Raw genomic sequence first — 57,671 nt, 5'->3', positions numbered from 1 at the left:
GCGCAGCCGCTTTCTCGAACCAGTCCTGCGCCTTGGCGTAATCCTGGGCGACACCGTGACCATCGTGATACATCACGCCAAGGTTGTGTTGTGCCTCTGCATGGCCCTGCGCAGCGGCTTTTTCCCACCATTCACGTGCCTGGGCATAATCCTGCGCAACGCCGTAACCATCGTGATACATCACGCCAAGGTTGTATTGTGCTTGGGCATCCCCCTGCGCGGCCGCCTTTTCCCACCATTCGCGCGCCTGGGCGTAACCCTGCGCGACGCCCTGACCATTTTTATGCATCACGCCAAGGTTGAATTGGGCCTCTGCCAACCCCTGTGCAGCGGCTTTTTCCAGCCATTCGCGCGCCTGGGCATAATTCTGCGCGACGCCTCGGCCATTTTTATACATCAGGCCAAGGCTAAATTGGGCATTCGCATTTCCCTGCGCGGCGGCTTTTTCCAGCCATTCGCGTGCCTGGGCATCATTCTGCGCGACACCGCGGCCACGGTAATACATCACACCAAGGCTGTACTGCGCCCAGGCATCGCCACGTTCCGCCCAAGGGCGCAGCAATTGCACGGCCTGGGTGTCATTGCCTTGCAGAATCGCCTGCGCCGCCTCTCGCCGTGTTTCCTCGGGCATCTGCGCTAGCGCCAAACTGGCGGACAGGAGCAGGCAGACGCCCAGCAAAAGCTTTTTCATCGTTTGATCTCCCTTGATTGATTCGTTGCGCGAATGAACCACAGCGCACCTCAATCCGCACTCACTCAACGCTCCCAGTGTATTTTCTCCAGCATCCGCCGGGCTTTGCGCACCGCTGAAGCATTTTCCACATCTTCCACATTTTCTGTCTGTGCAGCCGCCTTCTCCAACCATTCGCATGCCTTGGCGTAATCCTGTACGCCGCCTCGACCACTTTTATACATCCAGCCCAGGTTGTACTGCGCCTCTGCATCCCCCTGGGTGGCAGCCTTCTCCCAACGTTCGCGCATCTGGGCGTAATTCTGCGCGATACCTTGTCCATAGGAATACACCCAGTTAAGGAAGGCTTGTGCTTCGGCATCGCCACGTTCCGCCCAAGGGCGCAGCAATCGCACGGCCTGTTCGTAATTCCCTTGTTGAATCGCCAGCAGCGCCTCTTGCCATGTTTTCTCGGGCATCTGCGCCAGCACCAAACTGGTAGACAAAAACAGCCAGACGCCCAGTAAAAACTTTTTCATCGTTTGATCTCCCTTGATTCATGGTGTCGCGCGAATGAAAGTGCAGCGCACTATATCCAGCGGCTGTTTGCCGCACGGAGTTAACGTCCTTGACGCATTCTCTCCAGCGCCTGCCGCGCTCGGCGTACCGCTTCAGTATTTTCTGCATTTTCTCTCTGCACAGCCGCCTGCTCGAACCATTCCCGCGCCTTGAACAGATCCTTGGCGACGCCCCGGCCATCGTAATACATGACGCCAAGGCCATACTGTGCATCTGCATCCCCCTGTGCAGCGGCCTTCTCCCACCATTTACGCGCTTGGGCGTAATTCCGCGCAACGCCTTGACCATCGCGATACATCACGCCAAGGTTGTATTGCGCATACGCATCTCCCTGTGCTGCCGCTTTCTCGAACCATTCGTGCGCCCTGGCGTAACTCTGTGCAACGCCTTGACCAGTGTGATACATCACGCCAAGGTTGTATTGTGCTTCGGCATTCCCTTGAGCGGCCGCCTGCTCGTACCATTTACGCGCTCTGGCATCATCTTGCGCGACGCCCCGACCAGTGTCATATATCAGGCCAAGGTTGGTTTGCGCCCCTGCATGCCCTTGAGCGGCGGCTTTTTCATACCATTCGCGCGCTTTGGCATCATCCTGCGCGACGCCTCGGCCAGCGCCATAGATCAGGCCGAGGTTGTATTGCGCCTCTGCCAGCCCTTGAGCAGCCGCTTTCTCGAACCATTCGCGCGCTTTGGCGTAATCCCGCGCGCCGCCGCGTCCATCACGATACATCACGCCAAGGCGGTACTGTGCATGCGCATATCCCTGCGCAGCCGCTTTCTCGAACCATTTACGCGCCTTAAGCAAATCCTTGGCAACGCCTCGACCATTGTCATACATAAAGCCAAGGTTGGTTTGCGCCCCTGCATGCCCTTGAGCGGCGGCTTTTTCATACCATTCGCGCGCTTTGGCATCATCCTGCGCAACGCCTTGACCACGGTAATACATCACGCCGAGGTTGTATTGCGCCCAGGCATCGCCGCGTTCCGCCCAAGGGCACAGCAATTGAGCGGCGTGTGCATAATTACCTTGTTGAATCGCCCGCCCCGCCGCCTGCCATGTTTCCTCAGGCATCTGCGCCAGCGCCAAACTGGCGGACAGGAGCAGGTAGGCGCACAGTAAAAGCTTTTTCATCGTGGTCACCCTTGATTGATTCGCGTCTGTCGTGCGAATGAACGGCGCATTGTATATATAGCGAATTAGCTTAACTTTCGCCACGACGTTGCTGCGCCTTGCCGTACTCCTTGTACTGTCTGCGGCTTGCCGCCTCGTATCGAAAATTAATTCAATCCGCTATAGCGGCGGTCTGCCGCACTCAACGCCTTCAGTACATTTTCTCTAGCGCCTGCAAAGCTCGGCGCGCTATTTCAGGATTTTCTGTCTGTGCAGCCGCCTGCTCGTACCATTTACGCGCCTTGAGCAAATCCTTGGCAACGCCTCGACCACCGGCATACATGAAGCCAAGGTTGTATTGCGCCTCCGCATACCCCTGGGCGGCCGCCTTTTCCCACCATTCGCGCGCCTTGGCGTAACTCTGTGCAACGCCTTGACCATCGTAATAAATCACGCCGAGGTTGTATTGTGCTTTTGCATCTCCTTGGGCGGCCGCCTTTTCCCACCATTTGCGCGCCTTGGCGTTATTCTGGGCGAAGCCGTCGCCATTGCTATACATCACGCCAAGATAGTATTGCGCCTGTGCATCGCCACGCTCCGCCCAGGTGCGCAGCAATTGCGCAGCGTGCGTGTAATTGCCTTGTTGAATCGCCAGCATCGCCTCTTGCCGTGTTTCCCCAGGCATTTGCGCCAGCGCCAGCGTGGCGGAAAGTAGCAGGCAGACGCCCGGTAAAAGCTTTTTCATCGTGTGGTCTCCTTTTGACTGATTCATGGCGCCGTGCGAATGAATGCACGCTGCATTATCCGGCGTTTGCTCGCCGCACTCAACGCCTTCCGCGTATTCTCTCCGGCGCCCGCCGCGCTCGGCGCACCCGCCCCATCGTCACCCTTCTGACCCGTGTAACACAGGCGTCTCCGTGCAGGCTGGAAAGCCGTTGGAACATAAGTCGTGATGCTCTTGACCGGCTTCTCTCCGAGCAGGCCGGGAACCCGCGCAGAATAAGGGCGTCCGGAGCGCCTGCCCGCAAACGCCCAATTGACGCGGGTTGCTGCGCTGCTTTGCCTGAAATTCCCTAGAGGATGCGGGCTTTGGCACCGCCCAGTCTGAAACGCCCAAAAGACGCGGGCGTGCGGCCTGTCGTTGCGGGCGTTCAGCGCACACCCCCACCGCACTCAACGCTCGCGGCGTATTTGCTCCAGCGCCTGCCGGGCTTTGCGCACCACTTCAATATTTTTTGGATTTTCTGTCTGCGCAGCCGCTTTCTCCCACCATTCGCGCGCCCTGGCGTAATCCTGCGCGACGCCGTGACCCTCGTAATATATCCAGCCAAGGCTGTACTGCGCCGCTGCATTCCCTTGGGCGGCCGATTTTTTCCACCATTCGCGCGCCTTGGCGTAATCCCGCACGGTGCCTTCGTCATCGTAATACACCACGCCAAGGAGGCTCTGCGCCCGAGCATCACCACGTTCCGCCCAGGGTTGCAGCAGCTCTATGGTTCGTGCCTCATTCCCTTGTATAACCGCCAGCTCGACTTCTTGCCATGTTTTCTTGGGAATTTGCGCCAGCGCCAGACTCACGGACAAAAACAGGCAGGCGCCCAGTAAAAACTTTTTCATCGTTTAATCTCCCTTTGATTGATTCATGGTGTTGAGCGAAGGAACACACGGCACATTATATCCAGCGGCTGTTTGCTGCGCGCACTCAACGCTTCCCGCGCATCCTCTCCAGCGCCTGCCGGGCTTTGCGCACTACCTCAGCATTTTCTGTCTGTGCAGCCGCTTTCTCGAACCATTCGCGCGCCTTGCCGTCATCCTGCGCGACACCCTGCCCGTCGCGATATATCACGCCAATGTTGAATTGCGCTCTGGCATTCCCCTGGTCGGCCGCCTTCTCCCACCATTCAAGCGCTTTGACGTAATTCCGGGCAATACCGCCATGACCGTCGTAATACATCGCGCCAAGGCAGTATTGTGCTTTGGCATTCCCTTGTGCGGCGGCTTTTTCCAGCCATTCGCGCGCCTGGGCATAGTCCTGCGCAACGCCAAGACCATCGCGATACATCAGGCCAAGATTGAATCGTGCATCCACGTCCCCCAGCGCCGCCGCCTGTTCATACCATTCGCGCGCCTTGAGCAAATCCCTGGCGACGCCTCGGCCAGCGTCATACATCGCGCCAAGGTTAAATTGCGCATCCGCATTCCCCTGAACGGCCGCTTTTTCCCACCATTCGCGCGCCTTGGCATAATCCTGCGCAACGCCTCGGCCATCACCATACATCAGGCCAAGGTTGGTTTGTGCTTTGGCATTCCCTTGTGCGGCAGCTTTTTCCAGCCATTCGCGCGCCTGGGCATAGTCCTGCGCAACGCCAAGACCATCGCGATACATTACGCCAAGGCTGTGCTGCGCGCGAGCATCGCCACGCCACGCCCAAGGGCGTAGTAATCGCACTGCCTGTTCGTAATTCCCTTGTTGAATCGCCTGCGCCACCTCTTGCCGTGTTTTTTCGGGCATCTGCGCCAGCGCCAAACTGGCGGACAGAAATAGACAGACGCCCAGAAAAAACTTTTTCATCGTTTGATGTCCCTTGATTGATTCATGGTTGAACGAGCAAAGGTATGGCGAATGCACGGTGCATTATCCAGCGTTCGCCCGCTGCACTCAACGCTTCCCACGCATTTTCTCCAGCGCCTGCCGCGCTTGGCGTTCCGCCTTTCGCCTGATCGTCACCGCTCCAGCCCGCGTAAAACGGGCTTCTCCAGCCAGGCAGGACGGGAACCCGCGTGAAACAAGGGTTTTCGGGGCGCCTGCCCGAAAACGCCCAATTGACGCGGGTTACAGCGCCGCCCGGTCTGAAATGCCCTAGGGACGTGGGCTGGCGAGAAGGCTCCCGGGAAACGCCCAAAATACGCGGGCTTGCGGCCGATCATTCGACCAGTCACTACGGACGTTCAGCCCGCGGCTGTCAGCCGCCGCCGCGCTTCGTAGAGGCAGACGCCGGCGGCGACGGAGACATTGAGGCTTTGCACCGAGCCGAGCATGGGAATGGTGACGAGCTGGTCGCAGGTCTCGCGCGTCAGGCGGCGCAGGCCGACGCCCTCGGCGCCCAGCGCCCAGGCCGTGCCCGCCGGCCATTGCGCGCGGTAGAGATCTTCCTGCCCTTCGGCATCGGCGCCGATCACCCAGATGCCGCGTTCCTGAAGTTCGCGCAGCGTGCGGGCGAGATTGGTCACGGTGATATAGGGCACGCTTTCCGCCGCGCCGCTGGCGACTTTGATGGCCGCCTGCGTCAGCCCGGCGGCGCGGTCCTTGGGGGCAATGACGGCGTGCGCGCCGACGGCATCGGCCACGCGCAGGCAGGCGCCCAGGTTGTGCGGGTCCTGAATGCCGTCGAGGATGAGCAGAAAGGCAGGTTCTTCGAGCGTATCGAGAACATCGTCGAGCGCCACCGGCCGCCGCTGGCCAAGGACGCGGGCGACGACGCCCTGATGGCGCATCCGCCCGCCGGCCATGCCGTCGAGCCGCTTGCCGTCGACCGCCATGACGCGCACGCCGTGCAATTCGGCATGGCGCAGGAGGTCGCGCATGCGGGCGTCACGCCGCTCGCCGTCGATGAAGATTTCAAGAATGGCCTCCGGCTGGTGCCGCAGTTTGGCGATGACGGCATGGAAGCCGTGAATGAAGCCGGCAGCGGTCGATGCGGGTGCGCCGGAATGCGAAGACTGGCTCATGAAAATTCAACCCTCCGTTCAGTGCTTTGCGGATTTCCCGGAGCGGCGCGTTGTGCCGGCAGGCGTGCGTCCGGATCGGCCGGGTGAAGCTTTTTTCGGTGCTTTTTTCGGTGCCTTTCCTGATGCTTTTCCTGATGCCTTGTGCGCTGTCTTTTGTGCTGTTTTTTGCGCTGCCTTTTTCACCTTTTTTCCAGCAGCCTTTTCCGGACGCGGCGACGCGCCCGATTCGGCCGCCTGCCATTCGGATGGGGCGGGTGGAGCAACCCGGGCGGCTTCGTCGGCGTCGGCCAGGACAAAATCAATACGCCCGCTTTCCAGATCGGCGCGCACCAGCTTGACGCAGAGGCGGTCGCCAAGCCGGAAACGCCGGCCGGTGCGTTCGCCCAGCATTTCATGGCGCACCGGGTCGAACTGGAAGTAGTCCTCGCCCAGCTCGGATACATGCACCAGCCCTTCGACATACACCGCATCAAGCGTCACGAACACGCCAAAGGGCACGACCGAGGCGATCGTTCCGACAAAAACTTCGCCGATGCGCTCGCGCATGTAGTAGCACTTAAGCCAGTTCGTCACATCGCGCGTCGCCTCGTCGGCGCGCCGCTCGGTCATCGAACAGTGCAGGCCGATGTCGTCCCACTTGCCGGGCCGGTACGTCGCGCCCGCGAGCAGCGCCTTGATCGCCCGATGCACAAGCAGGTCGGGATAGCGCCGGATCGGTGAAGTGAAGTGCGTGTAGTGCTCGTAGGACAGGCCGAAGTGGCCGACGTTGTCCGGGCTATACACCGCCTGCCGCAGCGAGCGCAGCATCGCCGTTTGCAGGAGCGCGGCATCCGGGCGGGATTTGACCGTTTCCATCAGCGCCGCGTAATCCTTGGCGGCCGGATGCGCGCCGCCCGACAGGCTGAGGCCAAATTCCTTGAGAAAAGCGCGCAGTTGTTCGAGTTTTTCCGGCGTCGGCCCTTCATGCACGCGGTACAGGCAGGGATGACGGTGCTTTTCGAGGAAATCCGCGGCGCACACGTTGGCCGCCAGCATGCATTCTTCGATGAGCCGGTGCGCGTCGTTGCGCTCAACCGGCACGATATTCTCGATTTTCCCCTGGTCGTTGAACAGCATCATCGTTTCCACCGTCTCAAAATCGATCGCGCCGCGCTTGCGCCGCGCTTTGAGCAGAATGCCGAACAGCGTATATAAAGCCCGCAGCGAGGATTGCACTGGCGGGGGAATGGCGTGACTGGACGCCGCCAGCTCTGCCGCTGAATCTGCCGCCGGGCCTGCTGCGGCGCCGGACAGCCACGCCCAGACCTGCGTGTAGGTCAGCCGCGCCGCCGAACGGAACACGGCCGGATAAAAGGCATACGCCTTGACGAGGCCGCCGGCGCTGATCTCCATGTCGCAGACCATCGCCAGCCGCTCGGCCTCCGGATTGAGCGAGCACAGGCCGTTGGACAGCTTTTCCGGCAGCATGGGGATGACGCGGCGCGGGAAATATACCGAATTGCCGCGCGCGCAGGCCTCACGGTCGAGCGCCGCGCCCGGCCGCACGTAATGGCTGACGTCGGCAATCGCCACCACCAGCCGCCAGCCGCGCCCTTTTTTCTCGGCAAAAACGGCGTCGTCGAAATCCTTGGCCGTTTCGCCGTCAATCGTCACCAGCGGCAGATCGCGCAGGTCGCATCGTCCGTCCAGATCGGCTTTTCTGACTTTGGCCGGCAAGGCGAGGGCTTCCTTGACGGCTTCGGGCGAAAACTCAAAAGGCAGCTCATGCTTGCGCAGGGCAATTTCGATTTCCATGCCGGGATCGGCGTAATTACCGAGAACTTCGACAACACGGCCGATCGGCTGCGAATGCCGCGTCGGCTGCTCGATGATTTCGACCATCACCACCTGGCCTGCTTTGGGCTGGAGCCATTTGCCGGCCTGTTTGCCAACCTTTTGATCGGCAACGATGAGGATGTCCTGGTGAATCCGCCGGTTTTCGGGCGCCACCAGCATGATGCCGTGCTCGACCAGCACGCGCCCGACGATCCGGCTGTTGGCGCGCTCGGTCACTTCGACAATCGCCGCCTCGCGCCGGCCCTTGCGATCGATGCCGGTCACGCGCACCAGCGCCCGGTCCCGATGCAGCACCTTGGTCATCTGCTTGGCATCGAGAAAAAGATCGTCGCTGCCATCGTCCGGGATGAAGAAGCCATAGCCGTCCGGATGCCCCTCGACCCGCCCGGCAATGAGGCTGGCGCGTTCCGGCAGGATGTACGCCCCTTTGCGGTTGCGCATCAATTGCGCCTCGCGCTCCATCGCCGCCAGACGGCGCACGAATGGCTCGCGCTCGGCCTTGCGCACATCGAGCAGGTCGCAAAGAAAATCCAGACTGACCGGCCGGCCTTGCTCGGTCAGCGTCTGCACGATGTATTCGCGGGAGGGCAGCGGCAGGTCATATTTCGCCATTTCACGCTGGAAAAACGGGTCGTTTTTTCTGATTTTTGAAAGCTTTCTTATTGACATTTGAGTTCATTCCCTTAGAATGCGGCCTTCGCTTCGTCGTTATGCAGGCCCAGGTGGCGAAATTGGTAGACGCGCTAGGTTCAGGTCCTAGTGGTGGCAACACTGTGGGGGTTCGAGTCCCTTCCTGGGCACCAGGCAACATTAAACGCTGATTGCCCCGCGCCGTCAATTAAAACAAAGACTTATACACCAGGCGCAACACAGCTGCATCAGCAGCGCAAAAACTCCGGCTCTCCTCGCACAACCCGCGGCACTCCATCCGCCCTCCTCCCATTCGGGAGTTCTCATGTAACCTGCGGCAACCCGTCCTTTCCGCCCATTTCATCCCCCTTTCAAATAGTTCAATAGTTCTTCGCTTGCTTTCTTTCCGGGCGGCAAAGCCGCGCCGCTGCCCGGCAACATTGCAGCACGTTTTGCAGCATGTTTCCAAGCATGCGCGTTGTTCATGCGCGTCCTTTCATCGCGCTCAGGAGCGCTGTCACCATGCGCATTCAGGCTGGCGCCCTCAAACATCCGCGCACACCAGGCAGCGCCGTTTCCTTGGCCGCAGCAAATTCTTTGTTTTTCAACTCTGCGCGCACAGCAGCGCCACGGCACCGCTTCTGCGCACGCCCAGGCAGCGCCCGAACCGAGGCAGCTCTCTAGCGCTTTTCTGACGTCCACCTCATCGAACCGCGCGCCCAGACAAGGTCCAAGCCGGGGGGACTAAACGCTACCGCCATCAACTTGCCGTCCGTCCGGCACGACACGCGCGGACTCTCGGTATTTTAGATTTCCGGCACTGCGGATTTTCGCCGTTTCGGATTTCCGGCACTTGCCGGCGCATCAAAAACCAGAGCATCGAAAACCAACAAATCGCAAGACCTGATCATCCTTGATCACACTGAAGCTGGATGCAGGAGAAACAATAAAAAAGCGCGCGGGATCAGCATCATGCTGCCAATCCCCGCGCGCCGGCTGCGGATGCGAAATTGCAGCCCTCACATCCGGGCGTTCAGCCCTGCGCGGCAAACGCATCCAGGACGCGCGCCGAATACGCCACGGCGGCGCCGGCATTCATCGCCACCGCAACGCCCAGCGCTTCGGCAATCTCCTCGCGGCTGACGCCCAATTTGGCGGCCTCCGCCACATGCATGGTGATACAGCCGTCACAGCGCGTGGTCACGGCCACGGCCAGCGCAATCAATTCGCGCGTTTTTGCGTCGAGATGCTGGGTCTTCTTGCCCGCGCCGGCAAGCGCCTGGTAGCCGGCAACGGTATCCGGCGAAAGTTTGCCCAGTTCGCCCACGCGCGCCATCAGTTCCTTGCGGTACTCATTCCAGTTTTCCATCAATGTCTCCTTTCATCATTATTCAAAAGTTTTCCGGAAAGCGCCGAAAAACCCATGCAACCACCTCCGGACGCAAACAGCCCGCCACAGAACCTGAGATAAAAAACATACGCAATCCCAAAATCCGGGCAATTGCATCCGCCCTTCAACCGGAGGGCGCGGCAAAACCGCCGCCTAAATGCGCGCCATCGGCAAGTTGCAACGGCATTGAGATTCCGGGCAGCAAAAAGTTCCCGAAAGCATCTCGGGCAAGATATTCATCCGAAAAAAATGAAACCTTTGCAAAACCTGGCAGAAACCTGTTTTAAGGAATCTGCGCATCGTATTTCTAAAAATATTAAAAACACCAAAAGAAAACTAGAAAGCTTTGCAAAAGCTTCAATGAGTTGATGACTGCCTATTGCCTTTAAAATAATCTAAAAAATTAGTAAAGACTGCTTTATTAAAAATCTATTCTTATTTGAGAATAAAGCTTAATTGGCTTCCGCTAATTGCGCTTGTTCAAATAGAGATAGTGAATTAATCATTTCTTGGCTCCTTCAAACATATTCAAAATATCAAAAAATTGATTTTGCAACACTAACCCGTTCGAGCAATTTAGCCCGCTCATCCAGATTTTATAGCCAGTTCCGATTGCGGGCGAGCCTCCATTGTAACTAAAATCAATATATCTCACCAAAACCTCATTATTTTTTGAATCAATAATTTCAAATATTTTTTTCTTTACAATTAAGAAAGAAAAAACACGCTTTCTCTCAGAAGAATAATTTATTCTTTCATTGAAAAAATAGACAGATTTACTACCTGTCTCATCATCATAATAGACTTTAAACGGTCGATCCTTGTTATACACCAGCGTCTCATATACGCCGGGGTTTTCCGCTTTCCATTGATCCAGCGTTTTATAAATCCATAAACCGGCTTCTTTCTTGCAGTAATAGCGGTGCGCCAATTCAGTCGGTATCCAGTCCCACATAAGCGGTAAATAGACAATCAGGAAGCCGCCCAAGGCGCAGAACGCGCGTTTGACTGTCGAATAGCCTCGCCGTTTAGCCCAGCGCCAGCCGTAGGCCGTGCCGACGATCAGCAGCAGCAGGTAAATCCCCATCAGGGGCAGGATGACCGCGCCCATATCAGCCTCCCAAAAATTAAAAGAGATCGAGAAGATACCGATAGACTACATCTGCTGCGATGGAATCTAGGATGCAGCCCTGTGTATGTCAAGCGATCATCGGCAGACTTTTACCGCTTTGCCGGTGAGTTGCCGGATGCGCTGCCCCCGCTTTAGCCGGCTCTCCGCAGGCGGCTGGCAACCTGGGAATACGCGGTAAAAATCGGGGTGCGTATCCAGGTTCTGTTTTAAAATGTCGCCGCAAAAAATTCCGGGCGTCGAATTTATTTCGGGCTTATTTATATATTTATATTCTGACACTTCGCATATTCCGGATAATTCAGAAAAATTTCGCAGGAAGGCATTTCATGAGTAAAAAGCGCGTTCTCACCGGCATCACCACGACCGGCATCCCGCATCTGGGCAATTATGTGGGTGCGGTGCGCCCGGCCATCCAGGCTGCCCGCGATGAGGATACCGAGTCCTTTTTCTTTCTCGCCGATTACCACGGCATCATCAAGTGCCACGATCCGGCCATGATCCACGCATCGACCCAGGCGGTCGCCGCGACGTGGCTTTCCTGCGGCCTTGACCCTGAACGCACGACGTTTTACCGGCAGAGCGACATTCCCGAAATCATGGAGCTGAACTGGATTTTGACCTGCATCACGTCCAAGGGGCTGATGAACCGCGCGCACGCTTACAAGGCGGCGGTGCAGGATCAGAATGCGGAAGGCGGCGGCGACCACGACCAGGCCATCGAGATGGGGCTGTACAGCTATCCGATTCTGATGAGCGCCGATATTTTGATGTTCAACGCCAATGAAGTGCCCGTCGGACGCGACCAGATCCAGCACCTTGAAATGGCGCGGGATATTGCCACCCGCTTTAATTCGCGCTTCAAGCCCCTGTTTACCCTGCCGGAAGCGAAGGTCGATGAAAACGTCGAGCTGCTCGTTGGCCTCGATGGGCGCAAGATGAGCAAGTCCTACGGCAACACCATCCCGCTGTGGGAAAACGACAAGAAAACCCAGAAGGCGGTCAACAAGATCATCACCAACCTGAAGGAGCCAGGCGAGCCCAAGTATCCCGGCGAAAGCCCGCTGTTCGAGATTTACAAAGCGTTCACCACGCCGGCCGAAAATGCGGAATTCACCCGGCTGCTGGCCGACGGCCTGGCCTGGGGCGAGGCCAAGAAACTCTTAGCCGCCCGCATCAACGCCGAGCTGGCCGAACCGCGCGAGCGCTACGCCGCGCTCACCGCCCGCCCGGCGCAAATCGAGGACATCCTTCAGGCCGGCGCGCAGAAGGCGCGGCAAAAAGCGCGCGGATTCCTCGACCAGGTGCGCGAAGCCGTCGGCATCCGGCCGCTGAAATAGCCGGGGGTCCGGAGAGCGGTTGATGGCGGCTGTGGCTGCTGATGGCGATTCACGGCAGCCAGCTGCAACCGCCGCGCCACGACACACTTGCCGCAACCGCCGCGCGAGGCACCGCCGCAGCCCGCGTATTTAGGGCCTCTCCGGGCACACACCCCGGAAGCCCGCGTCTCTCTGAAATAGCGGCTTCCTTCGCCAAAATACGGCGTTGGCTCGCCTTGCCGTACTACTCTCGTACTGTCAGCGGCTCGCCGCCTTGTCTTTTGGCAAAGTTAAGCCGCTATAGATTGTCTGGCTTTTAAAAAGGGCTGCCCGCAACCCCGTGTGGATAGGGTGTTTCCGGACAGGTGCCTCTGAAACGCCCTATTTATAAGGGGTTCAGGGCAGCGTCAGTTGCGTCGCCACCCGCTTATTTTTTGGGCATCGCCTGGGCGTGTTTGACGTGATTTCCATCTTTGCTTTCCAGCGCTATCCAATAACGCTCGCTTCCTTCACGCACGTCTTCCAGCACCCCGCCATTTGCCAGAATCACCGCCCGGCTAGCAGGATTGCCAACGTGGCAGATCACCAGCACGCGTTTGATATTTCTGGAGATAGCAAAACTGAAAGCCTGCTTTAACATGGCTTTGGCGTAGCCCTTATTTCTTTCGGTCGGGCGAACCGAGTAGCCGATATGACCGCCAAACTGCAAGAGATGATCATTGAGCGCCAAACGAAGGTTGAGAAAGCCGACCGCCTTTTTCCCTTCAAAACCAATAAGTTGAATAGCCGGCACCCAACCGTCGGGGAGATTTAAACCCAGCTCGCCATCCTGCACGCCCTTCAGCCAGGTTTCATAACAAAAATTGCCAGGATCCCAGAAGCCGCCATCATGGGCAGACTGGCTTTGTTCAAACTCAGCCACCAACGCCAGAACAGCTGCTTTATCCGCCAAGGTCGGTCGTCGTAATTTCATCATTCCATCCTTTGTTATATGCCCCCTCGCAAACCCGCGTCAACAGGGCGTTTCCGGGCAGGCGCCTCTGTAACCCTTATAAACAAAGGGTTTCAGAGCATCCCCTTCGGAGATTCCCTAAATACGCGGGGTTCAGGACACCTTCAGCTTAGGCGCCATCAATGAGTGTGTATCCGTGTGTATAATACAATCATGGACAGCAGGACGCTCATCAAATTAATCAAAGCGGATGGCTGGTATCTGGTGCATACGGTCGGCTCACATCAGCAGTACAGACACCCGACCAAACCCGGCAAGGTTACGGTTCCGCATCCCAGAAAAGACCTGGGGAAAGAAACCCTCAAAAGCATATTCAAGCAGGCTGGCCTATAGCGCCAGTGCGCAAGGAGCAAGGCATGTTATATCCCGTTTATATTTATCCCGGCGACGCCAATACCGCGCACGGCATCGTTTTCCCCGATTTCCCGGGCTGCCATGCCGCAGCGGACGAATGGGAACACATCCCCGCCATGTGCCAGGAAGCGGTGGAGGCGCACTTTGCGGGCGAACCTGCCACGGCGGTGCCTGCGCCCAGCCCGTTGTCCGAGCTGCAAAATAACCCGGAATATACCGGCGGTGTGTGGATGCTGGCCGATATTGACCTGGGCAAATTGCAATCGGCGCCCGTGCGCCTGAATATCAGCCTACCGGCGAACCTGGTGCGCCAGATTGACGGGTACGCGAATAAAAACGGCATGACCCGCAGTGGCTTTCTGGCCAAAGCGGCAAGCATGGCCATGGCCGATTAATTTCTGCCCTGCGGCGAGGCACTCACCAGGGCACACCGGAGACCCGCGTGGAGTGGGCATCTCCATCCACCCACCTCGGAAACCCGCGTAGATAAAGGGCTTCCTGTCAGGCACCTCTGTAACCCTTATCAATAAAGGGCTTCAGGGCAAGGGCGCCGGAGATGCCCTAAATACAAGGGGTTTACGGGCACCTCCTCTGAAACGCTCTAAATACGCGGGGTTCAGGGCACCCATATTTGAGACGCCCAATATATAGCGGCTTAACTTTGCCAAAAGACAAGGCGGCGAGCCGCAGACAGTACGAGTAGTACGGCAAGGCGAGCCAACGCCGTATTTTGGTAAAGAAAGCCGCTATGGCTTGACTTTGCCATGTGAAAAATAGGCTGTTAACCCCTCAGCCCTTTGGGCAGCTCCCCTTTAAAAAGGCGAACGAAGCGGTCGTTATATTTTTTGATGCGCTGAAGCCCTTGTTTTTAAAGGGCTTCAGAGCGATTTATGTTTTCTGCCCTATTTTTACGGATTTCAGAGGAGACTTCGCAAACTCAAATAGCGGCTCAACTTTGCCAAAAGACAAGGCGGCGAGCCGCTGACAGTACGAGGAGTACGGCAAGGCGAAGCCAACGCAGTATTTTGGCAAAGGAAGCCGTTATTCAAGGTTTTAGCGCGATGCCTCGGCCGGCGAGCGCGGCAGCAGCAGGTTGAGCAGCACGGCGAGCACGCCGCACAGGCTGATGCCTTGCAGCGAGAAGCTGCCGAGGTTCACGCCCAGACCGCCGATGCCCGTCACCAGCGTGATCGAGATGATGCACAGGTTACGCGCGCTGGAAAGGTCGACGCGGCCGTCGATGATCGTTTTGAGGCCGATGCCGGCAATCGAGCCGAAGAGCAGCACCATGACGCCGCCCATGACCGGCAACGGGATCGTTTGCAGCAGCGCGCCGAATTTGCCGACGAAGGCCATGAGGATGGCGAAACCCGCCGCCCAGGTCATGATTGCCGGGTTGGCGTTTTTGGTCAGCATCACCGCGCCGGTCACTTCGCCGTAGGTCGTCACCGGCGGGCCGCCGAACAGGCCGACGACGCTGACGGCCAGACCGTCGCCCAGCAGCGTCCGGTGCAGGCCGGGCGATTCGGTAAAGTCTCTGCCCGTCACCGAACCGATGGCCAGAATGCCGCCGACGTGCTCGACGATGGGGGCGATGGCGACCGGGATCATAAAAAGAATGGCGGCCAGATTGAATTCCGGCCGCCCGAAGTCAGGAACGGCGAACCACGCTGCCTGCTTCACCGGGGAAAGATCGACAATGCCCAGGTAGAGCGAGACAGCGTAACCGACAGCGACGCCGACGAGAATCGGCACCAGTTTGAACAGACGCCGCGCGCGGATCACCGTCAGCATCGTTGCCAGCAGCGAAATGGCGGCGACCGAGAGCGCCGTGCCGTAGGGCACGACCTGCGCGCCGCCCGCCTTGCCCGTCGCCATATCGACAGCGACCTGGGCTAGTCCCAGGCCGATCACCATGACGACCGGGCCGATGACGACCGGGGGCAGCAGGCGATGGATAAACGCCACGCCGCGCCATTTGACGAGTGCGGCCGCCAGGTAATAGAACAGGCTGGCGGCAGCCAGCGCGCCGAGGGTGGCCGGCATGCCCCAATTTTTGATCGACTCGATAATCGGCGCGATGAAGGCGAAGCTGGAGCCCAGGTAAATCGGCACCTGCCGCCGGGTGCAGGCCTGGAAGATCAGCGTGCCGACGCCGGCGCCGAGCAGCGCCAGGCTGGGATTGAGCCCGGTGAGCAGCGGCACCAGCACCGTCGCGCCGAAAGCGACGAAGAGAATCTGCGCGCCGGAAACCGCCGTGCGCCAGACCGGCTCGGCCGCCCCCTGCGCGGTAGGAATCACCGTTTTATTCATCGTCCCGCCCCTCATTCACCGCCTTACTTAGTGCCGAAAATCTTGTCGCCCGCATCGCCCAGCCCCGGAATGATGTAGCCGACTTCGTTGAGGTGGCTGTCGATCGCCGCCGTGAAAACATCCACGTCGGGATGCGCTGCATCGACAGCGCGGATGCCTTCCGGCGCAGCAACCAGGACGATGGCGCGCACATGCTGGCAGCCCTTGCGCTTGAGCATGTCGATGGTGGCGATCAGGGAGCCGCCCGTGGCGAGCATCGGGTCGATAATCAGCCCGATGCGCTCGTTGAGCTGGCCGACGAGGCGTTCGAAATACGGTTCCGGCATCAGGGTTTCGTGGTTGCGGGCAATGCCGACGACGCTGACCTTGGCACCCGGAATCAGGTCGAGCACGCCATCGAGCATGCCCAGCCCGGCGCGCAGAATCGGCACAACCGTGACTTTCTTGCCTTTGATCTGCTCGATTTCGACCGGCCCGGCCCATCCCTGAATGGTGCATTTTTCCAGCTCAAAATCGCGGCAGGCTTCGTAAGTCAGCAGGCGGGCCAGCTCGGCGGTCAGCTCACGGAATTTTTTGGTGTTGATGTCGTTTTCGCGTAACAACCCAATCTTGTGCTTGACGAGCGGGTGGTTGACTGCATGGATCGGCATGGGTGTTCTCCAAAAAGAGGAATGAACAAAACGGCGCAAGGTTAACGGATTCGCGCGGGAAAATCATCCTTCCTCGCCGGCATTGACCGCTTTATACGAAAGGGGCTGTTTTCATGCGCTTCCATCCGCTTCTATCTGTTTCTACCCCTTTCCATCCGCTTCCCGTCCATCGCCGGCCGCGTCATTGCGGCAAATTGCCGGGCGCCCTTAATTGCCGCACGCTTTTTCCGCCAGCCACGGCGTCAGGGGAGATCCGGCGGCCGCTTTCGACGGTTCCCATCATTTTTCCACGCCGCTTTTCAGTGCAGTCCCGTTCTCGCGCACGGGGCGGCATCGCGTGTCAAAATATCGGCTGCGGTCTATCCGGCGCAATGAGCGGCTCCCATTCCAAGCGGGCATCCGGCACACCGGCGTGCCTTACCGCACGGCAAAATGCCTGCCCGCACGATAAACGCCACCTTTTCGGACGTCGCGGGCGTCAATCATTGCAGCGGAACCGCCTGATACGAGGAAAATCACCCAAACCACCGAGGATTTCTATGAGTACGCTCCGCTTTCCCGATATCGACATTCCTTCGACCGACGGCGCACCGTTCAACGCCGCGGCGGTACGCGGCAAAACACTGATTGTTTATTTTTATCCCAAAGACAACACGCCCGGCTGTACGACCGAGGCGCAGGAATTCCGCGATCTGCATGACGAATTCGTCAGGGCCGGCGGCGTTGTGCTCGGCGTTTCGCGTGACAGCCTGGCCTCGCACGAAAAATTCAAGGCAAAGCACGCCCTGCCCTTTGCGCTGCTTTCCGATGCCGACGAGCGCCTATGCACGCATTTTGGCGTCATCAAGGATAAAAAGCTCTACGGCAAGCCGGTACGCGGCATTGAACGCAGCACCTTCGTCTTTGACGGCAGCGGGCAGTTGCTGCGTGAGTGGCGCTGCGTCAAGGCGCCCGGCCATGCACAAGAGGTACTGGATTTCGTGCTCGATTCCGTCCGTACGTCAGCGCACTAGCGCCGCCACTGTCCCCACCGCCTATCTGCTACCGCCCTTTCCGGAGACGCCGATGCCCCGCCGAACCGCCCGTCCGCCTCATCGCCTGCCCAAGCTCTTCATCCTCGATACCAACGTGCTGATGCACGATCCGACGAGCCTGTTCCGTTTCGAGGAAAACGACATTTTTCTGCCGATGAAGACGCTGGAGGAACTCGACCACAACAAAAAGGGAATATCCGACGTTGCGCGCAACGCGCGACAGGCCACGCGCATGCTCGACGAGATCATCAGCCGCCGCGAGGACGGCATCGCCACGGGCATTGCACTTGCCGAAGCCTCGCACGGGCTGGCCAGCGGCCGCCTGCTCCTGCAAACCGAGGCGGTCAGCGCGGATCTGCACGGCGGCCTGGCAAGCGAACGGGCAGACAATCAGATTCTGGCCGTCGTAGTCCATTTGCAGCGCACGTATCCAGAACGCGCGGTCATTCTGGTGAGCAAAGATATCAATATGCGCATCAAGGCGCATGTCCTCGGCGTTCAGGCGCAGGACTACTTTAACGACCGGGTGCTTGAAGACATCGATCTGCTCTATCGCGGCATGCAGGCGCTGCCCCCAGATTTCTGGGAAACGCAGACGCACGGACTGGAATCGTGGACGCAGGAAAACCGCACGCGCTACCGCATCCGGGGGGCCTTGTGCGCCAAACTGCTGATCAATGAATTCGTGTATCTGGATACACCGGAGCCGTTTTCCGCCATCGTGCGCGAAATTTCGGGCAACTGCGCCGTGCTCGAAACGCTGATCGACTATACGCACCCGAAACACAATGTCTGGGGAATCACGGCGCGCAACCGCGAGCAGAATTTTGCCCTCAATCTGCTGATGGATCCGGAAATCGACTTCGTCAGCCTGCTCGGCCAGGCGGGCACCGGCAAGACCTTGCTGACGCTGGCTGCCGGCTTGACCCAGGTGCTCGACGAAAAGCGCTATCAGGAAATCATCATGACGCGCGCCACGGTCTCCGTCGGCGAGGACATCGGTTTTCTGCCGGGCACGGAAGAAGAAAAAATGGCGCCGTGGATGGGGGCGCTGGAAGACAACCTGGAAGTCCTCAGCCATACCGGCACGACGGGCGGCGACTGGGGGCGCGCGGCAACGCAAGATCTGATCCGCAACCGCATCAAGATCAAGTCGCTCAATTTCATGCGCGGCCGCACCTTTCTCAACAAGTTTCTGATTATCGACGAGGCGCAGAACCTGACGCCAAAACAGATGAAAACGCTGATCACGCGCGCTGGCCCGGGCGCCAAGGTCGTCTGCATGGGCAATATCGCGCAGATCGATACGCCCTACCTGACCGAAGGCAGTTCAGGGCTGACCTTTGCCGTCGACCGCTTCAAGGGCTGGGCGCACGCCGGCCATGTCACCCTGCAACGCGGCGAACGTTCGCGGCTGGCCGACTACGCAGCGGAGATGCTCTAGCATTGCATAAAACCGCTGATCAGCTCTAGGCGGCGAATTAGCGATAGGAGACAAAAGCAGATGACGGCCGCGCAGAACCATGCAGAACCAATCGCCACTGCGAAAACTGCCACTGCGGAAAATGACCTAGCACCCCGGTCTTTCTCCCTTTTTTCTCTTTCAATCCTTCCGCACGCAGCCTATGCATGCCTTTTGCGCGCCCTGCACGCCGCGGCATACACTCCGCCATTTGCAGGGATTTTCCACGATCGACTTTGCTCGGCGGCCAGCCGCTCTTCGCCCGATTTCACGCTATAATCGCCGCGACTTCGTAGAGCCGTGCGCCTTATTAGACACGGCTTTGTTTTTTGATCGGAGGATAGGAGAATCGATTGAAACGACGAAACTTCCTCACTGCTTCCGCCATTTTGACTTTTCTCGCATCGACGCCCGTGCTGGGCGCAAAGAAGAAAAGTGCAGCCACCAAAGCCAAGGCCGCATCCAGTCAGCGCAAGGGCAAATCGACCGGAAAGGCGGGAAAAGCAGGAAAATCCAGAACACGCCGCCGCGTTTCCGCACGAACGGCGGTCTCATCCAGGCCATCAGCGGCCAACGCCGCGCCCGAGGATACCTCTGCCGCCAACACGCCCATCGAGCACCGCAACGTCGTCAAACTGCCGCAGGAAAAACCGACCGACTGGCACACCGTTGAGTTGCAAACCGATGTTGGCCTACAGTCCAACCAGGGGCGTGCCCGCCTGTGGCTACCGCTGGCGCAGTACAAGGATACGGACTGGCAGCGCACGATCGGCCACACCTGGCAGGGTAATTTCAGCAAGGCAGGAATTTACCGCGATCCGGTCGCCGACATGGAAATCTTCTTCGCCGAATGGCCGGAATCTATCGACACGCCCAAACTGCAATTCATTACCCAGATTGCTACGCAAAACCGTCAGTTCGACATCACCCGCCGCGGCGTCATTGCCGAGCAGGCGGAAGTGCTGCGCCGCAACCTGCATCCCACCCAGCTCGCGCCAGTCGACGGCATCGTGCATCAGACGGCGGAGCGTGCGATTGGCCGCATCAAAGACCCATTGGCAATGGGGAAAGCCCTGTACGACTGGGTGATTGAAAACGCCAGTTTCGACACCAATGGTCAGGGTATGGGCGAAGCCGACATCAGTCAGCTATTGGGTAACGGGCGTTTCGTCGGGCGCAGCGCCGATATCGCACTGCTCTTCGTCGCGCTTTGCCGCTCCGTCGGCATTCCGGCGCGCCCGGTCTACGGCCTGCGCACCGGGCGTTCGCGGCTCTTCAACAGCCTCGGCGCAACGGGCGAACTGAGAAGCGCGCAGCATTGCCGCGCCGAGTTTTACATTCCCGGTTATAGCTGGATCGGCGTCGATCCTGCCGCAGTATGCGAAGCCATACGTGAGGAACCGTTATCCAACACCGACCCGAAAGTAAATGTTTTCAAAAAATTGCTGTTTGGCTTTTGGGAGATGAACTGGATCGGTTTCAATACGGCGCAGGATGTCATCCTGCAAGGCGCTTCCGGTAAGGCGCTGCCAAGCCTGATCTACCCTGTTGCCGAAACCGCCGGCGGCCGCTTCGACGGACGCAACACCAACCGTATGACGTATCGCGCCACTGCCAACCACCTGTAAATTCGACCTTCCATAAACCGGCAAGCACCAGTCGGTGTGTGTGACCGTGTGCGACCACGTACGACCACGCGCTAGCAAAAGCCGGCTCCCTCAAGGCAGAGAAAGGGGAGCAGGAAAGCGCACGGGCGAACTCGCCGCCCGACGGAATCGCTTTTTCCCTCGCTTAAATGCGCAGGAGAAATTGAGGTAGAAGTGATTGAGGTAAAAGTGCGTCAGTAAAATAACCGCCAACGGCTGAATGCGGTTTTCTTCCACGCGATCGCGCGTAGTTTTTTGACTCAGTAAGCTGCTTCATTTTTGCGGAATATTCGTTTTTTCTACGCGATCGCGGCGGCCTGGCCGTAAATTTGCAGATTTACACTGTGGCCTTACCTGCCGGGAACTCAATACGGGAACGATGGTCAATGCCCCTGAACAACCAAGGAGCCTCTGATGACGAACTTTACTTTCCCCGCCCTCCCCTATGCCTACGACGCGCTGGAACCGGCCATTGATAAAACCACGATGGAAATCCACTACAGCCGTCACCACAAGGCTTATTTCGACAACTTTCTTGCCGCCGTCAAGGATTCGCCTGCTGCGGATGAAAGCCTGGAGGCCATTCTGGCCGGCATCAGCCGCTATACGCCGGCAGTACGCAACAATGGCGGCGGTTTCTATAACCATACGCTCTACTGGAACGCCATGTCCCCCAACGGCGGCGGCACGCCCACCGGCAAGCTGGCACAGGGCATTGACGCCGTATTCGGCAACTTCGATAATTTCAAGGCACAGTTCAAGGATGCCGGCCTCAAGCAGTTCGGCTCGGGCTGGGCCTGGCTGATCGTCGGTCAGGATGGCAAACTGGCGATCACCAGCACGCCCAATCAGGATAATCCGCTGATGGATATTGCTGCCGTGAAAGGCACGCCCATTCTTGCCTGCGACGTTTGGGAGCATGCCTATTATCTGCGTTATCAGAATAAGCGCGCCGATTATCTGGAAGCCTGGTGGCAAGTCGTCAACTGGCATTATGTTGCCGAGCTGTACGGCAAAGCATAAGCGCCTGCATCAACGGCGCAGTCGATAACTGCGCTGGCTTCGCGCATTTTTTACCTGTTGTTTGCGGCCATCCGCAGTATTTGCGCCCCTCTCCGGAACCTTACCGTCTGACGAGGGGCTTGTTTTTGAGCGTGCGGACAGGCACTGCCTCTGAAGTCCGCGTGGATAGGGCGTTTCCGGACAGGCACCGCTGGAACCCTTATAAATAAAGGGCTTCAGAGCACATCCTCTGAGACGTCCAAAATACAAGGACTTCAGGGCAGCCACTTTTCCGGAACACGCCGGGCAGGTCAATCGTCTTGCCCCAGATACCCGCCTGTTTGCCGCGACCAGAGCCGGGCGTAGATGCCATTTTTCGCCAGCAGTTCCGCATGGCTGCCCTGTTCGACGATCTGCCCGGCATCAAGCACGACCAGCCGATCCATGCGGGCAATCGTCGATAATCGGTGCGCAATGGCGATCACCGTCTTGCCGCGCATCAGGGTATTCAGACTTTCCTGTATCGCCGCTTCGACTTCGCTATCCAGCGCCGAAGTGGCCTCATCCAGAATCAGGATGGGAGCGTCTTTCAGCAACACGCGGGCAATGGCGATGCGCTGGCGCTGCCCGCCGGAGAGTTTGACGCCACGCTCGCCGACCTGGGCATCGAGTCCGTGATTGCCCTGCGGATCAGCCAGCGTTTCGATGAATTCCGCCGCCTCGGCCTGTTCGATGGCGCGCCATAGCTCCGCCTCGCTCGCCCCAGGCTTGCCATAGAGAATGTTTTCGCGCACCGAGCGGTGGAGCAGTGAGGTGTCCTGCGTCACCATGGCGATATGGCGGCGCAGGCTATCCTGCGTCACATGGGCGATGTCCTGCCCGTCAATCAGGATGCGGCCGGACTGCACATCATAGAAACGCAGCAACGCATTGACCAGCGTCGATTTTCCCGCGCCGCTGCGCCCGACCAGGCCGATTTTCTCGCCCGGCCGGATATGTAGATCCAGATGCTCGATGACGGACAAGTGCGATCCTTCTTCGGCATTTCCGGCCACGCGGCGTCGATAGCTGAAGCTCATATCCTCAAAGCGGATATCACCGGCGCTGACCGTCAGCGGCCGGGCGTCGGGTGCATCCTGCACCGCACGGGGCAATCCGAGCATATTCATACCGTCGGCGACCGTACCGACCTGCTCGAACAGGCTGCTCACTTCCCACATGATCCAGTGCGACATGCCATTGAGCCGCAAAGCCAGTGACACCGCCACGGCGACCGCGCCCGCGCCAACCCGGTCGTCGATCCACAAGCTCAGTCCCGCCGCAGTCACCGAAAAAATCAGCAGGTAATTGATGCAACCCATCAGGATATCCAGATACGTGACCAGCCGGAACTGGCGATAGACCGTTTGCAGGAATCCGTCCATCGAATCACGGGCGTACTGCGATTCGCGCCGGGTGTGCGCAAAGAGCTTGACCGTGGAGATGTTGGTGTAGGCATCCGTAATCCGGCCGGTCATCGTCGAGCGGGCATGCGCCTGCTCCTGCGAAACCTGCTTGAGCCGCGGGATGAAATACCATTGCAGGCAGGCATAGGCGACAAACCAGGCCAGGATCGGCGCCAGCAGATATTTGTGAATGCTACCCAGCAGCACGAACATGGAGAGGAAGTAAACCGCCACATAGACCATGACATCCATGATCTTGAGCACCAGCTCACGTACGGCCAACGCCGTTTGCATCACCTTCGTCGAAATGCGGCCGGCAAATTCATCCTGATAAAAACTCATGCTCTGGCCAAGCAGGTAGTTATGCATCCGCCAGCGCACGGACATCGGGAAATTACCCATCAGCGACTGATGGCGCACCAATGAGGCCAGCAAATGCGCCAGCGGCAACAGCAGCAACAGCACCACGGCCATCGCAGTCAGCCGCCATTTTTCATCGGAAAGAAAGGTTTCACGATTGGCGGCGGAGAGCCAGTCCACAATTTTGCCCATGAAGGCAAACAGTGAGACTTCCATAGCCGCCAGCAGGAAGCTGCAAATGCCGACCAGAATGACCGGCGTGATGAAGCCGCGGGCATAGTAACGACAAAAGGCAAACAGCGACCGGGGCGGAAGATCCGGGCTGGAAGCCGGAAAAGGCTGCGTCCATCGCTCAAAAAAATTCAGCATGATTCCCTATTCTGTTTTTCCTCGTAGGAGTCCTCTCGTGGGAGACCTTTATCTGCCGCATTGCCTTGTCAGATGGCAGACTATTCTTTGCTGTCACCGCCGCTACCGCCATCCCGACAAGCCAAGAGACCGGGCATCCAAAACCTTACGCTCCGCCCATCGCTTCGCGCACAGCGTCCGCCAGAAACTCAGCCGCGGCGCGCACCTTGCCTTCGTCACGACCTTCAACCATCACGCGCAATAGCGGTTCGGTGCCGGAAGGACGCAGTAATACGCGCCCTCCTCCCGCCAGAGTCGTTTCGACATCGCGCTGAGCCGCCGCAATACGCGGTTCATCGTGCAAGCTGAAACCGGGGCGCAGCGGCACATTGATCAGCACCTGCGGATACAAGCGCAAGCGCCCAAGCAGGGCATCCATACTGACGCCTTCTTCGCGCAGCGCCGTCAGCAGCTGCAGGGCCGAAACGATACCATCGCCCGTCGTCTGTCGGTCCAGGCAAAGAATATGTCCGGAGTTTTCACCGCCAAACAACCAGCCCTTTTCGCTCAACATTTCCATCACATAACGGTCGCCTACCCGGGCGCGGGCAAAGGCAATGCCCCGTTCAGCCAGCGCATGTTCGAAAGCCAGATTGGTCATCAGGGTTCCGGCAACGCCGGTCACCGGCCCATGCCGCAGACGGCTGCATACGATCGCCAGCAGAATCTGGTCGCCATCATAGACTTGACCATTGCCGCCTACGACCATCAAACGATCCGCATCGCCATCAAAAGCCAGACCGAAGTGCGCACGCTGCGCCAGAACCGCATCACGCAGCGCCTGTAGCGAGGTGGCGCCAACATTCTGGTTGATGTTAAGACCATTGGGTTCAACGCCGATGGACGTCACCTCTGCGCCCAGTTCATGAAACACATGCGGGGCGATGTGATACGCCGCGCCGTTGGCGCAATCCAGGGCGATTTTCAGACCACGCAGATCAAAATCGTTGGGGAACGTGCTTTTGCAGAACTCGATATAACGACCCGCCGCATCGGTAATCCGGCGCGCGCGTCCCAGCTCGGGCGAAGATACGCAGCCAATCGGCGCGTCGATACCTGCTTCGATCTGCGCCTCAAACGCATCGTCCAGCTTGGTTCCGTGCGCCGAGAAAAATTTGATGCCGTTATCGTAGAACGGATTATGCGAGGCGGAAATGACAACGCCGGCCTGCAGGCGCAGCGCCCGCGTCAGATACGCCACGGCGGGCGTCGGCATGGGTCCAACCAGGCAGACATCGACGCCCGCTGCCGAAAAACCCGCTTCCAGCGCCGCCTCCAGCATATAGCCGGAAACCCGCGTATCCTTGCCGATCAATACGGCCGGCCGCTCACCATCGGGGGTCTTTTCACGCAGAACGTTGCCGGCGGCGTACCCCAGGCGCATCACAAAATCCGGGGTAATCGGTGATTGGCCCACGCGCCCACGCACACCATCGGTTCCAAAATATTTTTTGCTCATCGCTACTCTCTTTGCCTGACACCAGCCCATGCCACGAGCTGTACAGCGGGATAGTACTGCAAGCGTATGACAAAATGGCCGTGTCGCCGCCCATGCGCCGTCACGAATAAACCCAGTCGCCGGAAACGCAAAAGGGCGCCGAAACTTCGGCGCCCTTTTCAGAACTGGCGGAGTGGACGGGACTCGAACCCGCGACCCCCGGCGTGACAGGCCGGTATTCTAACCAACTGAACTACCACTCCAGTCACTGCGGCATTGCCACACCACAGCGGGGGCGAACTATACCGGTTTGCCGGCAGGCTGTAAACCATTTTGCGGAGATTCCTTGGCTTATTTTTACGCCGGCCAGCCTGGCCGGCATATCTGCTGTATACGAGATTACACCCGTCCGAAAAAAGTTCAGCCTACCGGCCGACATCATGGCGCGATAAACCGAGACCTCCCGCGCCGGAGGCACTTTCGCATCACGGCAGAATCAAGGCAGACATTCACGCCCAACCGGCGCCAATCGCATAAAATGCCGGTCGCAAACCCTGTCCATCGACCATAGATTTGGGGCATTTCATCCCGAACTTTTTTACTTCATATTCCGCTAAACGAGATCACCATGCTGTTATCGAGATTCCCGCATTTGCCAATGACTTTCTCCCGCATATGTCTGGGTGTGCTGACCGCGTCGATCACACCGCTAGCGGGCGCACAGCAGACGACAGCGCCCTACCTGGCGCTGAACGCCGGCATCCACCGCATTGAAGCGGAAATTGCCGCCGACCAGCCAACACGTATGCAGGGACTCATGCAGCGCAAGCACCTGCCGGTCAATCACGGCATGCTTTTCGTGTTCCCCGTCGCCGACCGCCATTGCATGTGGATGCGCAATACACTGATTCCCCTTTCCGTCGCCTTTCTCGACGCAGAAGGCAAGATCCTCAACATTGAGAACATGCAACCGCAAACGGAAAAAAATCATTGCGCAAGCGCACCAGCACACTTTGCGCTGGAAATGAATTCAGGCTGGTTCGCCAGCAAAGGCATCCGGGCAGGCCAACGTATCGGCGGCATCGGCAAGGCGCCGCCCCCCCGCTGATCTTTGTATAGCGGCTTCCTTCGCCAAAATACTTCGTTGGCTTCGCCTTGCCGTACTGCTCGTACTGCCTGCGGCTTACCGCCTTGTCTTTTGCAAAGTCAAGCCATAGCGGCTCCCTTCGCCAAAATACGGCGTTGGCTCGCCTTGCCTTTTGGCAAAGTCGAGCCGCTATATTTTTGGGCATCTCAAATATGGGTGCCCTGAACCCCGCGTATTTAGGGCGTTTCAGAGGAGATGCCCGCTAGCCCGCGGAAACAGGGCATCTCCGGGGACCCTGCTCGCAAGCGCCCTATTTATAAGGGTTTCAGGGGCTCCGGCCCGGAAACGCCCACTCCATGCGGGGTTCGGAACACCCACCTAGAACATCTTTATCGACGCGGCTTCCGGGTATGTCCCTTTGTGCATACGGTAACAACGGAGAACCCTAAAACCCCTTAGGCGCAGCCGCAGGCGCGGGGCGAATTGGCGGAATCAAGTGCTTGATTGTCTGAGCGCAGCGTGTTAATCAAGCCCGCCGCCAAGCAACCCGCGACAAGGAGTCTTCTGCGCCTGGGGTCGCCTTTCTTTGCTGACTTTCTTTGGCGAGGCAAAGAAAGTCAGCGGGGCGCGCTGCCGCTCAGCGCTACAGATTCAAAAAAGCTCCAACGGTAGAAATCAAAGCGCATGCTGTGGCGATTCTTATTTTTTGTTTTAGGGTACCTGCCCGCTAGCCCGCGTAAACAGGGCATCTCCGGGGACCCTGCTCGCAAACACCCTATTTATAAGGGCTTCAGAGGCACCTACCCAGAGCAACTTTATCTACGCGAGGTTCAGAGCACCCGAATAGCCTCTCGCCCTTTAGGAGAGGGAAAAAAGATAAAAAAAGCGCAGGCGCATTTCCAAAAAGCGGTGGCCTGAAGCCCGCGTATTTAGGGCATCTCCGGCACCCCTGCCTGCCAGCCCTTTATTTATAAAGGTTTCAGAGGTGCCTATCTGGAAGCCCTTTATTGATAAGGGTTCCAGAGGCGCCTGCCCGGAGATGCCCTATTCACGCGGGGTTGCGGGCAGACCTTTGTTAAATCTGCCGCCAGTCGCAGCCGGATTCCTGGTCGGCAACGCCGATCCAGTCCGCCGTGCAGTTCAGCGCCTCCGCCAGTGCAGCGGCAGCCAGTTTAGGGCGATTGCTTTCCTCGCTCAGATGCGCGGCAACGACGTGCCGTAGCCGGCCTTGCTCGATGCGCTCCAGCAGCTCCGCCGCCTGGTGATTGCCAAGATGACCGTAATCGCCGGCAATGCGCTGCCTGAGAACGAACGGATAGCGTGAAGCAGCCAGCAGATCGGCATCATGGTTGCATTCCAGCACCAGCGCATCGCATTTTTTCAGCATGGCCATGATATGCGCCGTGACTGTGCCGCAGTCGGTCAGTACGCCCAGTTGCACATCACCGTCGGAAAAAACGAACTGTACGGGTTCGCGCGCATCATGCGGTACAGGAAATGGCTGAATATGCAGGTCATTAATGGCAAACGGACGGTGACTGTCGATCAGCCGATGTTCCGGTAAACGCCCGCACGCATCGGGTAGTGCGATATGCGTACCATGCGTGAGAAAAACAGGGATGCCGAAACGGCCGCAAAAACCGGCGACGCCATGCAGATGATCACTGTGTTCATGCGTCACCAGCACGGCGTCGATATCTTCAGGCGCCAAGCCCAGACGCGCCAAGCGCGTCAGCGTCACACGCGTAGAGAAACCGCAGTCGACCAGAATGCGCGTCGCGCCGGACTCAACAACCAGCGCATTGCCTCGGCTGCCGCTGCCCAGCGAGGCAAAGCGCATCACTTCAACTGTTCAAAGAGCAGGCGGATGATCTGTTTGGCCGTATCACTTTGATCTGCGCCCCCCTCACCAGAGAGCACCTGCACGGTGGTCGCCGCGCCGACGGTTTTCACCTGGATGCGATACGCCGTTTGTTGCGGCGGCGCAGAGGAACGCCAGAACGCCAGTTTGGAGAGCAGGCCGCCGTCGGGTTTATTACGCTCCGCCGCCTCCGGATCGACATAGCGAACGAAGTACAGGCCGTTCGAACGATCGCGATCTTCGACGGTAAAGCCGACGCGGTCGAGCGCCAGCCCGACGCGCCGCCATGCCCGATCAAACGCTTCCTGCATTTCCAATGTTCCGGCGCCGCCGTCCTTCACCAGGCGGACACGTTCGGGAATGTTCGCCTTGGCGGCAGCCAGCTCCGTTTCAGCACGTTTCTGATCCGACCCCAGACGCACCATCAGGCGGCGCAACATTTCGGCTTCCAGATCCGGATCGGCCGGACGCGGCTGCCAGCGGGTCGTATCCCGTCCCTCCGTCGTAAAAATTTCATACATGCCGCGATGGCTGATGAAAATATCGGTCGTCCCCGGCTCACTCCCCGGTTCCAGACGGGTGCGGAATTTATCCCGCTCCGGCGTCGAATAGAGCGAATCAAGCACCTTGCCCAGCATGTTGCGAATAAAATCCTGGTTGATCTTGGCGCGGTTTTCCGCCCAGTCGGTTTCCATCACCCCTGCTTCGGGTCGCTCGACATTGATGACAAAGCCGATTTCCCGCCAGAAATCCTTGATCTGATCCCAGAGTTTGTCCGGTGACTCGGCAACAACCAGCCAGCGCTGACTCCCCGAACGTTCGATGCGGATTTTTTCCACATTCGGCAACACCTCGCTCGGTTGTCCCACGGCGCGCTCACTCGCATACTGCGAAAAAGTCGTCGCGCCGCGCCCGTTTTCGGGAATGACGTAACGATTATCGCGCGTCGGCGAAGTCAGATCCGGGGGGATTTCAAGGGGCGACACCTTGTTCGATGAGGCCGATTTGTAATCAATTTTTTTCGTTTCGAACTGGAATGTGCTGCAACCGGCGAGAATCCCGGCCGCAGCATAAAGCGCAACACGCGACACAACAACTTTCATCGAAAAAATCCTGAAAAAATTAGGCAAGTAGGCCGGCCTGCCGCAAGGCGGCGCGGACACGCTCATGGCACTCGGGCGAAAGCGGCGTTAGCGGCAGACGGATACCGTCCGCCGGGGTCAGTCCGATTTCCTTGCACGCCCACTTGACCGGAATCGGATTGGCCTCACAGAAAAGCTGGCGATGCAGACCGTGCAGGCGGAAATGCAATTCGCGCGCTTTGGCGAGATCGCCTTGCAGCGCTGCCGCACACATTTCGTGCATCAGACGCGGCGCAACGTTCGCCACCACGGAAATATCCCCTTTACCGCCCATCAGCATCAAAGCAATCGCCGTAGCGTCATCGCCGCTATACACCGCGAAATCCTTCGGCGCACGGGCGATCAGTTCACAGCCGCGATCGAAATTGCCGGTTGCGTCCTTGACGCCGACGATGTTGGGAATTTGCGCCAGGCGCAGCGTCGTGTCATTGGCCAGATCGGCAACCGTGCGCCCCGGCACGTTGTAAAGGATGAGCGGAATGTCGACCGCTTCGGCAATCGTCCTGAAATGGCGATACATCCCTTCCTGTGTCGGCTTGTTGTAATAAGGCGCGACGGAAAGCGCCGCATCGGCGCCGACCTTTTTGGCATACTCGGTCAGGTCAATGGCCTCCGCAGTCGAATTGGCGCCCGTACCGGCAACGACGGGGATTCGCCCGGCGGCCTGCTCTACCACGACTCTGATCAGATCATGATGTTCATCGAAATTGACCGTCGGCGACTCGCCTGTCGTGCCGACCACGACAATGGCGTCGGTCCCTTCCTTGACATGGTGGTCGACCAATTGCCGCAATGATGCAAAATCCAGACTGCCGTCTTCAAGCATCGGCGTAATCAGCGCAACAAGAGATCCCGTAATCATCTTCATGACAAGCTCCCGTAGGTTCGAGTCGATAATTCTAACCGAAGGCAGGCAAATGCGTCATGAACGATGCAGAAGCCACCGGAAGCGTTATGCGATAATTTGTCCCGTCGCTTTACCGTTCCATTCAGCCCCGCCCACGCCTACGCCCAGAACACCCGCACCATGCCCGCTCCAGAAACGACCGCGCCGCCGGTCAAGCCCCCATCTGCCACGCCCGCCTCCCCGGCAATTCTTACTGAAATTATTGCCGCCGCCGGCCGCATCGTCCTGGGCAAGGAAACGCAAATTCGCCTGGCGATCGCCTGCCTGCTCGCGCGCGGCCATCTGCTGATCGAAGATTTGCCCGGCGTCGGCAAGACGACGCTGGCGCACACGCTGGCACGCCTGCTCGGCTTGCAATTCTCGCGCATTCAGTTCACCAGCGACATGCTGCCCGCAGACGTTATCGGCATCTCGATTTTCGACCGCGAGCGCAACGATTTTCGCTTTATCCCCGGTGCGCTGTTCTCGCAGGTGCTGCTCGCCGATGAAATTAACCGCGCCACGCCCAAGACACAAAGCGCCCTGCTCGAAGCCATGGAGGAACGGCAAGTCACCGCCGAAGGCGAAACGCGCCGCCTGCCCGAGCCATTCTTCGTCATTGCCACGCAGAATCCGTCGTACCAGGTCGGTACCTTTCCGTTGCCCGAATCGCAGCTCGACCGCTTTCTCATGCGTATCGAGCTGGGCTACCCCGATCCGGCCGCCGAACGCACGCTGCTTGCCAACAGCGGCAAATACGGTGGCCACCGCGAACACCTCCCCGAACTGTCCGTCCAGCTTGGGCCACAGCAACTTGCCGCCTTACAGGATGCGGCGGCAGCCATCCATGTCGCACCGGCACTGCTCGATTACGTGCAGACGCTGATTGCCGCCACGCGCCACAGCGCAAAATTTATCCACGGACTCAGCCCGCGCGCCGCGCTGGCCCTGCTTGGCGCCGCGCGCGCCTGGGCTTTCATCGACGGGCGTACCATGGTTTTGCCCGAAGACATACAGGCTGTCCTGCCCGGCATCGCGCGCCACCGCCTGCATCATGTCAATGGCGGCAGACACGCGCAGGCGGAAGACATCGAAGAACTCATCCGGGCGACACCGCTCCCTTAACCGCCGCCAGACCCGCCTACGATGTCATTGACCACCTGGCTCCGGCAATGGGCGCGCCGCACCGGGCCGGATGCCGCAACGCCCATCCGCCTGACTTTACGGCGCATTTACATCATGCCGAGCGACACGGGCGTGCTTTACGCAACGGTGCTGTTCATCATGCTGCTCGGCGCGATCAATTACGGACTCAACCTGGGATACGCGCTGGTTTTCCTGCTCGCCGGTCTGGGCTTCTCCGGCATGGTGCATACCTTCCGCAACCTTGTCCATCTTGGCATTGCGCCAGGGCGCGCCGAGCCAGTCTTTGCGGGGGAAACGGCCACATTTCATGTCGTCATCAGCAATCCGCACCACGACATCCGCCGTGCCGTCGAGCTGGCTTTTGCCGGCAATGCAGTCACCACGCTTGACATTCCCGCGCAAGGTGAAACCCTTGCCGAAGTGTACTGTCAGGCACTTCGCCGCGGCCGTCTCGTTCCCGGCCGCATCACCTTAAGCACGCGCTATCCGCTCGGCCTGTTTCGTGCCTGGAGCTACCCCTATCCGCCGCTATCCGGCCTCGTTTATCCGGCACCGCTCGATACCCCGCTACCGCCACACGCGCCGGCAGCTTACGGCAGCCAGCGCGACGGCAACGCCGGGCAGGAGGATTTTTCCGGACTGCGCCTGCGCCAGCCGAACGATTCGCCGCAGCACATCGCCTGGAAAGCCGTGGCGCGCAACATCGACAGCCAGCAACTGCTGGTCAAGCAGTTTTCCGGAGGCGGCGCAAGCGAACAGATCCTCGACTGGGCGCTGACACCGGAAGCTCTCGACGATGAAACCCGGCTGTCGATACTGACTGGCTGGATACTTGCCGCCGAACGGGAAGGTTTGCATTATGGCTTGCGCCTACCGGGCATCGACATCGCGCCCAATAATGGCGCGGCACACCGCGCAGCCTGCCTGGAAGCGCTGGCGCTCTATCAAGGCCAGGCGTCATGATCGCCTTTTTCAAAAAACGACGCCCCGCCCGTCCGCAGAAAACAGGCGTTGCGAACAATGCGCTGGATGCCGACACGATTCCGTGGCTGCTTGCCTGCGCACTGGTCACCGCCGCGCCGCACGCCGGACATCTACCGTTCTGGCTCAGCCTGCTCGGCGCTGCCGTCTGGCTGGGACGCCTCTGGCTCTGGCATTGCCACGCCGCATTACCCAAACGCTGGCTGCTGGCGACACTGACCCTGATCGGCACATTCGCCATCGCTTATGCGCACCATACCCTGTTCGGCCGCGACGCCGGCGTCGCCCTGCTCTTTTTCTTCATGACGCTCAAGCCGATGGAAATCCGTAACCGCCGCGATGCACTCGTCCTCATCATGCTCGGTTACTTCCTGCTGCTAACGCATTATCTGTTTTCCGAAACGATTCCCGTCGGCCTTTGGCTGCTACTGAGCGCCGTGCTGCTGACGGCAACACTGATCCGCCTGTACGGCGGCCGCCAGCCGGTCACGGCGCTGCTGCGCCAGGCGGTCATCCTTTTATTGCAGGCTGTACCGTTCATGCTGATTCTCTTTGTGCTCTTTCCACGCATCGAAGGGCCGCTCTGGGGACTGCCGCAAGACGCGCACGCTGGCCGCACCGGGTTGTCCAACAGCATGTCACCCGGTTCGCTGAGTTCTTTAATCCAGTCCGGCGAAATCGCCTTCCGCGTGCAGTTCGACACGGCGCCGCCGGACCGGCGGCGGCTCTACTGGCGCGGCCCCGTCCTCATTGACTATGACGGCAAAACCTGGCATGCACGTTCATATGCCACCTATGCTGCACACGCACGCCGCACCGGCGAGGCGCCGGAAGCGCGCGTCGAAGCGCACGGCGGGCTTTTGCGCTACACGAGCACGCTCGAAGCGCACAACCAGCGCTGGCTGTTGGCGCTCGACATGCCTGTCGAGCTGCCGGAAAATGCCCGCCTTTCCCGCTATTTCGAGACGACCGCGCGCCGCCCGATCAGCCAGCGCCAGCGTTTTTCATTCGTCTCTGCCACCGAGTTTTCGGCCAACCGCGAAGAGCGGCAAGCGACGCAGAAAGAAGCGCTACGCCTGCCGGCCGACATTAATCCGCAGGCACGCGTGCTGGCCGCGACATGGAAGGCGCAAATGGAATCGCCGGAACAGATTTCCGCCGCAGCGCTCCACATGTTTCGCAGCGAAGCGTTTTTCTATACCTTGAAACCGCCTTTGCTGGGCGAAAATGCCATTGACGACTTTCTGTTTGGATCGCGGCGCGGTTTTTGCGAACACTACGCCGCCGCCTACGTTTTTCTGATGCGCGCTGCAGGCGTACCGGCGCGTATCGTCGCCGGCTATCAGGGCGGCGAGGTCAATCCGCTCGACGGCTATCTCGTCGTCCGCCAGTCCGACGCCCACGCTTGGGCAGAAATCTGGGTCGCCGGCAAGGGCTGGCTGCGCGTCGATCCGACTTTTGCCGTTGCCCCCTCGCGGATCGAAAGCGGCATCGCTGCCGCGTTACCGGAAAATGAGGCGCTGCCCGGATTGGCGCGCACCGACATCGGCTGGCTACTGCGCCTGCGTTACCGCTGGGAAGCGCTCAATAACGCCTGGGACCAATGGGTGCTCGGCTACAATGCGCTACGTCAGCAGGAACTGCTGACCCGACTGGGTTTTCGCCAGCCTGATTGGCAATACATGATGACGGCACTCACCGCACTTTGCTGCGCCACGCTGCTGGTCGGTGTACTCTGGGCTTTGCGCCGGCGGCGGCTGGCATCCCCCGCCCAGCGCCTCTGGCAGCGTTATTGCCGGCGCCTGCACGCATTGGGGGTCGAATACGCCGACTGGGAAGGGCCGTTGGCCTTGACCGAGCGTACGGCGCGCACCGCCCCGCCCCTGGCTGCGCTGACCCGTCAGGCAGCCGCCAGTTACGCCGAATTGCGCTATGGCCCATGCGGTGAGGGGCAATCGGCGCACCTTGTAAATTTGAAACGCTGTCTGCGCCAGCTTGAACGGATGCAGAGGCACCATGCCACGGAGCCATGAACCTTGAAGACGAGAAATAATCCGCCTTGCCGCTTTCTGCCAGCCGCCCTGTTCACGACACTATTGAGTTCGGCGGGGCTATGGCTGCCGAGTACCGCGCTCGGTCAGGTACCGAACGCATCAGGGAAAACAGTGCCGAAAACGGTCAAAAAACACGCGACCAAGGTGGCCGCCAACACCCTGCGCGCCCATCGGGTGAAGACGGCAAATCGAACGACTCCAGCGCCCACGCCACAAACACCGCCATTCAGCGAAATGCCCGCCGTGGGCGAGTTCATCCAGGAAATGCAGGAGCGGCACGGTTTCGATGCAAATGAACTGATGCAGTACTTTTCCACCGTTTATAGCAACGCCGTTGTCCTGAAAGCGATTCGTCCGGCCGCCGTCCCCGAGCAACAGCGTTCCTGGCAGCGTTACCGCGCACGCTTTCTCAACGAACGGCGCATCGCCGGCGGGCTCGATTTCTGGCGCATGCACGAGGCAACGCTCGCCCGCGCCGAGGCCGTTTACGGCGTACCGCCCGAAATCATCGTCGCCATCATTGGCGTCGAAACCGAATACGGGCGCAATATGGGCAATTTTTCCGTCCTGGAGGCGCTCTCCACGCTGGCTTTTGAATATCCGCCGCGCGCGCCATTCTTCCGCAGTGAGCTGGAAGCGCTGCTGCTCATGGCTCGGGAAAACGGGGCCTTGCCTACCGACTATCGCGGCTCTTACGCGGGCGCCATCGGCATCCCGCAATTCATGCCGGGCAGCCTGCGCCGTTTTGCCGTTGATTTTGACGGGGACGGGCGCATCGAATTGCGCCACAGCACGGCCGATGCCATCGGCAGCGTCGCCAGTTATCTCAACCGGCACGGCTGGCAAAGCAACGCGCCCGTGGCGCTACCCGCCCGTGTCGACGGCGATCCGGCGCCTTTGATCGCGGCCGGCATCAAGCCCGCACAAGCGCTCGGCGAACTGGCACGGCAGGGCGTCACGCTGCTGGAAACGGACCCGCACGCCGCCGAGAAACAGGCCGATCTGGCCGAGTGGCCCGTCGCCCTGATCGATCTGGTCGCGCCGGACTGGCCGACGGAATACTGGGTCGGCTTTGATAACTTCTACGTCATTACGCGCTACAACCGGTCGAGTTTTTACGCCATGTCGGTCTTTCAGCTCGCCGAAGCGTTGCGCCAGTCCAGAGATGCGGTGCGCGAATAGCGGCGGCGCAATACCTCCAATCCTACCAATCCCCTGCCTGCCGGCATCGACCGTGCATTGCAAAGGCACACGGCACGATCGAACCGGCAACCTGCGGATAGAAGAAAAGACGGTGGAAGCGCAACAAGGCCCGTCACCGGCAGCATATCCGCCCGCTGTGACTCATGAAAACGCCCCAGACAAACCCGACCAATGGCCCCAGGCGAGGCGGATGCGGACGACGCGTGCACGGGCGAAACAGGCACGCGTGAGACAGGCGCAAGTAAGACAGGCACGCTGTAGCGCCTGAAAAAATATCGACGGATACCTAACGCTTGCTACGCCTAATCCTAACCCTGCGCTTTTAAATGCCGCTGCAAGGAAACGCTGATTGATTGCAGAATCAGGCAGCAGGACGTTGCGCCAGCATCAAGCACGCCGATCGATCGCGCGCCCAGACGGGCTGACCTGCCAACCCGTGCCTGCATGTTTTTCGTCGAATCCCGCCCTGCTTCTGCCGCAGTGCTCATTGCGCCAAGCGCCTCTGCGAACGACCCGCCCTTCGCCAGCGCTGCACGGTACGCATCGAGCGCCGGCACCATCGTATCGATCAGCGTTTTATCTCCCACGCTGGCATTGCCCATGCGCTGAACGTTTGCCACAGCCGTCGCCAATGCCTCGCCAAACAGCGCGGCATCCATGCGGGGGTACGGTTCCAGCGCAGTGACAAACCCCAGGAAGAAGCTTCCGTATAACGGTCCCATGGAGCCGCCAATGTCGTCCATCAATGCCTGCGAGAGCTGCTCGAATGCCTTCGGCAAATTTTCAGCCGCCCCCCCCAGGGCATCCAGGCGTGCGCCGCACCCGGTAAAACCTTTGCTCATGTTGATGCCATGGTCGCCATCGCCAATGAGGCCGTCGATCTCCGACAGATGGGCGCAGTTTGCATTGATCGTCACAATCAGGTCGCGCACGACATCCCCCGCAGTGTTCAGGTCGATGCTCGGCGCCGAAATCGTCCGCGGCATCACGGCGGGTTTTGCGCTGCAAGTTGTCATGCCGCTTCCGGTCACGCCAGCAACCGTGCCGCCAGAAGTTCCATCGATGCGCCGGGCAGGCAGCTCGCCGGCCACCGTAAGGCCGACCGAGCGGCAGGGCGCTTTCAGGCAGAATTCCAGCTCATCATCGAGCTTCATCACGGTCAGTGTGACGCCCATCATTTCCAGCGAGGTAAACAGATTGCCGACTTTGTTGAACGCCACGACGATATTTCTGGCCGCCAGACGCTGGGCGATTTCGCCGTACAAAATGTAAAGCTCCATGATCGGCGTGGCGCCCAGTCCGGAAACCAGCACGGCGACACGGTCGCCGGAGCGGAACGGCAAATCGGGCAGAATGGTGTCCAGCATCAAATCGGCCATTTCAGCGGCGCTCACCGTGTTGCGCACATCGATGCCCGGCTCGCCGTGATGACCAATTCCGACCTCCATCTTGCCGTGCTCAATGGTGAAGTTGGCATGCCCAACAGCCGGAATCACGCAGGCCGACAGGCCAATACCTATGCTGCGCGTATTATCGATGGCCTTCTGCGCAACGGCGATCACTTCGTCGAGCGACCCGCCCTGCGCCGCCTTGGCCGCCCCCGCTTTCCACATCAGAATCTCACCGGCAACGCCGCGCCGCTTGGCTTCATCGCCTTTCGCAGCAGAAGGCACGTCGTCGTTGGCAACGACCGTCCTGACCGTGATGCCCTCGCGTTCGGCCATGGCCATCGCCATCTTCACATTCATGTTATCGCCGGCGTAGTTCCCGTAAAGGCAGGCCACGCCCGCACCACCATTGGCGGCGCGCATGGCGTCAAGAAAACTTTTGGCGGTCGGGGAAGAAAAAATCTCGCCGATCGCGACGGCATCCACCATGCCGTCGCCGACATAGCCGAGAAACGCCGGCTCGTGCCCTGAACCGCCGCCCGTAACGATGCCGACCTTGCCGGCTTCGGGCGCCTGTATCCGCTTGATGACGCGCGGGTTATCGACGCCAGTCACAGTATCGGCATGCGCCGCCTGCCAGCCTTTGAGCATATCCTCGACCACAAGATTTGCATCGTTGATGATTCTGTTCATCGTCATGATAGGCACCTATACAAAGCAAAGAAACACGAAGAAAGCCAGTATGCAACTCCAGCATTTTAGTAGTGACGCATCGCTGTCAGCGAAGCAATCAGGTCGGAGAACGTTTCACCTTGAACGATCACATGCGCATAGGCGAGACTGGCCGCGTTTTCCCCGTCACCGGCGACGATGGCGTCGAGAATCCCCTGGTGTTCATTGCACGAATCTTTCAGCCGGCCTTGGCTGCGCAGTTGCAGACGGCGATAGACGGCGAGCCGGCATTGCATGTTTGAGGTTTCTTCATACAGAAAACCATTGTGACTGGCCGTGTAGATAGCCAGATGAAAGCGTTCGTTGGCCTGGTAATACATTTCGAGATCACCGGATTCCAGCGCTTCCTCGCATGCCGCATGCGCCTCGCCGATCCGCTCCAGGTCCGTATCGTTGTGCCGCCGCGCAGCAAGCCTGACGCTCACGGACTCCAGCTCGGCCATGACTTCGAACATTTCGTACAGGCGCTGCGGCGAAGCTTCCGCCACCACAGCACCGCGCCGCGGGCGATTGACCACCAGCCGCGACGAGGCCAAATGGATCAGCGCTTCCCGAACCGGCGTTCTCGAGACGGAAAATTCGTTGGCGATCTCCGTTTCGTCGAGCCGCGCGCCGGGCGGATAGGCGCCGGTAACGATTCGCTCTTCCAGCGCCTGCTTCAAGGTTTCTGAAATTTTCGATGATGTGATGTTGCGGGTCATGATTCTATGGTGAATGACTAAATGACGAAGGCTGCGCCCGATAGTAATGCAGATTCACAATGTATTCAACACTATACAATTTTGTATACAAAAAATTATTTATAGGTATACAATCTGCTCAAAATCATGAATGAGGATTTGCCCGTCGAAACCTCAGGCATGCACGAAATACCGCTTTTCTTGCAGCACCCTTTCTTCAACTCACCAAGGAGAAAACAATGAACGCATTACAAGGAATCAAGGTACTTGATCTGACTCGCGTTCTGGCGGGCCCGTACTGTTCGATGATGCTGGCCGATTTCGGCGCGGATATCATCAAGATCGAACCGCCCGGCGTCGGCGATGATTCGCGCGCTTTCGGCCCGTTCATCGGCAAGGAAAGCGCCTACTTCATGAGCCTGAACCGCAATAAGCGTTCGATTACGCTCAACTTCAAGCGCGCCAAGGAAGTCGATCTGTTCCGCGAAATGGTCAAACAGGCGGATGTCGTGCTCGAAAACTATCGGCCGGGAACGATGGAAAAGTTCGGCATTGGTTACGCGGAACTGAAAAAAATCAATCCCAAAATCGTGTATGCCTCCTGTTCCGGCTTCGGCCACAGCGGTCCTTACATGCTCAAGCCGGCCTACGACATCATCGTGCAGGCGATGGGCGGCATCATGAGCATCACGGGGCCGGAGAATGGCGAACCAACGCGCGTGGGCGCTTCGGTCGGTGATATCGTCGCCGGGATGTTTACGGCCTATGGCGTCATGCTCGCCCTCTTCCACCGCGAACGGACGGGAGAAGGCCAGGAAGTCGACGTCGGCATGCTCGACTGCCAGCTCGCTATTCTCGAAAATGCCATCGCTCGTTACACGACCTCGGGCAACGTGCCCGTCCCGCTCGGCAACCGTCACCCGTCGATTACGCCATTTGCTTCATTCACCGCCAAGGACGGTCACATCATCGTCGGCGCCGGCAATGACCGGCTTTGGGAAAAGCTTTGCAACATCCTCGAACGTCCTGAACTGGTCAAGGATGCGCGTTTCGAAAACAACGGCAAGCGTACCGCCAATGTCAAGGAGCTGACCGACATCCTGAACGACATCTTTAGCAAAAAGACCATCGCCGAATGGCTGGAACTGCTCGAAAAGGCCGAATTGCCCTGCGCGCCGATCAATACCGTCGACAAGATCGTCAACGACCCGCACATTAAGGCGCGCGGCATGATGGTCGAACAGGAGCATCCCGTGGCCGGCCATCTCAAAATGGCGGGCATACCAGTCAAAATGTCGGGCACACCAGGTGCAGTCAAAACGCCGGCGCCGCTGCTCGGTCAGCATACAGAAGAAATCCTCAAGGAATTTTTCGGCTGGGATAAGGCGAAAACCGAAGCCTTCTTCAAGGCAGACTAAAACTGCTTAAAGCAGTCTGGCTCCGCCTGACAAAACGCCCCGTCGTTTTCTGCAACGGGGCGTTTTTATTTGCAACAAAAAGGGAAGAAAACATAAATCGCCCCGAAGCCCTTTATTTATAATGGCTTCAGGGCATCAAAAAACATAAACCGCAGTTACTCAGGCTTTCTCGAAGCGCATTTCACCGTCCCTGTACGACACGCGGATCGTATCCTTGACAGCGAAGCGGCCTTCCAGAATCGCTTTGGCCAGCGGATTTTCGATTTCCGCCTGAATCGCGCGCTTGAGCGGACGGGCGCCAAAAACGGGATCGAAGCCGGCGCGAGCCACTTCGGATAAAGCGCTGTCTTCGACAACGAGCTTCATGTCGAGCTGCGCCAGACGTTTTTCCAGATACCCGAGCTGAATCCGCGCAATCGACTGGATGTTCTTTTCATCGAGCGCATGGAAAACAACCACCTCATCAATACGGTTGATGAATTCCGGACGGAAATACGTTTTCACTTCGTCCATCACCGCCGCCTTCACCGCTGCATAGGGACTCCCCGCCATCTGCTGGATCATCTGCGATCCCAGGTTGGAGGTCATGACGATCACCGTATTCTTGAAATCCACGGTGCGTCCTTGCCCGTCGGTCATGCGCCCATCGTCGAGCACCTGCAAGAGCACGTTGAATACATCCGGATGCGCTTTTTCGACTTCATCGAGCAGAATCACACTATAAGGTTTTCTGCGCACCGCTTCGGTCAGATAGCCGCCTTCTTCGTAACCCACATAGCCGGGCGGCGCGCCGATCAGGCGGGCGACCGAATGCTTTTCCATAAATTCGCTCATGTCGATGCGGATCAGATGTTCCTCGGAATCAAACAGGAAAGCGGCCAGCGCCTTGCACAGTTCGGTTTTACCAACGCCCGTCGGCCCCAGGAAAAGGAAAGATCCATAAGGTTTGTTCGGGTCGGCAAGCCCCGCACGCGAACGGCGGATAGCATCGGCAACCAGGCGCACGGCCTCATCCTGGCCGACGACGCGCTGATGCAGTTTCTCTTCCATATTAAGCAGTTTGTCGCGCTCTCCCTCCATCATTTTGCTGACGGGGATTCCTGTCGCACGCGAGACCACTTCGGCAATTTCCTCGACGCCGACCTGCGTGCGCAACAGCTTATTTTTTACCTCGCCCGTAGTCGATTTTTCCGCCGCCTTGAGCTGCGCTTCTAGCTGCGGCAAGCGGCCGTACTGCAACTCGGCGAGTTTTTCATATTGTCCTTTGCGCTGAAACTCGGCCATCTGCGCCTTGAGCCGGTCGATTTCTTCCTTGATGTGCGCACTGCCCTGCACCTGCGCTTTTTCGGCTTTCCACACTTCATCCAGGTCGTTGTATTCGTGCTGCAACCGGGCCAGCTCGTCTTCAATCAGATGCAGGCGCTTCTGTGAAGCTTCGTCCGTCTCTTTGCGCACGGCCTCGCGTTCGATTTTGAGCTGAATCATGCGCCGATCGAGCTTATCCATAACTTCCGGCTTGGAGTCGATCTCCATCTTGATGCGCGAAGCCGCCTCGTCAATCAGGTCGATGGCCTTGTCCGGCAGAAAACGGTCGGTAATGTAGCGGTGCGAGAGTTCCGCTGCCGCCACAATCGCCGGGTCGGTGATTTCGACGCCGTGATGCAGTTCATATTTTTCCTGCAAGCCGCGCAGAATGGCGATGGTCGATTCCACGCTCGGTTCGTCAACCATCACTTTCTGGAAGCGGCGCTCCAGGGCCGCATCCTTCTCGATGTACTTACGGTATTCATCAAGCGTCGTCGCCCCGACGCAATGCAGCTCACCACGCGCCAGCGCCGGCTTGAGCATGTTGCCCGCGTCCATGGCGCCTTCTGCCTTGCCGGCGCCGACCATCGTATGGATTTCGTCGATAAAAACGATGATGCGCCCTTCATCCTGAGCGATCTCTTTAAGCACCGCCTTGAGGCGTTCTTCGAATTCGCCGCGATACTTCGCCCCCGCCAACAGTGCCGCCATATCGAGAGACAACACCTTCTTGCCCTTGAGCGTTTCGGGCACTTCGTCGTTGACGATGCGCTGCGCCAGCCCCTCGACAATCGCCGTCTTGCCGACGCCCGGCTCGCCGATCAGTACCGGGTTATTTTTGGTACGCCGCTGGAGAATCTGGATGGCGCGGCGGATTTCATCATCACGACCAATCACTGGGTCGAGCTTGCCCTGACGCGCCCGCTCGGTGAGGTCGATCGTGTATTTTTTCAGCGATTCGCGCTGACCTTCGGCTTCCTGCGAATCAACGCCCTGCCCGCCACGGACTGCGGCAATCGCCGCTTCCAACGCCTTGCGCTGCAAACCATGCTGTTTGGTCAGCCGGCCCGTTTCGCCCTTGTCCTCGGTCAAGGCGAGCAAAAACAATTCGCTGGCGATAAAGTGGTCGCCGCGCTTTTGGGCTTCTTTATCGGTCAGATTCAACAGATTGGTCAGTTCGCGGCCAATCTGCACTTCGCCGCCGATGCCTTCCACTCTGGGCAGCCGTTTAACGGCCTGTTCAAGCGCCGACTTCAGCGCCTGCACATTCACGCCCGCCTGCGCTAGCAAGGAAGCGGATGAACCATCGTCCTGTTGCAACAGCGCCAACAGCACATGCTGCGGCTCAATAAATTGGTTGTCGTGGCCAAGCGCCAGGCTTTGCGCATCAGCCAGCGCCTGCTGGAATTTCGTCGTCAGTTTTTCAAGTCGCATATCACGACCTCCTTGGATAAATATCAATCTTTCGCGGACTGCATATGCAATCTGTTTTCCCTAAAAATAGGGACAAACTGGCGATTTTCAAGGCATCCACCCTCACCGCCGCCAGCCTGGCGATAGTTTTCTTCACACCGGGAAGCGCCCCGGAAGCCATGCCAGAACAACACAGGTACCGCATAAAATCTGGGGATGCTATGATGCATGCGCAACATCGTGTCTGATTTTTTGCCCGTCCGACTCATAGTGTCAATCCAGGAGAACCGACATGAAAAAGCTGTTGCTTCCATTACTTCTTTCCGCCGCTCTGCTGCCTGCTGTCGCCCAGGCGCAGCAGAAAAAAGACAGTTACCGCTTCGTCGTCGTGCCCAAGGTCGTCCACCCGTGGTTCGACGCCGTCAATGAAGGTGCCAAGAAGGCCGCCCAGATGATCCAGGCGCAAACCGGGGCGAAGGTCGTCATCGATTACCAGGCGCCGCAGAAAGCCGATGTCGTTGAACAGAACCAGATTCTTGAGCGCGCCATCGCGACCAAGCCGGACGGCATCATCGTCGACCTGCTTGACGGCAAAGGCAACCGCGCCGTGCTGCAAGAAGCGCTGAAACGCAAGATTCCGGTCGGCGTATTCGACTCGGTGCCGCCGGAAGGCATGAACCTGACCAGTATCGGCGCCGATTTCTGCGAGCAGGCCAACATTGCTGCTGAACGCCTGGCCAAGCTGCTTGGCGGCAAAGGTGAAGTCGCCATTATGAAGGGCGTGCCGACCGCGCCCAACCATGCGATCCGCGCCGAGTGCCACGAAAAGACCTTTGCTAAATATCCGGGGATCAAGGTCGTCGCCCACGGCATCGACAATGACGACATCGAAACGGCACAAAAACAGGCGGCTGCGATCATGCAGGCCAACCCGAACCTGAAAGGCTGGGTCGCCTGCGATGCCGCCGGGCCGATTGGCGTTGGACAAGCCATTAAGGAAGCCGGCAAGGCTGGCAAAGTCATTCTCGTCGGACTGGATGACCTGCCCGAAATGGTGCAACTGGTCAAAGATGGCGTCGCCGATTCGTCATCCGCCAGCCGGCCCGACATGCAAGGTTACTGGTCAGTCATCGCACTCTGGCAAAACACACTCGGTATGAAGACGCCGAAATACATTGATACCGGCACCGTCGTCATTACCAAGAACAACCTGACGACGTACAAGTAAGCGCACCACACGCCGCGCTGCCGCTTTGGCGGCGCGGTTTTGTGCTGCATACCGGCCGCCCGATTCACGGCGCTCTGTTTCTGGTTTTTGGCGCCCTGCTTTCCGGCACCAACACTTCTTTTACGAGCGCCTTTTTACTCCGTTGTTTTTCCTTTCCGTACGCCTGCTATGCCGCTGATCGAAGCCCGCAATATCAGCCGCCGCTTTCCCGGCGTCATTGCCCTGAACGATGTCAGCCTGAACATCGAGGCCGGGCAAGTACATATCCTTGCCGGCGAGAACGGCGCCGGAAAATCAACACTGGTCAAGATTCTGACCGGCGCGTATGCGCCCAGCTCAGGCAGCTTGCGCATCGACGGCGAAGACCCAACCACCCGGCCTGGACTGTTCGACCGGATTGCCTATGTGCCACAGGAACTGAGCCTGTTCGAACACATGACGGTGGCAGAAAACCTGTTCATGCCCTTCGACAAATCAGGCACGGCGCGTTATGTCATCGATCGGGCGATGCTTAATATGGCAGCGCGCGAATACATCGAACGTTTCGAGATTCATGTCGAACCGGAGGATCTCGTCAAAAACATTCCTGTCGCCGACCGACAGCTCCTGCAAATTGCGCGCGCCTCGACACGCAGGCATTTCAAGACGATCATTCTTGACGAACCGACTTCTTCGCTCACCATCCGCGAAACCGAGCGCCTGTTCGGCATCATTCGCCAGTTGCGTGAACGCGGGCATGCGGTCGTATTCATTTCGCACAAAATGGAGGAAATCTTCGCGCTTGGCGATGTCGTCACCGTGTTACGCAATGGCGAGCTCGTCGCCACCCGGCCACTGGCGGATCTCGACGTGCGCGGTCTGATCCGTCTGATGTCGGGCGAAGAAATCGAGATCGACCGCCATTTTCAGCCATGCCATGCCGCTGGCGAGACGCTGCTCGTAGTCGATCGGCTGAGCGGATACCGTTTCCGCGATGTTTCCTTCTCGCTGCGCCGCCATGAGATCCTTGGCTTTGCCGGGCTGGTCGGCGCTGGCCGCTCCGAACTGATGCAAACCATTTTTGGCTACCTGAAAGCAAGCGGTGGCTCGGTTCATGTCAACGGCCGTCCCTGGAAGCTTGGAGATACCCATTTCTCGACGCGCCACGGCGTGCTTTATCTTTCCGAGGAACGCCGCCTGCACGGTATTTTGCCGCTGCTCGGTGTGCGCGAAAACGTCGGCGTTTCGATTTTTGATCGAACGCTCAACGCGCTCGGCGTCATTTCACGAAACAAAGAACGCACGGCCGTTGAACGCCTGGTCGCCGATTACGAGGTTAAAACTGCATCGATCGACAAGCAGATCATGTATTTATCCGGCGGTAATCAGCAGAAGGTCATCATCGGTCGGGCAATGAGCGGCCAGCCGACGATCCTGATTTTCGATGAACCGACCAAGGGCATCGACGTCAAGACGAAGGCGGAAATTTATCGCCTAATGCAACGCTTGGCCGAGGAAGGCGTCGGGATCATCCTCGTTTCGTCGGACATGGACGAGCTGCGCAAATGCGCTAGCCGCATCCTGACGATGTATCACGGCACCGTCAACGGCGAATTCCCAACGGCCGCCACCAGCAACCAACAATTGGTCGCCGCGATTCTCGGCGCCGGAGAAAAAACTCATGAATGACAGCACAACTCAGGAAAAAACGGCCGAAATCTCTCCTGAGAACGAACACGCCGGCCGACTGCGCCGATTGATGAGCCAGCCGCTGAGCGGCGTGCTCGCCGCGCTGGCCATCATCTGCCTTGTCTCCAGCCTGCTGTCCAGCGCCTTCCTCGACGCCTATAACCTGTCAATCATCGCCCGCGCACTGGCATTTGTAGGCCTCATCACCCTGGCGCAGACAATGCTCATGGTGCTCGGTGAACTTGACCTCTCGCTCGGCATGATCAGCGGCCTGGCCGCCGTCATCGGCGGCATCGCCATGGTGCATTGGGGCATGCATCCGGCGCTGGCGATCCCACTCACGCTGCTTGCCGGCGCGGCCTGCGGGCTGGTCAATGGCCTGCTCGTTACCGGCCTCGGCCTGCATTCGCTGGTACTGACCATCGGCATGAGCGGCGTCTATCTTGCCTTTAAGCTTGGCTTCACCAAGGGCGCAGCGATCACTGGCATCCCGGAAAGCATCCATTTTCTCGGACAGGCCAATCTTTACGATCTGTTGCCGGCCCTGCTGCAAGGCGCCGTCGAAAAAATACCGCCCCTGCTCAAGCTCTGCGAAGCCTTGCCGCTGCCGACGCTGATCATGTTTGTCTGCATGGGCATTGTCGCTTTTATCATGGCGCGTACGCCTTTCGGACGTTATATGTACGCCATCGGCAACAACACGGCGGCTGCACAAATTCTCGGCATCCGCGTCAATCGCGTGCGCCTGGCGGTATTCACCTGCGCCGGCCTGCTCGCCGCACTTGCCGGTATTCTGATGGTCGCCCGCATGGGGACCGCGCAGCCTTCAATCGGCGAAAACTGGGTGCTGCCTTCGATCGCTGCCTCGGTCATTGGCGGCGTTTCAACCACGGGCGGCGTCGGCGGCCCCATCGGCGCAATCATCGGTTCGGCCATTGTCAATGTGATCGAGAACATCATCGTTCTGATCGGCATCAACACCTACTGGCAAAGCGGCGTCAGCGGCGCAGTGGTGGTGATCGCCATTTCCGTTGATGCATTGTCCCGACGCTTCTTCCGCAAGGAACACTAGTTTCCGCAAATATCGCACCACATAGCGATAACCCCCAACGCAACACACGACGGGATAACTGCGGCGCCACCTTGCTCTATCCCGTGGTAAAGACGGGATGCGCTGCGGCAGCAGGCTTTCCGCCCGCCCCCGCCTATCGGGCATTATCCCCGCCCAATCCGCCTCACGTGCAACGGCATGATGGTACCACCAACAGCACCCTCATATACAACGATAAAGCTATTCCTAGACGCCGCTCTGATCGGTGACGCGTCCGAAATACCCCCACCCCAGACCAATGCAGAAGCAGTGCTGCACAAAATCGGGCACGCAAACAGGAAATATTTCGCGTTTTGCGCCATGTCTCAGATTCGGTACATGTCTGATACAAAAGAGATATATAAGCAAAACACCCTTAACACAACTTGCGCTATACTGCGTTCCGTGAAGTGATACGATATTTCATATTGTGAAACACAGCATACATTGCATTGCCAGCGTTGCTGAAAATGTCGTGAATTGTCTTGTTAATCACTGTTGTTGATATTGTTGATCGTCATCTGAAAGGAATAAAAGGTAGTTGTATGAACACGAATCACCTTACCGGCCAAACAACGTCGAAATTGGTTTCCAGCCTCGCGAAAAGCCGTCTTCTCGCTTCTGCGGCAGCCATTGCCGCGTTGATTGCCGGTGTCGCTACTGTCTCGGCGCCGCTGCTGGTGCTCAGTGGTATCTTTGCCTATGGCTGGCCGTTGCTCCATGCCGCTTTCAATAGTTTCAGCGAGCACGCCGGTAAAACAACGAAGCGAATTCACACAAGCGCCGGTGTTGCCCGATAAACCCATGCATCACGGTGTCATCAAGTCGTTGTAGTCCGCTGATTGAAATCGCCGTTTTACTTGAATAAACATGGCGCCACAGCATAAATTTTCAGCACTCTTCCGGAATTCGGTGCTGGCCGAGTTCTGGTGCTGCCGTTAAGGCGCAACGCCCCAAACAATCTTGCTAGAAAGCTTCGAAGCAAGCATTTTTTCACCTCAAACGTGCGGATTTACCGCAAGCAGTCTCTCAGCCCACCGGAGGAAATTTCCCTTCCTGCTTGTGGCAAATTCTCTCACCCCGCACCTGCCGATTGACCACCTCTCCCACCCGACTGCGGCGTTATAGCCTCATGAGCGCTCAATAACGCTGCTGCCGAACCTCCGCCAGAAAAACAATGAAATCCATTTTCTATGCAAGGCGGCAGAACAATCCTTTGATTTCACTGGCAACGCAAAGACTTATCGCCTGACCCCATTGTTAGGGGCATCGTCTGAAACGCCCGTGGATACTGGGCTACACGACGACCGTTGCGGTGAATCCGCCGCCCGGCGTGCGGAAGTTGGTCGTCTGCCCTTGGTAGAGCCGCGCCAGGACAAGCTGGACGCGCCCGCGATAGACAAAATTGCGCAAGTCGAATTTCAGGTTGCGGGCAAGACCGTCAATCTGAATACGGCGCTCCGCAGGCGGTGCCAGGGTTTGCGCCACATAAGCGGCATTCATGATTTGCGAGAAGACGCGCCGCGTCAGTTTATCGCCACGATACGCTGCCCGCCCGGCATAACCCGCAGCGGGTTTAAAAAACCAGTTCCGCCGGCTTTCCCAAAAAGCATCCGCATCATCCGGCCGCACCCTGCGCGCCGGTGGCACATTTGCCTGCAACACGGCAACATCGGCAGCAGACGCGCTAATACTGCGCAGCCAGTCCGCGTCGCTCAGCGCCACCAGATTACGTTTGTCGGCATAGAGCGCGTGTGCGTAGGGATGCGGCGTCACCACAGCCGCATCACGCAGCCATGCATCGCGTAACACGGCGTGTGCAGGTTCATCAAGCGCAAAGTCGGTTAGGCGGTTATACACAAGGTCGATACGCAGTTCATCCCGCCACAAACACCCCGCACGCAAGGATAACTCCTGCGGGTCTGCAATCACAGTTTCGATACCGGCAGCAGTGAAGAGCGCCTTGAACAACAAAAACTCCGGGTAAAGAAACTGCCTTTCGGGTGAGTCATCGACGATCGCAATCCGCGTCAGCGGCGCCGCACCACGCGCCAGACGCCATTCTTCGCGGAACATGGCGAGGAATGCCGTTTCAACTGCGGCCGCCTCTTCCAGGCGTCCGGGAAATACGCCATCGACACGCTCATTCTGTCTGCCCACAGTCTGTGCGCGCAACAACCGCGCACCCAGCAGACCGCCGCCCGCATTGGTATTGATTTCAATCAGCTGTGGCCCGTCTTTGCCCAGATGAAAGTCGTAACCCAAAAATACGCAGGCCGTCGACGAAACGTGCTGGGCAGTGACGGGCGCATCGGCCAGCGCCCGCGCCCGCCAACCCGGCAAAGCCACGACGCGCTCGACGGCCTCAATCAGCCGCGTCATGGCCCGGCAATCGGCATCGCCGACATAAACCGGCACTGCGGCAAACAGATGGGGATGCGTCTTGCGCAGCGCCTCCCACGAGATGCCGGTATAGCCGGCATGGCTGGGATTAGCCGGCATCCCGGCCGGAAGGGTGAATTTTTCCAACGCCTGGCACAGACTTTCCGCATCGGCTGAATCGCGCAGATCGTTCTCGTTCAGCCATGCGGCTTTATCCGGGAAAACTTCTCGATCAAGTGCCTGGTCAGGCATAGCCGGATTCATACTGTTCAATGTCCCGTTCGGGGGATTGCAATGAGAATGACAGAAGAAGCGATGCGATGCTCAGCCACCCGGACTATTTCGCTTCACCGCGAATCATGACCAACAGCATCTTGAACTGCCCCTGCGGATTGACCGCGTGCGGAACATTGGCCGGCATGAGCAAAGCATCGCCCTCGGCCAGGATATGCTTGACGCCGGCGATCGGAATCTCGGCCCGGCCTTCGACGCCAAGGACCAGCGCATCAAAAGGCGCCGTGTGTTCGCTTAACCCTTCATCACCGTCAAAAGCAAACAGCGTCACATTGCCGACGGCGCGCTTAAGCAGCATTTTGCTGACCACCGAGCCTGCCTGATATTGAAGTATCTGCTTCAGATTCTGTACCTTGGTTTCCTTGCCTTCATGATCCATGAGCGATCTCCTTTGTTGTCTGCGTTGTGACTCAACTGCGAACAGCCGGTTCTACGCGCCGCCCGGTCAGTCTGTTCTTACACGTAAGCGGACGGCGGATTGTACGTGTCCATTTAATCAGATGCGAAAAATGCCCGCGCCTCTTCGGGATCGCGTGTGCGCCGCATCGGCGGCAGGCTGCGCCAGACGCGCTTGCCATAATGTTTGGTCAACATGCGCGGGTCGCAAATCATCAGCACGCCGCGATCCTTTTCATCCCGGATCAGCCGGCCAGCGCCCTGCTTAACGTTAATGACCGCGTGCGGCAACTGGTATTCCATGAAGGCATTGCGCCCCGCTGCCTTCATGCGCTCGATGCGCGCGGCCAACACGGGATCGTCAGGCGGCGCGAATGGCAGCTTGTCGATGACGACGAGCGAGAGCGCCTCACCGCGCACATCCACGCCTTCCCAAAAGCTCTGGCTGCCCACCAAGATGGCGTTGCCGAGCCGGCGAAAACGTTCCAGCAGTTCATTTTTGCTCCCCTCCCCTTGCATCAGTAAGGGAAGGTTCAATTTGGCGCGCGCCAGAAATTCTTCGAGCAGCTCGCGTGTACGGCGCATGGCGCGCAGCGAAGTACACAAAAAGAAGGCCCGGCCGCCGCTTGCCTGAACAACCGGAAACGCCGCCCGAACAACCGCTTCGGCATAGCCGTGACTATTCGGCTCGGGCAGGCCGGGCGGCGCATACAGTAGGGCTTGCCGCGCATAATCGAACGGGCTTTCCCAGGCCGCCGTTTCGGTATCGGTCAGGCCCATTTCGCCGCAGTAATGGCTAAAGTCGCGCTGCACGGCCAACGTCGCCGAGGTAAAGATCCAGGCGCGCGGATGCCCTTCCATCTGCTTCTGCATGATGCCGGCAATGACCAGCGGCGTCGAGTTCAGTTGCAGTGACAGCGTATAGGTCTCGCCCCAGCAGACCACGTCAGTATCCTCGTCCTGCTGCCAGCGATGTAACGCATCGGCCAACTCGCCGCTGCGCCGCCAGCAGTTCGCCAGACCTTCGGAACGCTCAGCCTGCGTTTCGAGCAAAGCCGTCAATGTCTCGACGCTGCCGATTAGGCCAGCAAGCTGGTTGTCGAAACCTTCGCGCGCATTCAACTGAGCGCGCGTAAAGCGTGCCGGATCAACGGGCAGCTTCAGGCGCAAATCCCTGGCTGCCTTTTCTGCGGCATCGCACAGAATGGGCAGATCAAGGCAGTCCCGCGCCGAAGCCAGCGCCTCGATGCGCACGTCGCGCGCTAAATCGAGCACCTGCGCGGTCGAAATGTTATCGCCGAAAAAGAGACCGGCGGTTTCTGGCAGCTGATGCGCCTCATCGAAAATAACGGTATTGCAGGCCGGCAGCAGTTCGGCAACGCCTTCATCACGCAGCATTACATCGGCAAAAAACAGGTGATGATTAACGACGACGAGATCAGCTTCCATCGCCTCGCGCCGTGCGGACAAGACAAAGCATTCTTTGTGATGCGGGCAATCCTGGCCAAGGCAGTTATCGCGCGTTGAGGTCACCGCGCCCCAAACCGGCGAATGCTCCGGAACATCAACGCACTCACTTTTATCGCCGGTCTTGCTGACCTTGGCAAAACGGACAATACGACGGGCATCCGCAGCATCGGCGCGCGAGAAAAAGCGACCGTCGGCCAGCGCACGTTCAAGGTGATAGTGGCAGACATAATTGGCGCGCCCCTTGAGCAAGGCGACGCGTACCGGCGCGCCCAATGCCTGGCGCACGATCGGAATATCCTTAGCGAAAAGTTGATCCTGGAGGTTCTTGGTGCCGGTCGAGACGATCACTTTGCCGCCCGAGCGTATCGCCGGCACCAGGTAGGCGAAGGTTTTGCCCGTCCCCGTGCCCGCTTCGGCAACCAGTACCGCATTGGCAGCAATCGCCGCGGCGATGCGTTCGGCCATATCGAGCTGCTGCGGACGCAGGCGGTAGCCGGGAATATGTCTCGCCAGCAGGCCATCCGGCGCAAAGACTTCAGCCAGTGCAACACTCATGGACAACCGGGGAAATGAACGAAACAGGCAAAAAAGGAAAAACGGGCGAACCATAAGCAGTGGGCGCAACGCCCGAACAGGACGGGACGCACACTCCCCATACGGACAGCACTGCCCGTGCTATCTGTGCCGCCCTGGCCGCTTCCCCTTACTGAAGGCGCATCGTGCCAATCATGGCCTACGGGGGCAATACGGCACACCCGTAAAAGAAGAGGCAGATCAAGCAGCGGAAGCACAGAAAACAACAAAAGCGCGGAAAGGAAGGCAACACGCACGATACGCACCGCTCAATAATCGACGGACGTCGCCAGATTTTCAAAGCGCGTATATTCGCCCAGAAAAGCCAGGCGTACCGTGCCGATCGGGCCGTTACGCTGCTTGCCGATGATGACTTCAGCACTGCCCTTGTCCGGCGAGTCGGGGTGATACACCTCATCACGGTAAATGAACAGAATAACGTCGGCATCCTGTTCAATGGCGCCCGATTCACGCAGATCGGACATCACGGGACGTTTGTTTGGGCGCTGTTCCAGCGATCGGTTGAGCTGCGAAAGTGCAATGACCGGCACATTCAGTTCTTTCGCCAAGCTCTTGAGCGAGCGCGAAATTTCGGATAGTTCGGTCGCCCGATTCTCGCCACTGCCGCTGGCCGCAGACATCAGCTGCAAATAATCAATGACGATCAATCCGAGTTTGCCGCACTGCCGACTTAGCCGGCGCGCACGGGCACGCAGATCAATGGGGTTGAGCGCCGCCGCTTCATCGATGAACAGCGGCGCTTCGTGCATCTTACCCAGGGCAAAAGACAGACGGGACCATTCGTCGTCATCAAGGCGCCCGGTACGCACCTTATGCGCATCAAGCCGGCCGACTGAGGAAAGCATCCGCATCGCCAGCTGCGCGCCGCTCATTTCCATCGAAAATATCGCCACCGGCAAACCCACTTCAATCGCCACATACTCGGCGATATTGAGCGCCAAAGAGGTTTTTCCCATTGACGGGCGCCCCGCGACAATCAGCAGATCGCCGGGCTGCAGGCCGGAAGTGCGCGCGTCGAGATCATGATAGCCGCTTGGCACGCCGGTGATATCGGAAGGATTGTCCCGATCATGCAGCTCCTGAATACGCTCGACGACCTGTGAAAGCAAGGGATTGATGTGCTGGAAGCCCGTCAGGTGGCGAAACCCGGTTTCGGCAATATTGAAAACCTTGGCCTCCGCCTCGTCGAGCAACTGCTTGGGGTTGCGGCCGAGCGGATTTAAGGCGCTATCGGTAATTTCATCGCCGACCGTCACCAGTTGCCGCAAAATAGCGCGCTCACGAACGATTTCGGCATAGCGGACGATATTGGCCGCCGAAGGCGTATTGGCCGCCAGCTCGCCCAGATAGGCAAGCCCTCCCGTATCGCCGCCGTCACCCGCCGAATCCAGGCTCTCGGCGACCGTGACGGCGTCAACCGGTTTGCCGCGTTCAAGCAGGCTACAGATCTGGCGATAGATGCGCCGGTGTTCGTCCCGATAAAAATCACTCTCGCTCACGCGATCAGCGATTTTGTCGAACGCGGTATTGTCGAGCAACAGCCCGCCCAGCAACGACTGCTCCGCCTCGACGGAATGAGGCGGAACGCGCAGCTGCGCCAGCGCCGGATCTTCCGGCAGATTCGGCGAATGTTTCTGAAATGTAGGCTTGGCCATCACGAATCACCACCGTTTTTTTGAGAAAGCATCTGCTTGACTTTGACGATATGCCAGTTTATCCCGCCGCGACTCGCCGCCGCCAAACCGCCCAATCCCCGGACTTTTGCGCCAACGTCAACAGGCCAGAAATAAAAAAGCCCTGCCGTCTGACAAGGCTTTTCTTACCACAACACGCAAGACCGGCGAGGATTTTCCAGGATTTTCCAAGACAAGAAAACCACCGCCAGTGCTTTTTACCCCGCGTTACTCACCAACCACCTGCACCTTGACGTTCGCCAGCACATCGGTATGCAGGGCAACTTCCAGCGCGGTTTCTCCCGTCGTCTTGAGCGGCCCTTCGGGCATGCGGATCGCTGATTTTTCGACCTCAAAGCCCTGTACTTGCAGCGCTTCGGCAACGTCGTAGTTGGTCACGGAACCAAACAGTCGACCATCGACACTCGCCTTGCGTGCAATCGTCAATACAATACCTTCCAGCTTGTCGGCGATCGCCTGGGCGGCGGCCAGCTTGTCGGCAGCGGCTTTCTCAAGTTCGGCACGGCGCGCCTCGAATTCGGCCAGTGCGGTCGGCGTCGCCCGCTTGGCCTTGCCCTGCGGAATCAGGTAATTACGTGCGTAACCATCCTTGACTTTGACGAGGTCACCCAGATTGCCCAGATTGACGACCTTTTCCATCAAAATTATCTGCATCGTCCTATCCTCGCTTATTGGTGGTTATCGGTGTACGGCAAGAGCGCTAGGAAACGCGCGCGCTTGATGGCAACAGACAGCATACGCTGATAGCCGGTCTTGGTGCCGGTCAGGCGTGCCGGCATGATTTTGGCGTTTTCAGCGATGTATTCCTTGAACAGATCGACATCCTTGTAATCGATGAATTCGACCTTTTCTGCCGTAAAGCGGCAGAATTTGCGGCGCTTGAATGCTCCGCCACCACGCCTTTTGACGTTCTTATCGTCCTTCTTTTTCATGAATCTAGCCATTTTGCTTTCCTTCAACAAATTCAATTTTGGTGATATGCAATCTCAGCTGTCTGCTTTGTCGGCTTTTTGCGGCGATAAACCCCGTTAGACGAAGCTCGGTTCCGGGCGCCGCAGCCTGTAGCCAGTTGGCACATTCTCCCAAGGCAATCGCCGGAACTTCGCATTCAACCTGGCGCTGAACGCCTGCTTCTACCTGCTCGGAAACGTGTTTAACGAGACATTCGACAACCGGCGTCCCTGCCGGCGTAAAACGCAGATTGCGGCGTTCGACCAGGATGCCTGTCAGTACGATGCAGTTCAGCCGAACCTCGAAATTCAGTCCGCAGCCGCAACCGGCTGTGCTTCCGGTTGCTCTGGTTGTGCCTCAGCGCCAGACTCCGTCGCTGCAGGCGCATCCTGAGCCGCCAACATCGACTTGGATTTTTCCTCCTTCATCATCGGCGAAGGCGTCGTCACGGCATGCTTCATCCGAATGGTCAGATGACGGAGAATGGCGTCATTGAACTTGAAGCCATGTTCAAGCTCGGTCAGCGTTTCACCGCTGCACTCGATATTCATCAGCACATAGTGCGCCTTGTGCAGCTTCTGGATAGGATAGGCAAGCTGGCGGCGTCCCCAGTCTTCCAGGCGATGAAGCTGGCCGCCCTGCGAAGTCACCAGTGTCTTGTAACGTTCGACCATCGCCGGAACCTGTTCGCTCTGATCCGGGTGGACGATAAAAACAATCTCATAATGGCGCATGCAAACTCCTTATGGTTAAAGCCCTCCGCCATGCGAACGGTGGGGCAAGGTGGAAAAGTGGGCAATTATAACTGCTCACACCGTCATAAATCAATGAAATGCCCGTGAAAGTCGGTTTTCCACGGCATCGGTTAACTGATGGACGCTATCCGGTCATACACGACAAACATACAGTACAAACGCCAGGAAACACCAGCAATATCCGCTCAAAAGTCGCCCTAAGTATCGACTTTGGGTGCATTCAGCGTGTTGCCCCTGGTACGCATCATGGCCTGCAATTTGGCCGCTGCGCCTCCTAAAGATAATCCGAGCTTGAGTTCCCGGTCAAGCAGTTTCAGCAAAGGCAACAGACGATAACCAAGCGCTGGCAAATGCGGCGACACTCTATCCTTGTTGCCGGTCTCGAGTAACGCCAAGGCCTGCTCGATCGTCAGCGTTTCCGTATTTCCCCGGTCGACATCGGCTGCGATCACACAATCTCCGCCTGCTTTCTGGGCTTCCTCCAGGCGATGTGAAGCCAATTCGAGCAGCGCTTCGGCCGAAGCGACGCCATCTGCAGGGAAATTACCGATTCCGATGCTGACGGAAAGGCTCAGCCGATCACCGTGAGTGCTGATTTTGGCTTTTTTGATGGCCTTCCTCAGGCGATTGCTGAATGCTTCACAATCCGTGCCATCAAGATCCGGAGAAATGATCGCCAACCGATCGCCCACATAACGCCCAAGTCCATCATTTTCGCGGACTCGGCCACTGAGAATAGCCACGAAACGCTGCTGTAACTGCTGCACCACAGCGTCACCATGTTGTGCACGCAAATCGGCGACATTGTCGAATTCCATGACTAAAGCGCTGATTCGGCCATGATTTGCCCGGGCACGCCCCATTGCCTGTTTTGCCATGGCAAGCAACGCCATTTTCGACATCACGCCTGGCAAATCTGCTTTTTCGGTACGCACAGGCGCTTCTTTTTCTTTCTCAGTATTCTCTATATTTTCCGTTTTCTCCGCCGTTTTCTCCGTACTTTCTGCCGGTTCGGTATTGTCTTCGCCTTGGGTCGTAGCGTCTGTCGCGCGCGCTGCTATATCTTCAGCCGTTGTCCCAAGGATCGCATCAAGGCGTGGCAACAGCTCATCCGCCAGCGCCTGACGATCGATAAATTCAGTCGCGCCATGTGATTTTGCCCGCGCAACCGCTTCGGTATCATCGCCAACGACCAGCAATATCGGCATCTGCCCAAGCCGCGATAACGCCGAAGCACGCATCCGTTCTAAAAGCGCATCGCCATTAAGCAGCGGCATAGAAAGCGAGCACACAACCACACGAATCGTCGGATCGACGAGCAAGGCCTGCCAGGCCAGCTCACCATTCGCTTCTTCGCGAAATGCATAGTAATTGCGGATTTGCCGTGCGAGCATCGTGCGTGCCATACGCGACTCATCGACGATCAGGACGCGCGGAATGGAATCGGACTTACTCATACGCCCTCCTGCACATTATTTCTCTGCACCTCAACTCATTGATTTTTATAGATTCCATCATTTTTTACCCTATCACTTTCCAGAACAATAAAAAAATATTCCAGAAAAATTGAGAAGTAAAAATATACATTCAATTTTAGGAAATGCCTATCTTAAAAAATGCCCCTCAAATATTTTATAACGTATCAAAACGGCAAAAATAAAGCTGCGTGTGACATTTACTCAAATAATTTATCTAGAAAATGACCGCAAATGTTTACAGTCCGCTGATTTTCAGCTAAATTTCGCCCTCATGAATTTTTCCGACTCCTTTTTTCAACTTCTTTTTGCTGTTGCGATCACTTTAGGCGTAGCAGGGCACGCTGCCGCAGCAGAGCAACCATTCCCCCCACAGCAACCGTGGCCGGCTGAAGAGCCCTCCCTGCTTGAACGCTACACCACCAATGCCCAGGACCTGATTCTGAAAGGGCTGGAACTCGTCGGCATCAATTACCGCTTTGGCGGTACGAATCCGGATAGCGGACTTGATTGCAGCGGGTTTGTCCAGATCGTTTTCAAAGACGCGCTCGGTAAACTCCTGCCGCGCACCGCCAAAGAGCAGAGTCAGGTGGGCGACGAAGTCTCGCGCAATGAGCTAAAGCCTGGCGACCTCGTATTTTTCAACACGATGCGCCATGCTTTCTCACACGTCGGCATTTACCTCGGCGACAATCATTTCGTCCATGCCCCGCGTACCGGCTCGGAAATTCGCGTCGAAGACATGAGCCAAAGCTACTGGGCCAAGCGTTACAATGGCGCGCGCCGCGTCCTCCAGCGCTGACGCTGAGCGGCATACACATACATCGCTAAACGGCATACCTGATTATTGATTCGGTCAAA

The 57,671-nt window shown here is 58.3% G+C and carries 50 protein-coding genes and 2 tRNA genes (1 of these 52 cut by a window edge); 20 read left to right on the top strand and 32 right to left on the bottom strand.

Going from position 1 to position 57,671, the window contains the following annotated elements; all coding sequences use genetic code 11:
* From ABCS64_RS03365 to rnr, 8 genes are all read right to left on the bottom strand, one after another.
* Positions 1–691, bottom strand: partial view of a tetratricopeptide repeat protein gene (locus ABCS64_RS03365; protein ID WP_418890512.1) — the 5' portion only. 284 nt of this gene lie to the left of the window's left edge; only the first 691 of its 975 coding nucleotides appear in the window; the start codon lies at positions 689–691; its stop codon lies off the left edge, out of view.
* Positions 692–756: 65 nt separating this feature from the next.
* Positions 757–1,209 carry a tetratricopeptide repeat protein gene (locus ABCS64_RS03360; protein ID WP_418890511.1) on the bottom strand — a complete coding sequence of 151 codons (453 nt, stop codon included), beginning with the start codon at positions 1,207–1,209 and terminating at the stop codon, positions 757–759.
* 80 nt (positions 1,210–1,289) lie between these two features.
* A complete protein-coding gene (locus tag ABCS64_RS03355; protein ID WP_418890510.1) occupies positions 1,290–2,381 on the bottom strand; it encodes an SEL1-like repeat protein in 1,092 nt (363 codons plus the stop codon).
* Between the two features lie 190 nt (positions 2,382–2,571).
* Positions 2,572–3,105: a tetratricopeptide repeat protein gene (locus ABCS64_RS03350; protein ID WP_418890509.1), complete on the bottom strand. Its 534-nt coding sequence runs from the start codon at positions 3,103–3,105 to the stop codon at positions 2,572–2,574.
* Positions 3,106–3,533: 428 nt separating this feature from the next.
* Entirely contained in the window at positions 3,534–3,977 is a 444-nt protein-coding gene (locus ABCS64_RS03345) for a tetratricopeptide repeat protein (protein ID WP_418890508.1), read from the bottom strand.
* Positions 3,978–4,062: 85 nt separating this feature from the next.
* Entirely contained in the window at positions 4,063–4,932 is an 870-nt protein-coding gene (locus ABCS64_RS03340) for a tetratricopeptide repeat protein (protein WP_418890507.1), read from the bottom strand.
* A 377-nt stretch (positions 4,933–5,309) separates the two neighbouring features.
* A complete protein-coding gene (gene rlmB, locus ABCS64_RS03335; RefSeq protein WP_418890506.1) occupies positions 5,310–6,089 on the bottom strand; it encodes a 23S rRNA (guanosine(2251)-2'-O)-methyltransferase RlmB in 780 nt (259 codons plus the stop codon).
* Positions 6,090–6,107: 18 nt separating this feature from the next.
* Positions 6,108–8,594 (bottom strand): ribonuclease R, encoded by a 2,487-nt coding sequence (rnr, locus tag ABCS64_RS03330; protein WP_418890505.1) that lies wholly within the window; start codon positions 8,592–8,594, stop codon positions 6,108–6,110.
* 47 nt (positions 8,595–8,641) lie between these two features.
* Between rnr and ABCS64_RS03325 the strand changes: the two genes are divergently transcribed.
* A tRNA-Leu gene (locus tag ABCS64_RS03325) sits at positions 8,642–8,728 on the top strand.
* 187 nt (positions 8,729–8,915) lie between these two features.
* On the opposite strand, the gene ABCS64_RS03320 is transcribed toward ABCS64_RS03325, so the two are convergent.
* Together ABCS64_RS03320 and ABCS64_RS03315 are read right to left on the bottom strand one after the other, a co-directional pair.
* Complete coding sequence (locus ABCS64_RS03320; protein WP_418890504.1) at positions 8,916–9,041, bottom strand: hypothetical protein; 126 nt, start codon at positions 9,039–9,041, stop codon at positions 8,916–8,918.
* A 547-nt stretch (positions 9,042–9,588) separates the two neighbouring features.
* Positions 9,589–9,924 carry a carboxymuconolactone decarboxylase family protein gene (locus ABCS64_RS03315; protein WP_418890503.1) on the bottom strand — a complete coding sequence of 112 codons (336 nt, stop codon included), beginning with the start codon at positions 9,922–9,924 and terminating at the stop codon, positions 9,589–9,591.
* Between the two features lie 2 nt (positions 9,925–9,926).
* Here ABCS64_RS03315 and ABCS64_RS03310 point away from each other — a divergent pair, with 2 nt between their 5' ends.
* Complete coding sequence (locus tag ABCS64_RS03310) at positions 9,927–10,232, top strand: hypothetical protein (protein ID WP_418890502.1); 306 nt, start codon at positions 9,927–9,929, stop codon at positions 10,230–10,232.
* 215 nt (positions 10,233–10,447) lie between these two features.
* On the opposite strand, the gene ABCS64_RS03305 is transcribed toward ABCS64_RS03310, so the two are convergent.
* Positions 10,448–11,056 carry a hypothetical protein gene (locus ABCS64_RS03305; RefSeq protein WP_418890501.1) on the bottom strand — a complete coding sequence of 203 codons (609 nt, stop codon included), beginning with the start codon at positions 11,054–11,056 and terminating at the stop codon, positions 10,448–10,450.
* 347 nt (positions 11,057–11,403) lie between these two features.
* On the opposite strand from ABCS64_RS03305, the gene trpS reads away from it, so the two are divergent.
* Positions 11,404–12,414, top strand: coding sequence for a tryptophan--tRNA ligase (gene trpS / locus ABCS64_RS03300; protein ID WP_418890500.1), 1,011 nt, complete (start codon positions 11,404–11,406; stop codon positions 12,412–12,414).
* A gap of 406 nt (positions 12,415–12,820) precedes the next feature.
* Here trpS and ABCS64_RS03295 read toward each other — a convergent pair whose 3' ends face one another.
* Positions 12,821–13,369, bottom strand: coding sequence for a GNAT family N-acetyltransferase (locus ABCS64_RS03295; protein WP_418890499.1), 549 nt, complete (start codon positions 13,367–13,369; stop codon positions 12,821–12,823).
* 189 nt (positions 13,370–13,558) lie between these two features.
* Between ABCS64_RS03295 and ABCS64_RS03290 the strand changes: the two genes are divergently transcribed.
* Entirely contained in the window at positions 13,559–13,738 is a 180-nt protein-coding gene (locus ABCS64_RS03290; protein WP_418890498.1) for a type II toxin-antitoxin system HicA family toxin, read from the top strand.
* 23 nt (positions 13,739–13,761) lie between these two features.
* Positions 13,762–14,154, top strand: coding sequence for a type II toxin-antitoxin system HicB family antitoxin (locus ABCS64_RS03285; RefSeq protein ID WP_418890497.1), 393 nt, complete (start codon positions 13,762–13,764; stop codon positions 14,152–14,154).
* A gap of 658 nt (positions 14,155–14,812) precedes the next feature.
* Here ABCS64_RS03285 and ABCS64_RS03280 read toward each other — a convergent pair.
* Positions 14,813–16,072, bottom strand: coding sequence for a uracil-xanthine permease family protein (locus tag ABCS64_RS03280; RefSeq protein ID WP_418890496.1), 1,260 nt, complete (start codon positions 16,070–16,072; stop codon positions 14,813–14,815).
* 23 nt (positions 16,073–16,095) lie between these two features.
* Positions 16,096–16,722, bottom strand: coding sequence for a uracil phosphoribosyltransferase (gene upp, locus ABCS64_RS03275; protein ID WP_418890495.1), 627 nt, complete (start codon positions 16,720–16,722; stop codon positions 16,096–16,098).
* 539 nt (positions 16,723–17,261) lie between these two features.
* Between upp and ABCS64_RS03270 the strand changes: the two genes are divergently transcribed.
* The 4 genes from ABCS64_RS03270 to ABCS64_RS03255 all read left to right on the top strand — a co-directional run bounded on the left by ABCS64_RS03270 (position 17,262) and on the right by ABCS64_RS03255 (position 21,887).
* Positions 17,262–17,735, top strand: coding sequence for a peroxiredoxin (locus tag ABCS64_RS03270; RefSeq protein WP_418890494.1), 474 nt, complete (start codon positions 17,262–17,264; stop codon positions 17,733–17,735).
* Positions 17,736–17,787: 52 nt separating this feature from the next.
* Entirely contained in the window at positions 17,788–19,200 is a 1,413-nt protein-coding gene (locus ABCS64_RS03265) for a PhoH family protein (RefSeq protein ID WP_418890493.1), read from the top strand.
* 371 nt (positions 19,201–19,571) lie between these two features.
* A complete protein-coding gene (locus ABCS64_RS03260; RefSeq protein WP_418890492.1) occupies positions 19,572–20,846 on the top strand; it encodes a transglutaminase-like domain-containing protein in 1,275 nt (424 codons plus the stop codon).
* Between the two features lie 432 nt (positions 20,847–21,278).
* Entirely contained in the window at positions 21,279–21,887 is a 609-nt protein-coding gene (locus ABCS64_RS03255; protein WP_418890491.1) for a superoxide dismutase, read from the top strand.
* A gap of 290 nt (positions 21,888–22,177) precedes the next feature.
* Here ABCS64_RS03255 and ABCS64_RS03250 read toward each other — a convergent pair whose 3' ends face one another.
* The 3 genes from ABCS64_RS03250 to ABCS64_RS03240 all read right to left on the bottom strand — a co-directional run bounded on the left by ABCS64_RS03250 (position 22,178) and on the right by ABCS64_RS03240 (position 25,780).
* A complete protein-coding gene (locus ABCS64_RS03250) occupies positions 22,178–24,040 on the bottom strand; it encodes an ABC transporter ATP-binding protein (protein ID WP_418890490.1) in 1,863 nt (620 codons plus the stop codon).
* Between the two features lie 145 nt (positions 24,041–24,185).
* The gene (glmM, locus tag ABCS64_RS03245) at positions 24,186–25,538 is read right to left on the bottom strand and encodes a phosphoglucosamine mutase (RefSeq protein ID WP_418890489.1); all 1,353 of its coding nucleotides are present in this window, start codon (positions 25,536–25,538) and stop codon (positions 24,186–24,188) included.
* A 165-nt stretch (positions 25,539–25,703) separates the two neighbouring features.
* Positions 25,704–25,780 (bottom strand) — tRNA-Asp (locus ABCS64_RS03240).
* Positions 25,781–26,145: 365 nt separating this feature from the next.
* Between ABCS64_RS03240 and ABCS64_RS03235 the strand changes: the two genes are divergently transcribed.
* On the top strand, positions 26,146–26,625 hold the full coding sequence (locus ABCS64_RS03235) for a DUF192 domain-containing protein (protein WP_418890488.1): 480 nt from the start codon (positions 26,146–26,148) through the stop codon (positions 26,623–26,625).
* 1,054 nt (positions 26,626–27,679) lie between these two features.
* Here ABCS64_RS03235 and ABCS64_RS03230 read toward each other — a convergent pair.
* The 3 genes from ABCS64_RS03230 to dapA are packed head-to-tail and all read right to left on the bottom strand — an operon-like array spanning position 27,680 to position 30,469.
* On the bottom strand, positions 27,680–28,444 hold the full coding sequence (locus ABCS64_RS03230; RefSeq protein WP_418890487.1) for an MBL fold metallo-hydrolase: 765 nt from the start codon (positions 28,442–28,444) through the stop codon (positions 27,680–27,682).
* Positions 28,444–29,568 (bottom strand): outer membrane protein assembly factor BamC, encoded by a 1,125-nt coding sequence (gene bamC / locus ABCS64_RS03225; protein ID WP_418890486.1) that lies wholly within the window; start codon positions 29,566–29,568, stop codon positions 28,444–28,446. The genes ABCS64_RS03230 and bamC overlap by 1 nt, the downstream gene beginning before the upstream one ends.
* A gap of 19 nt (positions 29,569–29,587) precedes the next feature.
* Positions 29,588–30,469: a 4-hydroxy-tetrahydrodipicolinate synthase gene (gene dapA / locus ABCS64_RS03220; RefSeq protein WP_418891862.1), complete on the bottom strand. Its 882-nt coding sequence runs from the start codon at positions 30,467–30,469 to the stop codon at positions 29,588–29,590.
* 69 nt (positions 30,470–30,538) lie between these two features.
* Between dapA and ABCS64_RS03215 the strand changes: the two genes are divergently transcribed.
* The 4 genes from ABCS64_RS03215 to mltB are packed head-to-tail and all read left to right on the top strand — an operon-like array spanning position 30,539 to position 35,856.
* Entirely contained in the window at positions 30,539–31,618 is a 1,080-nt protein-coding gene (locus tag ABCS64_RS03215; protein ID WP_418890485.1) for an AAA family ATPase, read from the top strand.
* 21 nt (positions 31,619–31,639) lie between these two features.
* Complete coding sequence (locus ABCS64_RS03210) at positions 31,640–32,602, top strand: DUF58 domain-containing protein (RefSeq protein WP_418890484.1); 963 nt, start codon at positions 31,640–31,642, stop codon at positions 32,600–32,602.
* Positions 32,599–34,653, top strand: coding sequence for a transglutaminase TgpA family protein (locus tag ABCS64_RS03205; RefSeq protein ID WP_418890483.1), 2,055 nt, complete (start codon positions 32,599–32,601; stop codon positions 34,651–34,653). Before ABCS64_RS03210 ends, ABCS64_RS03205 begins: the two co-directional genes overlap by 4 nt.
* 3 nt (positions 34,654–34,656) lie before the next feature.
* A complete protein-coding gene (gene mltB, locus ABCS64_RS03200) occupies positions 34,657–35,856 on the top strand; it encodes a lytic murein transglycosylase B (RefSeq protein WP_418890482.1) in 1,200 nt (399 codons plus the stop codon).
* Between the two features lie 329 nt (positions 35,857–36,185).
* Here the strand turns inward: mltB and dhaL are convergent, their stop codons facing one another.
* Complete coding sequence (dhaL, locus tag ABCS64_RS03195; RefSeq protein ID WP_418890481.1) at positions 36,186–37,964, bottom strand: dihydroxyacetone kinase subunit DhaL; 1,779 nt, start codon at positions 37,962–37,964, stop codon at positions 36,186–36,188.
* Positions 37,965–38,023: 59 nt separating this feature from the next.
* On the bottom strand, positions 38,024–38,698 hold the full coding sequence (locus ABCS64_RS03190; RefSeq protein ID WP_418890480.1) for a GntR family transcriptional regulator: 675 nt from the start codon (positions 38,696–38,698) through the stop codon (positions 38,024–38,026).
* A gap of 218 nt (positions 38,699–38,916) precedes the next feature.
* On the opposite strand from ABCS64_RS03190, the gene ABCS64_RS03185 reads away from it, so the two are divergent.
* Positions 38,917–40,095 carry a CaiB/BaiF CoA transferase family protein gene (locus ABCS64_RS03185; RefSeq protein WP_418890479.1) on the top strand — a complete coding sequence of 393 codons (1,179 nt, stop codon included), beginning with the start codon at positions 38,917–38,919 and terminating at the stop codon, positions 40,093–40,095.
* A gap of 159 nt (positions 40,096–40,254) precedes the next feature.
* On the opposite strand, the gene clpB is transcribed toward ABCS64_RS03185, so the two are convergent.
* On the bottom strand, positions 40,255–42,834 hold the full coding sequence (clpB, locus tag ABCS64_RS03180) for an ATP-dependent chaperone ClpB (RefSeq protein ID WP_418890478.1): 2,580 nt from the start codon (positions 42,832–42,834) through the stop codon (positions 40,255–40,257).
* Positions 42,835–43,105: 271 nt separating this feature from the next.
* On the opposite strand from clpB, the gene ABCS64_RS03175 reads away from it, so the two are divergent.
* The 4 genes from ABCS64_RS03175 to ABCS64_RS03160 all read left to right on the top strand — a co-directional run bounded on the left by ABCS64_RS03175 (position 43,106) and on the right by ABCS64_RS03160 (position 47,599).
* Positions 43,106–44,041 carry a substrate-binding domain-containing protein gene (locus tag ABCS64_RS03175; protein ID WP_418890477.1) on the top strand — a complete coding sequence of 312 codons (936 nt, stop codon included), beginning with the start codon at positions 43,106–43,108 and terminating at the stop codon, positions 44,039–44,041.
* A gap of 168 nt (positions 44,042–44,209) precedes the next feature.
* The gene (locus tag ABCS64_RS03170) at positions 44,210–45,709 is read left to right on the top strand and encodes a sugar ABC transporter ATP-binding protein (RefSeq protein ID WP_418890476.1); all 1,500 of its coding nucleotides are present in this window, start codon (positions 44,210–44,212) and stop codon (positions 45,707–45,709) included.
* Positions 45,702–46,781: an ABC transporter permease gene (locus tag ABCS64_RS03165; RefSeq protein WP_418890475.1), complete on the top strand. Its 1,080-nt coding sequence runs from the start codon at positions 45,702–45,704 to the stop codon at positions 46,779–46,781. The genes ABCS64_RS03170 and ABCS64_RS03165 overlap by 8 nt, the downstream gene beginning before the upstream one ends.
* A gap of 503 nt (positions 46,782–47,284) precedes the next feature.
* Positions 47,285–47,599, top strand: a complete 315-nt coding sequence (locus ABCS64_RS03160; protein WP_418890474.1) for a hypothetical protein — start codon at positions 47,285–47,287, stop codon at positions 47,597–47,599.
* Positions 47,600–48,095: 496 nt separating this feature from the next.
* Here ABCS64_RS03160 and ABCS64_RS03155 read toward each other — a convergent pair whose 3' ends face one another.
* The 9 genes from ABCS64_RS03155 to ABCS64_RS03115 form a co-directional block, all read right to left on the bottom strand.
* Positions 48,096–49,433 (bottom strand): hypothetical protein, encoded by a 1,338-nt coding sequence (locus ABCS64_RS03155; RefSeq protein WP_418890473.1) that lies wholly within the window; start codon positions 49,431–49,433, stop codon positions 48,096–48,098.
* A gap of 85 nt (positions 49,434–49,518) precedes the next feature.
* Positions 49,519–49,854 (bottom strand): cupin domain-containing protein, encoded by a 336-nt coding sequence (locus ABCS64_RS03150; RefSeq protein WP_418890472.1) that lies wholly within the window; start codon positions 49,852–49,854, stop codon positions 49,519–49,521.
* Positions 49,855–49,967: 113 nt separating this feature from the next.
* A complete protein-coding gene (locus ABCS64_RS03145; RefSeq protein WP_418890471.1) occupies positions 49,968–51,896 on the bottom strand; it encodes a DNA repair helicase YoaA in 1,929 nt (642 codons plus the stop codon).
* Between the two features lie 287 nt (positions 51,897–52,183).
* A complete protein-coding gene (gene dnaB, locus ABCS64_RS03140; RefSeq protein WP_418890470.1) occupies positions 52,184–53,590 on the bottom strand; it encodes a replicative DNA helicase in 1,407 nt (468 codons plus the stop codon).
* Between the two features lie 246 nt (positions 53,591–53,836).
* Entirely contained in the window at positions 53,837–54,283 is a 447-nt protein-coding gene (gene rplI, locus ABCS64_RS03135) for a 50S ribosomal protein L9 (RefSeq protein ID WP_418890469.1), read from the bottom strand.
* A gap of 14 nt (positions 54,284–54,297) precedes the next feature.
* On the bottom strand, positions 54,298–54,573 hold the full coding sequence (rpsR, locus tag ABCS64_RS03130) for a 30S ribosomal protein S18 (RefSeq protein ID WP_418890468.1): 276 nt from the start codon (positions 54,571–54,573) through the stop codon (positions 54,298–54,300).
* Positions 54,566–54,859 carry a primosomal replication protein N gene (gene priB / locus ABCS64_RS03125; protein ID WP_418891861.1) on the bottom strand — a complete coding sequence of 98 codons (294 nt, stop codon included), beginning with the start codon at positions 54,857–54,859 and terminating at the stop codon, positions 54,566–54,568. Before priB ends, rpsR begins: the two co-directional genes overlap by 8 nt.
* 29 nt (positions 54,860–54,888) lie before the next feature.
* Positions 54,889–55,314: a 30S ribosomal protein S6 gene (gene rpsF / locus ABCS64_RS03120; protein WP_418890467.1), complete on the bottom strand. Its 426-nt coding sequence runs from the start codon at positions 55,312–55,314 to the stop codon at positions 54,889–54,891.
* 218 nt (positions 55,315–55,532) lie between these two features.
* A complete protein-coding gene (locus tag ABCS64_RS03115; protein WP_418890466.1) occupies positions 55,533–56,792 on the bottom strand; it encodes a GGDEF domain-containing response regulator in 1,260 nt (419 codons plus the stop codon).
* 292 nt (positions 56,793–57,084) lie between these two features.
* On the opposite strand from ABCS64_RS03115, the gene ABCS64_RS03110 reads away from it, so the two are divergent.
* On the top strand, positions 57,085–57,612 hold the full coding sequence (locus ABCS64_RS03110) for a C40 family peptidase (RefSeq protein WP_418890465.1): 528 nt from the start codon (positions 57,085–57,087) through the stop codon (positions 57,610–57,612).
* Positions 57,613–57,671: the final 59 nt, after the last annotated feature.

The organism is Dentiradicibacter hellwigii (genome assembly GCF_041770905.1).
Taxonomy (GTDB): Bacteria; Pseudomonadota; Gammaproteobacteria; order Burkholderiales; family Rhodocyclaceae; genus Propionivibrio; species Propionivibrio hellwigii.
This window is presented reverse-complemented; position numbering and strand designations above follow the sequence as displayed.

What these genes read in the sequence shown, in the direction of transcription:
- ABCS64_RS03360 (WP_418890511.1), bottom strand. Translation starts at nt 1,209, where the DNA reads ATGAAAAAGTTTTTACTGGGCGTCTGGCTGTTTTTGTCTACCAGTTTG.
- ABCS64_RS03355 (WP_418890510.1), bottom strand. Translation starts at nt 2,381, where the DNA reads ATGAAAAAGCTTTTACTGTGCGCCTACCTGCTCCTGTCCGCCAGTTTG.
- ABCS64_RS03350 (WP_418890509.1), bottom strand. Translation starts at nt 3,105, where the DNA reads ATGAAAAAGCTTTTACCGGGCGTCTGCCTGCTACTTTCCGCCACGCTG.
- ABCS64_RS03345 (WP_418890508.1), bottom strand. Translation starts at nt 3,977, where the DNA reads ATGAAAAAGTTTTTACTGGGCGCCTGCCTGTTTTTGTCCGTGAGTCTG.
- ABCS64_RS03340 (WP_418890507.1), bottom strand. Translation starts at nt 4,932, where the DNA reads ATGAAAAAGTTTTTTCTGGGCGTCTGTCTATTTCTGTCCGCCAGTTTG.
- rlmB (WP_418890506.1), bottom strand. Translation starts at nt 6,089, where the DNA reads ATGAGCCAGTCTTCGCATTCCGGCGCACCCGCATCGACCGCTGCCGGC.
- rnr (WP_418890505.1), bottom strand. Translation starts at nt 8,594, where the DNA reads ATGTCAATAAGAAAGCTTTCAAAAATCAGAAAAAACGACCCGTTTTTC.
- ABCS64_RS03320 (WP_418890504.1), bottom strand. Translation starts at nt 9,041, where the DNA reads ATGAACAACGCGCATGCTTGGAAACATGCTGCAAAACGTGCTGCAATG.
- ABCS64_RS03315 (WP_418890503.1), bottom strand. Translation starts at nt 9,924, where the DNA reads ATGGAAAACTGGAATGAGTACCGCAAGGAACTGATGGCGCGCGTGGGC.
- ABCS64_RS03310 (WP_418890502.1), top strand. Translation starts at nt 9,927, where the DNA reads ATGTCTCCTTTCATCATTATTCAAAAGTTTTCCGGAAAGCGCCGAAAA.
- ABCS64_RS03305 (WP_418890501.1), bottom strand. Translation starts at nt 11,056, where the DNA reads ATGGGCGCGGTCATCCTGCCCCTGATGGGGATTTACCTGCTGCTGCTG.
- trpS (WP_418890500.1), top strand. Translation starts at nt 11,404, where the DNA reads ATGAGTAAAAAGCGCGTTCTCACCGGCATCACCACGACCGGCATCCCG.
- ABCS64_RS03295 (WP_418890499.1), bottom strand. Translation starts at nt 13,369, where the DNA reads ATGATGAAATTACGACGACCGACCTTGGCGGATAAAGCAGCTGTTCTG.
- ABCS64_RS03290 (WP_418890498.1), top strand. Translation starts at nt 13,559, where the DNA reads ATGGACAGCAGGACGCTCATCAAATTAATCAAAGCGGATGGCTGGTAT.
- ABCS64_RS03285 (WP_418890497.1), top strand. Translation starts at nt 13,762, where the DNA reads ATGTTATATCCCGTTTATATTTATCCCGGCGACGCCAATACCGCGCAC.
- ABCS64_RS03280 (WP_418890496.1), bottom strand. Translation starts at nt 16,072, where the DNA reads ATGAATAAAACGGTGATTCCTACCGCGCAGGGGGCGGCCGAGCCGGTC.
- upp (WP_418890495.1), bottom strand. Translation starts at nt 16,722, where the DNA reads ATGCCGATCCATGCAGTCAACCACCCGCTCGTCAAGCACAAGATTGGG.
- ABCS64_RS03270 (WP_418890494.1), top strand. Translation starts at nt 17,262, where the DNA reads ATGAGTACGCTCCGCTTTCCCGATATCGACATTCCTTCGACCGACGGC.
- ABCS64_RS03265 (WP_418890493.1), top strand. Translation starts at nt 17,788, where the DNA reads ATGCCCCGCCGAACCGCCCGTCCGCCTCATCGCCTGCCCAAGCTCTTC.
- ABCS64_RS03255 (WP_418890491.1), top strand. Translation starts at nt 21,279, where the DNA reads ATGACGAACTTTACTTTCCCCGCCCTCCCCTATGCCTACGACGCGCTG.
- ABCS64_RS03250 (WP_418890490.1), bottom strand. Translation starts at nt 24,040, where the DNA reads ATGCTGAATTTTTTTGAGCGATGGACGCAGCCTTTTCCGGCTTCCAGC.
- glmM (WP_418890489.1), bottom strand. Translation starts at nt 25,538, where the DNA reads ATGAGCAAAAAATATTTTGGAACCGATGGTGTGCGTGGGCGCGTGGGC.
- ABCS64_RS03235 (WP_418890488.1), top strand. Translation starts at nt 26,146, where the DNA reads ATGCTGTTATCGAGATTCCCGCATTTGCCAATGACTTTCTCCCGCATA.
- ABCS64_RS03230 (WP_418890487.1), bottom strand. Translation starts at nt 28,444, where the DNA reads ATGCGCTTTGCCTCGCTGGGCAGCGGCAGCCGAGGCAATGCGCTGGTT.
- bamC (WP_418890486.1), bottom strand. Translation starts at nt 29,568, where the DNA reads ATGAAAGTTGTTGTGTCGCGTGTTGCGCTTTATGCTGCGGCCGGGATT.
- dapA (WP_418891862.1), bottom strand. Translation starts at nt 30,469, where the DNA reads ATGATTACGGGATCTCTTGTTGCGCTGATTACGCCGATGCTTGAAGAC.
- ABCS64_RS03215 (WP_418890485.1), top strand. Translation starts at nt 30,539, where the DNA reads ATGCAGAAGCCACCGGAAGCGTTATGCGATAATTTGTCCCGTCGCTTT.
- ABCS64_RS03210 (WP_418890484.1), top strand. Translation starts at nt 31,640, where the DNA reads ATGTCATTGACCACCTGGCTCCGGCAATGGGCGCGCCGCACCGGGCCG.
- ABCS64_RS03205 (WP_418890483.1), top strand. Translation starts at nt 32,599, where the DNA reads ATGATCGCCTTTTTCAAAAAACGACGCCCCGCCCGTCCGCAGAAAACA.
- dhaL (WP_418890481.1), bottom strand. Translation starts at nt 37,964, where the DNA reads ATGACGATGAACAGAATCATCAACGATGCAAATCTTGTGGTCGAGGAT.
- ABCS64_RS03190 (WP_418890480.1), bottom strand. Translation starts at nt 38,698, where the DNA reads ATGACCCGCAACATCACATCATCGAAAATTTCAGAAACCTTGAAGCAG.
- ABCS64_RS03185 (WP_418890479.1), top strand. Translation starts at nt 38,917, where the DNA reads ATGAACGCATTACAAGGAATCAAGGTACTTGATCTGACTCGCGTTCTG.
- clpB (WP_418890478.1), bottom strand. Translation starts at nt 42,834, where the DNA reads ATGCGACTTGAAAAACTGACGACGAAATTCCAGCAGGCGCTGGCTGAT.
- ABCS64_RS03175 (WP_418890477.1), top strand. Translation starts at nt 43,106, where the DNA reads ATGAAAAAGCTGTTGCTTCCATTACTTCTTTCCGCCGCTCTGCTGCCT.
- ABCS64_RS03170 (WP_418890476.1), top strand. Translation starts at nt 44,210, where the DNA reads ATGCCGCTGATCGAAGCCCGCAATATCAGCCGCCGCTTTCCCGGCGTC.
- ABCS64_RS03165 (WP_418890475.1), top strand. Translation starts at nt 45,702, where the DNA reads ATGAATGACAGCACAACTCAGGAAAAAACGGCCGAAATCTCTCCTGAG.
- ABCS64_RS03155 (WP_418890473.1), bottom strand. Translation starts at nt 49,433, where the DNA reads ATGCCTGACCAGGCACTTGATCGAGAAGTTTTCCCGGATAAAGCCGCA.
- ABCS64_RS03150 (WP_418890472.1), bottom strand. Translation starts at nt 49,854, where the DNA reads ATGGATCATGAAGGCAAGGAAACCAAGGTACAGAATCTGAAGCAGATA.
- ABCS64_RS03145 (WP_418890471.1), bottom strand. Translation starts at nt 51,896, where the DNA reads ATGAGTGTTGCACTGGCTGAAGTCTTTGCGCCGGATGGCCTGCTGGCG.
- dnaB (WP_418890470.1), bottom strand. Translation starts at nt 53,590, where the DNA reads ATGGCCAAGCCTACATTTCAGAAACATTCGCCGAATCTGCCGGAAGAT.
- rplI (WP_418890469.1), bottom strand. Translation starts at nt 54,283, where the DNA reads ATGCAGATAATTTTGATGGAAAAGGTCGTCAATCTGGGCAATCTGGGT.
- rpsR (WP_418890468.1), bottom strand. Translation starts at nt 54,573, where the DNA reads ATGGCTAGATTCATGAAAAAGAAGGACGATAAGAACGTCAAAAGGCGT.
- rpsF (WP_418890467.1), bottom strand. Translation starts at nt 55,314, where the DNA reads ATGCGCCATTATGAGATTGTTTTTATCGTCCACCCGGATCAGAGCGAA.
- ABCS64_RS03115 (WP_418890466.1), bottom strand. Translation starts at nt 56,792, where the DNA reads ATGAGTAAGTCCGATTCCATTCCGCGCGTCCTGATCGTCGATGAGTCG.
- ABCS64_RS03110 (WP_418890465.1), top strand. Translation starts at nt 57,085, where the DNA reads ATGAATTTTTCCGACTCCTTTTTTCAACTTCTTTTTGCTGTTGCGATC.